General features: G+C 60.2%; 59 protein-coding genes, 2 tRNA genes and 1 riboswitch (1 of these 62 running past the window's edge). Of the genes, 32 read left to right on the top strand and 29 right to left on the bottom strand.

Features of this window, described 5'->3' with window-relative positions; all coding sequences use genetic code 11:
• A protein-coding gene (ssuD, locus tag ABLV30_RS06105) for an FMNH2-dependent alkanesulfonate monooxygenase (RefSeq protein ID WP_109240818.1) crosses the window boundary here: on the bottom strand, positions 1 to 1,115 show its 5' portion. The gene continues 58 nt to the left of window position 1, outside the view; only the first 1,115 of its 1,173 coding nucleotides appear in the window; its start codon is at positions 1,113 to 1,115; the stop codon falls past the left edge of the window.
• A 270-nt stretch (positions 1,116 to 1,385) separates the two neighbouring features.
• Between ssuD and ABLV30_RS06100 the strand changes: the two genes are divergently transcribed.
• Positions 1,386 to 3,329, top strand: coding sequence for a sigma-54-dependent Fis family transcriptional regulator (locus ABLV30_RS06100; RefSeq protein WP_064374718.1), 1,944 nt, complete (start codon positions 1,386 to 1,388; stop codon positions 3,327 to 3,329).
• Positions 3,330 to 3,438: 109 nt separating this feature from the next.
• A complete protein-coding gene (xni, locus tag ABLV30_RS06095; protein WP_265800379.1) occupies positions 3,439 to 4,194 on the top strand; it encodes a flap endonuclease Xni in 756 nt (251 codons plus the stop codon).
• Positions 4,195 to 4,491: 297 nt separating this feature from the next.
• Here the strand turns inward: xni and fucA are convergent, their stop codons facing one another.
• The gene (gene fucA, locus ABLV30_RS06090) at positions 4,492 to 5,139 is read right to left on the bottom strand and encodes an L-fuculose-phosphate aldolase (RefSeq protein WP_004853673.1); all 648 of its coding nucleotides are present in this window, start codon (positions 5,137 to 5,139) and stop codon (positions 4,492 to 4,494) included.
• A 560-nt stretch (positions 5,140 to 5,699) separates the two neighbouring features.
• Between fucA and fucP the strand changes: the two genes are divergently transcribed.
• From fucP to fucR, 5 genes are all read left to right on the top strand, one after another.
• On the top strand, positions 5,700 to 7,010 hold the full coding sequence (gene fucP / locus ABLV30_RS06085) for an L-fucose:H+ symporter permease (RefSeq protein ID WP_348865571.1): 1,311 nt from the start codon (positions 5,700 to 5,702) through the stop codon (positions 7,008 to 7,010).
• Between the two features lie 31 nt (positions 7,011 to 7,041).
• Positions 7,042 to 8,817, top strand: a complete 1,776-nt coding sequence (gene fucI, locus ABLV30_RS06080) for an L-fucose isomerase (protein WP_025108016.1) — start codon at positions 7,042 to 7,044, stop codon at positions 8,815 to 8,817.
• 102 nt (positions 8,818 to 8,919) lie between these two features.
• Positions 8,920 to 10,338 (top strand): L-fuculokinase, encoded by a 1,419-nt coding sequence (gene fucK, locus ABLV30_RS06075; RefSeq protein ID WP_032751058.1) that lies wholly within the window; start codon positions 8,920 to 8,922, stop codon positions 10,336 to 10,338.
• A gap of 1 nt (position 10,339) precedes the next feature.
• Complete coding sequence (gene fucU / locus ABLV30_RS06070) at positions 10,340 to 10,762, top strand: L-fucose mutarotase (protein WP_014839391.1); 423 nt, start codon at positions 10,340 to 10,342, stop codon at positions 10,760 to 10,762.
• A 57-nt stretch (positions 10,763 to 10,819) separates the two neighbouring features.
• Entirely contained in the window at positions 10,820 to 11,530 is a 711-nt protein-coding gene (fucR, locus tag ABLV30_RS06065) for an L-fucose operon activator (protein ID WP_025108018.1), read from the top strand.
• Between the two features lie 55 nt (positions 11,531 to 11,585).
• On the opposite strand, the gene rlmM is transcribed toward fucR, so the two are convergent.
• From rlmM to ABLV30_RS06045, 4 genes are all read right to left on the bottom strand, one after another.
• Entirely contained in the window at positions 11,586 to 12,686 is a 1,101-nt protein-coding gene (gene rlmM, locus ABLV30_RS06060) for a 23S rRNA (cytidine(2498)-2'-O)-methyltransferase RlmM (RefSeq protein WP_265800378.1), read from the bottom strand.
• Complete coding sequence (locus ABLV30_RS06055; protein WP_004853688.1) at positions 12,679 to 13,074, bottom strand: DUF423 domain-containing protein; 396 nt, start codon at positions 13,072 to 13,074, stop codon at positions 12,679 to 12,681. The genes rlmM and ABLV30_RS06055 overlap by 8 nt, the downstream gene beginning before the upstream one ends.
• 19 nt (positions 13,075 to 13,093) lie before the next feature.
• On the bottom strand, positions 13,094 to 14,011 hold the full coding sequence (gcvA, locus tag ABLV30_RS06050) for a glycine cleavage system transcriptional regulator GcvA (RefSeq protein ID WP_004114967.1): 918 nt from the start codon (positions 14,009 to 14,011) through the stop codon (positions 13,094 to 13,096).
• Positions 14,012 to 14,364: 353 nt separating this feature from the next.
• Entirely contained in the window at positions 14,365 to 14,589 is a 225-nt protein-coding gene (locus ABLV30_RS06045; RefSeq protein ID WP_014226620.1) for a YgdI/YgdR family lipoprotein, read from the bottom strand.
• A 198-nt stretch (positions 14,590 to 14,787) separates the two neighbouring features.
• On the opposite strand from ABLV30_RS06045, the gene csdA reads away from it, so the two are divergent.
• Positions 14,788 to 15,993: a cysteine desulfurase CsdA gene (gene csdA / locus ABLV30_RS06040; RefSeq protein WP_064358542.1), complete on the top strand. Its 1,206-nt coding sequence runs from the start codon at positions 14,788 to 14,790 to the stop codon at positions 15,991 to 15,993.
• Positions 15,993 to 16,430, top strand: a complete 438-nt coding sequence (gene csdE, locus ABLV30_RS06035) for a cysteine desulfurase sulfur acceptor subunit CsdE (protein ID WP_014226622.1) — start codon at positions 15,993 to 15,995, stop codon at positions 16,428 to 16,430. Before csdA ends, csdE begins: the two co-directional genes overlap by 1 nt.
• 122 nt (positions 16,431 to 16,552) lie before the next feature.
• Here csdE and tcdA read toward each other — a convergent pair whose 3' ends face one another.
• Together tcdA and mltA are read right to left on the bottom strand one after the other, a co-directional pair.
• Positions 16,553 to 17,362, bottom strand: a complete 810-nt coding sequence (tcdA, locus tag ABLV30_RS06030; RefSeq protein WP_009651598.1) for a tRNA cyclic N6-threonylcarbamoyladenosine(37) synthase TcdA — start codon at positions 17,360 to 17,362, stop codon at positions 16,553 to 16,555.
• 114 nt (positions 17,363 to 17,476) lie between these two features.
• On the bottom strand, positions 17,477 to 18,574 hold the full coding sequence (mltA, locus tag ABLV30_RS06025) for a murein transglycosylase A (RefSeq protein ID WP_004124438.1): 1,098 nt from the start codon (positions 18,572 to 18,574) through the stop codon (positions 17,477 to 17,479).
• 211 nt (positions 18,575 to 18,785) lie between these two features.
• Here mltA and ABLV30_RS06020 point away from each other — a divergent pair.
• Positions 18,786 to 18,862: transfer RNA gene (locus ABLV30_RS06020), tRNA-Met, on the top strand.
• A 47-nt stretch (positions 18,863 to 18,909) separates the two neighbouring features.
• A tRNA-Met gene (locus ABLV30_RS06015) sits at positions 18,910 to 18,986 on the top strand.
• Positions 18,987 to 19,085: 99 nt separating this feature from the next.
• Here ABLV30_RS06015 and cobT read toward each other — a convergent pair.
• The 21 genes from cobT to pduF form a co-directional block, all read right to left on the bottom strand.
• The gene (gene cobT, locus ABLV30_RS06010) at positions 19,086 to 20,141 is read right to left on the bottom strand and encodes a nicotinate-nucleotide--dimethylbenzimidazole phosphoribosyltransferase (protein ID WP_014839394.1); all 1,056 of its coding nucleotides are present in this window, start codon (positions 20,139 to 20,141) and stop codon (positions 19,086 to 19,088) included.
• Between the two features lie 74 nt (positions 20,142 to 20,215).
• Entirely contained in the window at positions 20,216 to 20,761 is a 546-nt protein-coding gene (gene cobU / locus ABLV30_RS06005; protein WP_004853703.1) for a bifunctional adenosylcobinamide kinase/adenosylcobinamide-phosphate guanylyltransferase, read from the bottom strand.
• A complete protein-coding gene (locus tag ABLV30_RS06000) occupies positions 20,755 to 22,278 on the bottom strand; it encodes a cobyric acid synthase (protein ID WP_224376483.1) in 1,524 nt (507 codons plus the stop codon). The genes cobU and ABLV30_RS06000 overlap by 7 nt, the downstream gene beginning before the upstream one ends.
• Positions 22,275 to 23,090, bottom strand: a complete 816-nt coding sequence (locus ABLV30_RS05995; protein ID WP_004105088.1) for an energy-coupling factor ABC transporter ATP-binding protein — start codon at positions 23,088 to 23,090, stop codon at positions 22,275 to 22,277. The genes ABLV30_RS06000 and ABLV30_RS05995 overlap by 4 nt, the downstream gene beginning before the upstream one ends.
• A gap of 8 nt (positions 23,091 to 23,098) precedes the next feature.
• The gene (locus ABLV30_RS05990) at positions 23,099 to 23,776 is read right to left on the bottom strand and encodes an energy-coupling factor ABC transporter transmembrane protein (protein ID WP_014839396.1); all 678 of its coding nucleotides are present in this window, start codon (positions 23,774 to 23,776) and stop codon (positions 23,099 to 23,101) included.
• Positions 23,763 to 24,044: an energy-coupling factor ABC transporter substrate-binding protein gene (locus ABLV30_RS05985; protein WP_004133685.1), complete on the bottom strand. Its 282-nt coding sequence runs from the start codon at positions 24,042 to 24,044 to the stop codon at positions 23,763 to 23,765. The genes ABLV30_RS05990 and ABLV30_RS05985 overlap by 14 nt, the downstream gene beginning before the upstream one ends.
• 1 nt (position 24,045) lies before the next feature.
• Complete coding sequence (gene cbiM / locus ABLV30_RS05980; RefSeq protein ID WP_004124457.1) at positions 24,046 to 24,783, bottom strand: cobalt ECF transporter S component CbiM; 738 nt, start codon at positions 24,781 to 24,783, stop codon at positions 24,046 to 24,048.
• Positions 24,780 to 25,493, bottom strand: a complete 714-nt coding sequence (locus ABLV30_RS05975; RefSeq protein WP_014839398.1) for a cobalt-factor II C(20)-methyltransferase — start codon at positions 25,491 to 25,493, stop codon at positions 24,780 to 24,782. The genes cbiM and ABLV30_RS05975 overlap by 4 nt, the downstream gene beginning before the upstream one ends.
• The gene (locus ABLV30_RS05970; protein ID WP_032751063.1) at positions 25,490 to 26,284 is read right to left on the bottom strand and encodes a sirohydrochlorin cobaltochelatase; all 795 of its coding nucleotides are present in this window, start codon (positions 26,282 to 26,284) and stop codon (positions 25,490 to 25,492) included. Before ABLV30_RS05970 ends, ABLV30_RS05975 begins: the two co-directional genes overlap by 4 nt.
• Positions 26,285 to 26,294: 10 nt before the next feature.
• The gene (locus ABLV30_RS05965; RefSeq protein WP_025107437.1) at positions 26,295 to 27,080 is read right to left on the bottom strand and encodes a cobalt-precorrin-6A reductase; all 786 of its coding nucleotides are present in this window, start codon (positions 27,078 to 27,080) and stop codon (positions 26,295 to 26,297) included.
• Positions 27,077 to 27,802, bottom strand: a complete 726-nt coding sequence (locus ABLV30_RS05960) for a precorrin-3B C(17)-methyltransferase (protein ID WP_004105101.1) — start codon at positions 27,800 to 27,802, stop codon at positions 27,077 to 27,079. The genes ABLV30_RS05965 and ABLV30_RS05960 overlap by 4 nt, the downstream gene beginning before the upstream one ends.
• Positions 27,802 to 28,857 (bottom strand): cobalt-precorrin 5A hydrolase, encoded by a 1,056-nt coding sequence (gene cbiG / locus ABLV30_RS05955; RefSeq protein ID WP_025107436.1) that lies wholly within the window; start codon positions 28,855 to 28,857, stop codon positions 27,802 to 27,804. Before cbiG ends, ABLV30_RS05960 begins: the two co-directional genes overlap by 1 nt.
• Positions 28,838 to 29,611: a cobalt-precorrin-4 methyltransferase gene (locus tag ABLV30_RS05950; RefSeq protein WP_014226631.1), complete on the bottom strand. Its 774-nt coding sequence runs from the start codon at positions 29,609 to 29,611 to the stop codon at positions 28,838 to 28,840. The genes cbiG and ABLV30_RS05950 overlap by 20 nt, the downstream gene beginning before the upstream one ends.
• Positions 29,604 to 30,173: a decarboxylating cobalt-precorrin-6B (C(15))-methyltransferase gene (locus ABLV30_RS05945; protein WP_025107435.1), complete on the bottom strand. Its 570-nt coding sequence runs from the start codon at positions 30,171 to 30,173 to the stop codon at positions 29,604 to 29,606. Before ABLV30_RS05945 ends, ABLV30_RS05950 begins: the two co-directional genes overlap by 8 nt.
• Entirely contained in the window at positions 30,163 to 30,768 is a 606-nt protein-coding gene (locus ABLV30_RS05940; protein ID WP_348865570.1) for a cobalt-precorrin-7 (C(5))-methyltransferase, read from the bottom strand. The genes ABLV30_RS05945 and ABLV30_RS05940 overlap by 11 nt, the downstream gene beginning before the upstream one ends.
• On the bottom strand, positions 30,762 to 31,901 hold the full coding sequence (gene cbiD / locus ABLV30_RS05935) for a cobalt-precorrin-5B (C(1))-methyltransferase CbiD (protein WP_265800376.1): 1,140 nt from the start codon (positions 31,899 to 31,901) through the stop codon (positions 30,762 to 30,764). Before cbiD ends, ABLV30_RS05940 begins: the two co-directional genes overlap by 7 nt.
• Entirely contained in the window at positions 31,898 to 32,530 is a 633-nt protein-coding gene (locus tag ABLV30_RS05930; RefSeq protein ID WP_004133657.1) for a cobalt-precorrin-8 methylmutase, read from the bottom strand. The genes cbiD and ABLV30_RS05930 overlap by 4 nt, the downstream gene beginning before the upstream one ends.
• 10 nt (positions 32,531 to 32,540) lie before the next feature.
• Positions 32,541 to 33,500: an adenosylcobinamide-phosphate synthase CbiB gene (gene cbiB, locus ABLV30_RS05925; protein ID WP_148849909.1), complete on the bottom strand. Its 960-nt coding sequence runs from the start codon at positions 33,498 to 33,500 to the stop codon at positions 32,541 to 32,543.
• Entirely contained in the window at positions 33,497 to 34,876 is a 1,380-nt protein-coding gene (locus tag ABLV30_RS05920; RefSeq protein WP_064358537.1) for a cobyrinate a,c-diamide synthase, read from the bottom strand. Before ABLV30_RS05920 ends, cbiB begins: the two co-directional genes overlap by 4 nt.
• A gap of 87 nt (positions 34,877 to 34,963) precedes the next feature.
• Positions 34,964 to 35,255, bottom strand: a riboswitch (cobalamin riboswitch).
• A 300-nt stretch (positions 35,256 to 35,555) separates the two neighbouring features.
• A complete protein-coding gene (pocR, locus tag ABLV30_RS05915; protein ID WP_014226637.1) occupies positions 35,556 to 36,467 on the bottom strand; it encodes a regulatory protein PocR in 912 nt (303 codons plus the stop codon).
• A gap of 188 nt (positions 36,468 to 36,655) precedes the next feature.
• On the bottom strand, positions 36,656 to 37,456 hold the full coding sequence (gene pduF, locus ABLV30_RS05910; protein WP_004105118.1) for a propanediol diffusion facilitator PduF: 801 nt from the start codon (positions 37,454 to 37,456) through the stop codon (positions 36,656 to 36,658).
• A 523-nt stretch (positions 37,457 to 37,979) separates the two neighbouring features.
• Between pduF and pduA the strand changes: the two genes are divergently transcribed.
• The 21 genes from pduA (at position 37,980) to ABLV30_RS05805 (ending at position 54,940) form a co-directional block, all read left to right on the top strand.
• Entirely contained in the window at positions 37,980 to 38,264 is a 285-nt protein-coding gene (gene pduA, locus ABLV30_RS05905; RefSeq protein WP_001183618.1) for a propanediol utilization microcompartment protein PduA, read from the top strand.
• The gene (gene pduB / locus ABLV30_RS05900) at positions 38,261 to 39,073 is read left to right on the top strand and encodes a propanediol utilization microcompartment protein PduB (protein ID WP_004205485.1); all 813 of its coding nucleotides are present in this window, start codon (positions 38,261 to 38,263) and stop codon (positions 39,071 to 39,073) included. The genes pduA and pduB overlap by 4 nt, the downstream gene beginning before the upstream one ends.
• An 18-nt stretch (positions 39,074 to 39,091) precedes the next feature.
• Complete coding sequence (pduC, locus tag ABLV30_RS05895; RefSeq protein ID WP_004105132.1) at positions 39,092 to 40,756, top strand: propanediol dehydratase large subunit PduC; 1,665 nt, start codon at positions 39,092 to 39,094, stop codon at positions 40,754 to 40,756.
• A gap of 10 nt (positions 40,757 to 40,766) precedes the next feature.
• Positions 40,767 to 41,441 (top strand): propanediol dehydratase medium subunit PduD, encoded by a 675-nt coding sequence (gene pduD / locus ABLV30_RS05890; RefSeq protein WP_004853784.1) that lies wholly within the window; start codon positions 40,767 to 40,769, stop codon positions 41,439 to 41,441.
• Between the two features lie 14 nt (positions 41,442 to 41,455).
• Positions 41,456 to 41,977, top strand: coding sequence for a propanediol dehydratase small subunit PduE (gene pduE / locus ABLV30_RS05885; RefSeq protein ID WP_004133648.1), 522 nt, complete (start codon positions 41,456 to 41,458; stop codon positions 41,975 to 41,977).
• Positions 41,978 to 41,992: 15 nt separating this feature from the next.
• A complete protein-coding gene (pduG, locus tag ABLV30_RS05880) occupies positions 41,993 to 43,825 on the top strand; it encodes a propanediol dehydratase reactivase alpha subunit PduG (RefSeq protein ID WP_064374724.1) in 1,833 nt (610 codons plus the stop codon).
• Complete coding sequence (gene pduH, locus ABLV30_RS05875) at positions 43,815 to 44,192, top strand: propanediol dehydratase reactivase beta subunit PduH (RefSeq protein WP_122117109.1); 378 nt, start codon at positions 43,815 to 43,817, stop codon at positions 44,190 to 44,192. The genes pduG and pduH overlap by 11 nt, the downstream gene beginning before the upstream one ends.
• On the top strand, positions 44,185 to 44,460 hold the full coding sequence (gene pduJ / locus ABLV30_RS05870) for a propanediol utilization microcompartment protein PduJ (RefSeq protein ID WP_004853788.1): 276 nt from the start codon (positions 44,185 to 44,187) through the stop codon (positions 44,458 to 44,460). The genes pduH and pduJ overlap by 8 nt, the downstream gene beginning before the upstream one ends.
• 3 nt (positions 44,461 to 44,463) lie before the next feature.
• Complete coding sequence (locus ABLV30_RS05865) at positions 44,464 to 44,946, top strand: BMC domain-containing protein (RefSeq protein WP_265800375.1); 483 nt, start codon at positions 44,464 to 44,466, stop codon at positions 44,944 to 44,946.
• Positions 44,946 to 45,578, top strand: a complete 633-nt coding sequence (locus ABLV30_RS05860; protein ID WP_032694689.1) for a phosphate propanoyltransferase — start codon at positions 44,946 to 44,948, stop codon at positions 45,576 to 45,578. The genes ABLV30_RS05865 and ABLV30_RS05860 overlap by 1 nt, the downstream gene beginning before the upstream one ends.
• The gene (gene pduM, locus ABLV30_RS05855; protein ID WP_122117107.1) at positions 45,575 to 46,066 is read left to right on the top strand and encodes a microcompartment protein PduM; all 492 of its coding nucleotides are present in this window, start codon (positions 45,575 to 45,577) and stop codon (positions 46,064 to 46,066) included. The genes ABLV30_RS05860 and pduM overlap by 4 nt, the downstream gene beginning before the upstream one ends.
• 3 nt (positions 46,067 to 46,069) lie before the next feature.
• Positions 46,070 to 46,345 carry a propanediol utilization microcompartment protein PduN gene (pduN, locus tag ABLV30_RS05850; RefSeq protein ID WP_014839410.1) on the top strand — a complete coding sequence of 92 codons (276 nt, stop codon included), beginning with the start codon at positions 46,070 to 46,072 and terminating at the stop codon, positions 46,343 to 46,345.
• Between the two features lie 9 nt (positions 46,346 to 46,354).
• A complete protein-coding gene (gene pduO / locus ABLV30_RS05845; protein ID WP_265800374.1) occupies positions 46,355 to 47,365 on the top strand; it encodes a two-domain cob(I)yrinic acid a,c-diamide adenosyltransferase PduO in 1,011 nt (336 codons plus the stop codon).
• Positions 47,362 to 48,753, top strand: coding sequence for a CoA-acylating propionaldehyde dehydrogenase PduP (pduP, locus tag ABLV30_RS05840; RefSeq protein WP_154919715.1), 1,392 nt, complete (start codon positions 47,362 to 47,364; stop codon positions 48,751 to 48,753). Before pduO ends, pduP begins: the two co-directional genes overlap by 4 nt.
• An 11-nt stretch (positions 48,754 to 48,764) precedes the next feature.
• Positions 48,765 to 49,877, top strand: coding sequence for a 1-propanol dehydrogenase PduQ (gene pduQ / locus ABLV30_RS05835; RefSeq protein WP_265800373.1), 1,113 nt, complete (start codon positions 48,765 to 48,767; stop codon positions 49,875 to 49,877).
• Positions 49,874 to 51,229: a cobalamin reductase PduS gene (gene pduS, locus ABLV30_RS05830; RefSeq protein WP_348865569.1), complete on the top strand. Its 1,356-nt coding sequence runs from the start codon at positions 49,874 to 49,876 to the stop codon at positions 51,227 to 51,229. Before pduQ ends, pduS begins: the two co-directional genes overlap by 4 nt.
• A gap of 2 nt (positions 51,230 to 51,231) precedes the next feature.
• A complete protein-coding gene (pduT, locus tag ABLV30_RS05825) occupies positions 51,232 to 51,786 on the top strand; it encodes a propanediol utilization microcompartment protein PduT (RefSeq protein WP_014839414.1) in 555 nt (184 codons plus the stop codon).
• Positions 51,786 to 52,136, top strand: a complete 351-nt coding sequence (pduU, locus tag ABLV30_RS05820; protein WP_000441103.1) for a propanediol utilization microcompartment protein PduU — start codon at positions 51,786 to 51,788, stop codon at positions 52,134 to 52,136. The genes pduT and pduU overlap by 1 nt, the downstream gene beginning before the upstream one ends.
• Positions 52,137 to 52,140: 4 nt before the next feature.
• Positions 52,141 to 52,593: a propanediol utilization protein PduV gene (gene pduV, locus ABLV30_RS05815; protein WP_265800371.1), complete on the top strand. Its 453-nt coding sequence runs from the start codon at positions 52,141 to 52,143 to the stop codon at positions 52,591 to 52,593.
• Positions 52,578 to 53,792: an acetate/propionate family kinase gene (locus ABLV30_RS05810; protein ID WP_046876750.1), complete on the top strand. Its 1,215-nt coding sequence runs from the start codon at positions 52,578 to 52,580 to the stop codon at positions 53,790 to 53,792. The genes pduV and ABLV30_RS05810 overlap by 16 nt, the downstream gene beginning before the upstream one ends.
• Before the next feature lie 281 nt (positions 53,793 to 54,073).
• Entirely contained in the window at positions 54,074 to 54,940 is an 867-nt protein-coding gene (locus ABLV30_RS05805) for an L-threonine kinase (RefSeq protein ID WP_265800370.1), read from the top strand.
• The last annotated feature ends 130 nt before the right edge of the window (positions 54,941 to 55,070 follow it).

Below are 55,070 nucleotides of genomic sequence, written 5' to 3'. Positions count from 1 at the left end.
GGGCCGGTATTGACGCTACGCGCCTTCGGCTGATCGTGGCCTGCCAGCGGCAATAGCGGCATGACCAGGTCAGCGAAACGATGGGCTTCTTCCAGATGCGGGTAGCCGGAGAAGATAAAGTTGGTGATACCGAGCGCCTGATATTCACGAATGCGTTCTGCCACCTGCTGCGGATTGCCGACCAGCGCCGTCCCGGCCCCGCCGCGCACCAGCCCCACGCCCGCCCACAGGTTCGGCGCAATACGCAGATTGTCGCGCGATCCTTTATGCAGCGAACTCATTCGCGCCTGGCCGGTGGAGTCCATACGGGCAAAAATTTTCTGCGCCTGGGCGATAGTTTCGTCATCAAGGTGTGAAATCAGCCGATCGGCGGCGGACCACGCCTCCTCTTCGGTTTCGCGAACAATCACATGCAGACGAATCCCGTACTGCAACGTGCGGCCCCGGGCGGCGGCGCGCTCGCGCACTATCGCCAGCTTTTCGGCCACCAGCGCCGGCGGCTCCCCCCAGGTCAGGTAGGTATCGATTTGATCGGCGGCGACGTCGATGGCTTCCTCAGAGGAGCCGCCAAAAAACAGCGGCGGGCCGTTTTCCTGTACCGGCGGAAACAGCACTTCCGCGCCTTCCACGTGGATATGCTCGCCGTGATAATCCACCTTTTCACCTTTCAGCAGGCGCGAGTAGACGTCGAGAAATTCGCGGGTGACCTGATAGCGTTCGCCGTGGCTGAGGAAAATACCGTCGCCTTTGTTCTCCACCGGATCGCCGCCGGTCACCACGTTAATCAGCAGCCGACCGCCCGACAGGCGGTCGAGCGTCGTCGCCATCCTCGCCGCCAGCGTCGGCGGCTGCAGGCCCGGACGAACGGCCACCAGATAGCGCAGGCGGCGGGTCAGCGGTGCCAGCGCCGAGGCCACCAGCCAGGAGTCTTCGCAGCTTTTCCCCGTTGGGATCAGCACGCCGTAGTAGCCGAGGCTGTCGGCCGCCAGCGCCACCTGCTGCAGGTAAGGCAAATCAACCGGGCGTCCGCCCTCCGAGGTGCCCAGGTAGCGGCCATCGCCGTGGGTGGGCAGAAACCAGAACACGTTGATTTTATCGTCGGTTTTTTGCGTCATTATCCATTTCCTATATAACCATATCCGATATTTATCGAAGAGTTGTTTTAATTTGGTTATATGAGTGTTAGCGATAATCGTGCCAATGGTGAATAAAAAATTAACAATATAAATTCAGTGAGTTACAGAAAACCGAACCTTACGCCGCTGTTGCAAATGCCGCAGCCAATGCGTCCGGACTGCGGCATTTGCAACAGACCGGCGAGTTAGCCCTCTGGTTTCCGTCCCCGGCACAGGATAACTTCAGGACATCAAATACCGGAGGTCACCATGCTGAATCCTGAATTTCCATCCTCTACGCCCGCGCTGATCGACCCGGCGTCAAAAGCGTTTCAGAGCCTGCTGGATAAACTGGCCCCCACCGAGGCGACCGTGCTGATTGTCGGCGAAACCGGCACCGGTAAGGAGGTCGTCGCCCGCTACCTGCATCACCATAGCCCGCGCCGCCACCGGCCGTTTCTGGCCGTCAACTGCGGCGCGCTCAGCGAAAGCCTGGCGGAAGCGGAGCTGTTCGGCCATGAAAAAGGGGCGTTTACCGGCGCGGTACAAGGCCATCCCGGCTGGTTCGAGGCGGCGGAGGGCGGCACCCTGCTGCTCGATGAAATCGGCGAGCTTAGCCTGCCGCTTCAGGTCAAACTGCTGCGCGTTCTGCAGGAGCGCGAAATCACCCGCGTCGGCTCGCGCAAGGCCATTAAGGTGGACGTGCGGGTGATCGCCGCCACCCACGTGGACCTGATGCAGGCCATCCGCGAGCGTCGTTTCCGCGAAGACCTCTACTATCGCCTGAATATCGCCCTCGTCCCGCTGCCGCCGCTGCGCCAGCGTCGCCAGGATATTCCCGTACTGGCGGACCATTTTCTCTCGCTCTACGCCCGCCGCCTGGGCCGCCCGGCTCGTCGTCTGGCCCCGGAGACGCTGGCAAGGCTGATGGAGTACCCCTGGCCGGGTAATATTCGCGAGCTGGAAAACACTCTGCATAACGCGGTATTGCTGAGTAAAGAAGAGGAGATCGGCCCCGCCCAGCTGCGGTTGACGACGCTGAACAATGAGCCCTCGGCGGCGGGCGATAATGAGCTCGACGATTTTATTCGTCGTCAGCTTTCCCTGCCGGGCGAGCCGCTGTGGGAGAGGGTCACCGGGGCGTTGATACGCGGCGCGATGGCCCACAGTGACGATAATCAAAGCCAGGCCGCGGCGCTGCTCGGTATTAGCCGCCACACGCTGCGCACGCAGCTGGCCAATTTTGGCATCATTAAAAGCCGCCGCCGTCAGGAGCCTCTCTTCGGCGCGGCGGTCAACAGCGTCTCTCGCGACCGGGAATTGCGCATCGGCTTCCAGCGCTTCGGCAATCTTGGCATCCTGAAAGCGCGGCAAAGTCTCGAGCAAGCCTTTGCCAGCCGCGGCGTCAGCGTGCTGTGGAGCGAATTCCCCGCCGGGCCGCAGCTGCTGCACGCCCTCGCCTGCGATGAGATCGATTTTGGCACCACCGGCGAAGCGCCGCCGGTTTTCGCTCAGGCGAGTAACGGCGAGCTGGTCTACGTCGCCTGGGAGCCGCCCGCTCCGCAAAGCGTGGCGATGGTCGTCCCGCAGCACAGCGACATTCGCACCATTGCCGACCTGCGCGGCAAGCGTATCGCGCTGAATAAGGGCTCTAACGTGCACTGGCTGCTGCTGCATATCCTGGAAGAGGCCGGGCTGGCATTAAACGACGTCAAAGTGGTCTATATTCCGCCGAAATATCCGCTGACCGCCAGCGATTACCTGGCGGTGGACGCCTGGATGATGTGGGATCCGCTGCTCAGCGACGCGGAATATAGCGGCGAATTACGGGTTGTTGCCAGCGGCGAGGGGCGCGTCAATAATCACCAGTTCTACCTGTCGCGCCGCGACTACGCCAGCCGCAATAGCGATATCATGCAGCGCCTGTTAGCCGAGCTGGCGCAGACCGGCCAGTTTATTGACCGGCACCGGGAGCAAGCCGCCGGACTGCTCTCCGCCGAACTGGGGCTTAACGCCGCCTCACTGACGCGCGCCTTATCGCGCCGCAGCCATCGTCCGCGGCCGATGGATCTCAACGTGATTCGCGCCCAACAAAGTATCGCCGATCGCTTTTACGCCCTGGGGCTTATCCACAAACCGGTTTCGGTGCGCGAGGCGGTCTGGTACGGCGAAGCCACCAATAGCGATCTCGGCCTGCTGATGCACGTTGATTAGCCGGAAACTGCGAGTCATCTTCCTGATTTCCCTGGCGCCAATAGCCTCATCCGCGCGGCGATGTTACCCTGAAAGGCACTGCAATAAGAGCCTATTTATGAGGATATCCGTGGCCGTTCATCTGTTAATCGTCGACGCACTTAATCTGATTCGCCGCATCCACGCGGTGCAGGGGTCACCCTGCGTCGACACCTGCCTGCATGCGCTTGAACAGCTGGTGGTCCATAGCCAGCCAACCCACGTGGTGGCGGTATTTGATGATGAAGACCGCGGCCACGGCTGGCGACATCAGCGTCTGCCCGATTATAAAGCCGGGCGCGCGCCGATGCCGGAGACCCTCGAAGCGGAAATGCCGGCGCTGCGGGCGACGTTTGAGCAGCGCGGGTTTCGCTGCTGGGCGCTCAGCGGCAGCGAAGCCGACGATCTTGCCGCGACCCTGGCGGTCAAAGTGGCGCAGGCCGGCCATCAGGCAACCATCGTTTCAACCGACAAAGGCTACTGCCAGCTGCTGTCGCCAACGATCCGCATCCGCGACTATTTTCAGAAGCGCTGGCTTGATGCGCCGTTTATCGCCAAAGAGTTCGGCGTGACGCCGGAACAGCTGCCTGACTACTGGGGGCTGGCGGGCATCAGCAGCTCAAAGGTTCCCGGCGTGGCGGGCATTGGGCCGAAAAGCGCCGCCCAGCTGTTAACCGATTTTCAGGATCTGGAAGGGATCTACGCGCGGCTGGCGAACGTGCCGGAGAAGTGGCGCAAGAAGCTGGAAGAACAGAAAGAGATGGCCTTCACCTGCCGGGACATCGCGCGCCTGCAAACCGATTTACAGCTGGACGGCAACCTGCAGCAGCTGCGGCTGGCCCGGTAGCGCCGGGCCGCGGTGCGCGCGGCTTCCCGGAGGCGATGCTGCGCATCTGTCCGGGCTACCGGACCGCAGACGGTGAGCGCATTCCCCGGGTCGCGGCTTACGCCTTACCCGGGCTACCGCAGACGGCGGAATACCTGTAGCCCGGGCAAGGCGCGTCAAGCGCCGCCCCCGGGAGCAAAGCACAGAGGGACAGCCCGTAGTCCGGCTAAGCGCAGCGCAAGCCGGGGAATAACAGCGCCGGGGTATCAGCCCAGCACATCTCCCGGAAGCAGCCTGCAGAAGCCTTCGCTTACGGCATCACTCTTCGATACGCAATCCGTAGGTTTTGAATTTCTCCAGCACGATAGCAATGGCCTCGTCGCCAAGAACCGGCACCGGGTCGGTGATGGCCAGAGTGCTGAGATAAAGCTGCGCCAGCACCTCAACTTCATGCGCCAGCCACAGGGCCTTCTCCAGATTCTCTTCACAAGCGATCAGGCCATGGTGCTGCAGCAGCGTCGCTTTGCGGTTTTTCAGCGCCACGGCCACATGCTCAGACAGCTCGCGGGTACCAAACGTGGCGTAGGGCGCACAGGGGATAGAGTTGCCGCCCGCCGCCGCAATCATATAGTGAATGGCGGGAATGGGACGATTGAGGATCGACACCGCCGTAGAGTGAACCGCATGATTATGTACCACCGCGTGAGCATCAGGCCGCGTCTGATAAGCCGCCATATGAAAACGCCACTCGCTGGACGGCAGTTTGCCCTGTTCATGCTGACCTTCGGCATCGATATACACAATGTGCGCTTCCGTCAGCTTTTCGTAAGGAATACCCGTTGGCGTGATCAGCATCCCCCCTTGATAACGCACGCTCACGTTACCGGCGGTTCCCTGATTTAACCCCAGGCGGGTCATTTCCAGGCAGGTATCAATAATCTGCCGGGCCAGTCTATTTCGTTCCATTCTTTACCTCTCTTTATGATGCGCAATGCGACAACAGACGGCTCGCCGGAGATGACGCTCCGACGCTGTTGAATAGCTCAAATAATTACTCACCATCATCATCCCGAATAAGCAGAAAGGAATTTACATCCGCCGGTTCTGTGATTCCTCTCACTTATTTCAGTATAAAAACAACCGTTCATTGATTTTTGCTTTCTGAAAAATGCCCGTTCTTACTAATAGATTTAAAAACGGGCATTTTACTGATAGTTTTAACAACTGCCCGTTTTCCACATAATAAAATAAATCGGTCATCGACCCTGTGGGTTTTACAATTAACTTTCTCAAACGGTCATGTTTTTCTGATTATTAAGGTGATGATAATCACATAAAACCACCGAGTGGATACGAAGTGTGACCGCTATCATATTAAAAGGCTTTTTTAATTTGAAAATGAATTCATGAGTTCACTCCGTGATGTTTATTTCACTGTTGATGTCGTCACAAGAGCTCGCCTGATTTTTGCGGTCTGGTGGGCATAAGCCGGCTGCTGAACACGCTTCTGAACCAATGAGGATGCTATGGGAAACACAACAATACAAACGCAGAGTTTTCGTGCGGTAGAGACGGGGCAAAGCAAGCGCTACATTATTCCCTTCGCCCTGCTGTGCTCGCTGTTTTTTCTTTGGGCGGTCGCAAATAATCTCAACGATATTTTATTACCACAATTTCAACAAGCCTTTACCTTAACCAACTTCCAGGCTGGACTGATTCAATCCGCCTTTTATTTCGGCTATTTCGTCATTCCCATTCCGGCCGGAATTTTGATGAAAAAGTTAAGTTACAAAGCCGGCATTATTACCGGACTGTTCTTATATGCTTTTGGCGCCGCGCTATTCTGGCCCGCCGCTGAGGTTATGAATTACACCTTATTCCTGATTGGCCTGTTTATTATTGCTGCAGGCTTAGGGTGTTTAGAAACCGCGGCAAACCCGTTTGTTACCGTCTTAGGACCAGAAAGCGGCGGTCACTTCCGGCTTAATCTTGCCCAAACGTTTAACTCGTTTGGCGCCATTATTGCGGTGGTTTTTGGGCAAAGTCTCATTTTGTCTAATGTGCCGCATCAATCGCAGGATGTGCTCGATAAAATGGCTCCGGAGCAGCTTAGCGCCTATAAACACAGCCTGGTGCTCTCGGTGCAAACCCCGTATATGATCATCGTCGCGGTTGTCTTACTGGTCGCTCTGTTGATTATGTTGACCAAATTTCCGGCCCTGCAGAGCGACGACCATAGTGACGCCAACCAGAGTTCCTTCTCCGCTTCCCTTGCTCGCCTGGTCCGCGTTCGCCACTGGCGCTGGGCGGTGCTGGCGCAGTTCTGCTACGTCGGCGCGCAAACCGCCTGCTGGAGCTATCTGATTCGCTACGCTATCGAAGAGATCCCCGGCATGACGCCCGGTTTCGCCGCCAACTATCTGACCGGCACGATGGTGTGCTTCTTTATCGGCCGCTTCTCCGGTACCTGGCTCATCAGCCGCTTCGCGCCGCATAAAGTGCTGGCAGCCTATGCCCTGATCTCGATGATCCTGTGCCTGATTTCCGCTTTCACCGGCGGCCACGTGGGTCTGCTGGCCCTGACGCTGTGCAGCGCCTTTATGTCGATTCAGTATCCGACCATCTTCTCGCTGGGCATCAAAAACCTCGGGCAGGACACCAAATACGGCTCCTCTTTTATCGTCATGACCATTATTGGCGGCGGGATTGTCACCCCGGTGATGGGCTTTGTCAGCGACGCCGCCGGCAACATCCCCACCGCGGAGCTGGTCCCGGCGCTGTGCTTTGCCGTCATCTTCATCTTTGCCCGTTTCCGTTCGCAAACGGCAGCTAACTAAATATTTATCCGAATAACGTGAGGAATCTGGAATGAAAAAAATCAGCTTACCGAAAATTGGCATCCGCCCGGTGATTGATGGACGCCGCATGGGGGTGCGCGAGTCGCTGGAAGAGCAAACCATGAATATGGCGAAAGCCACCGCCGCGCTGATCGCCGAAAAACTGCGTCACGCCTGCGGCGCGCAGATTGAGTGCGTCATCGCCGACAGCTGCATTGCGGGCATGGCAGAATCCGCCGCCTGCGAGGAGAAATTCAGCAGCCAGAACGTCGGCGTCACCATTACCGTGACTCCGTGCTGGTGCTACGGCAGCGAAACTATCGATATGGACCCGCTGCGGCCAAAAGCCATCTGGGGCTTTAACGGCACCGAGCGCCCCGGCGCGGTTTACCTGGCGGCAGCGCTGGCGGCCCACAGTCAGAAGGGTATTCCGGCGTTCTCCATTTATGGTCACGACGTGCAGGACGCCGACGACACCTCTATTCCGCCGGATGTCGAAGAAAAACTGCTGCGCTTTGCCCGCGCCGGCTTAGCGGTGGCCAGCATGAAGGGCAAAAGCTATCTTTCCGTCGGCGGCGTGTCGATGGGGATCGCCGGTTCTATCGTCGATCACAACTTCTTCGAGTCCTGGCTCGGTATGAAAGTGCAGGCGGTGGACATGACCGAACTGCGCCGCCGCATCGACCAGAAAATCTATGATGAAAGCGAGCTGGAAATGGCGCTGGCGTGGGCGGATAAAAACTTCCGCTACGGCGAAGACCAGAACGCGCAGCAGTATAAGCGCAACGCCGAACAGAGCCGCGCGGTGCTGAAAGAGAGCCTGCTGATGGCGATGTGCATCCGCGACATGATGCAGGGCAACAAGAAGCTGGCGGAAAAAGGGCTGGTCGAAGAGTCGCTGGGCTACAACGCCATCGCTGCGGGCTTCCAGGGCCAGCGCCACTGGACCGATCAATACCCTAACGGCGATACCGCCGAAGCGCTGCTCAATAGCTCGTTCGACTGGAACGGCGTACGCGAACCCTTCGTCGTCGCCACGGAAAACGACAGCCTCAACGGCGTGGCGATGCTGATGGGCCACCAGCTGACCGGCACCGCCCAGGTGTTTGCCGACGTGCGCACCTACTGGTCGCCGGACGCGGTTAAACGCGTCACCGGCCAACCGCTCACCGGACTGGCGGAACACGGCATTATCCACTTGATTAACTCCGGTTCAGCGGCGCTGGACGGCGCCTGCAAACAGCGCGATGCGGAAGGCAAGCCAACCATGAAGCCGCACTGGGAAATCAGCCAGCAGGAGGCCGACGCCTGCCTCGCGGCCACCGAATGGTGCCCGGCGATTCATGAATATTTCCGCGGCGGCGGCTTCTCCTCCCGCTTCCTGACCGAAGGCGGCGTGCCGTTCACCATGACCCGCGTGAATATCATCAAAGGCCTCGGCCCGGTACTGCAGATTGCCGAAGGCTGGAGCGTAGAGCTGCCGAAAGCGATGCATGACCAGCTGGATGCCCGCACCAACTCCACCTGGCCCACCACCTGGTTTGCGCCGCGCCTGACCGGTAAAGGCCCGTTCTCCGACGTCTACTCGGTGATGGCGAACTGGGGCGCTAACCACGGCGTGCTGACCATCGGTCACGTTGGCGCCGACTTTATCACCCTGGCGTCGATGCTGCGGATCCCGGTGTGCATGCATAACGTAGAAGAGGCGAAAATCTACCGCCCCTCCAGCTGGTCTGCGCACGGGATGGATAGCGAAGGCCAGGATTACCGCGCCTGCCAGAACTACGGCCCGCTGTATAAACGTTAAAAATGCCTGATGGCGCTGCGCTTATCCGGCCTACGGGACGGTATCATCCGTAGGCCGGATAAGGCGTTTACGCCGCCATCCGGCAACGTCTCGGGAGAGATTATGAAGAATGAAGTCATCCTGGTCCTCGACTGCGGCGCCACTAACGTACGGGCGATTGCCGTTGACCGCCAGGGGAATATTATCGCCCGCGCCGCAACGACCAACGCCAGCGATATCGCCGTGGAGAACAGCGCCTGGCACCAGTGGTCGCTGGAGGCGATCCTGCAACGTTTCGCCGAGTGCTGTCGGCAAATTGCCGACCCGCTCTCATCCTGCACGGTTCGCGGCATCACGGTCACTACCTTCGGCGTCGACGGCGCGCTGGTGGATGAACAGGGCAAGCTGCTCTATCCGGTCATCAGCTGGAAATGTCCGCGTACCGCGGCGGTGATGGACAATATCGGCCGCTATATGCCCGCGCAGCAGCTCCAGCAGATCTCCGGCGTCGGCGCATTTGGTTTCAACACCCTGTATAAGCTGATATGGCTGAAAGAGAACCACCCGCAGCTGCTGGAGCAGGCCCACGCCTGGCTGTTCATCTCCTCGCTTCTCAACCAGCGTCTGACCGGCGAATTCACGACCGATATCACCATGGCGGGCACCAGCCAGATGCTGGATATCCACCAGCGGGATTTCAGCGCGCAGATTCTGCAGGCCACGGGATTGCCGCGCCGCCTATTTCCCCGGCTCGTTGAAGCGGGCCAGCAGATTGGCACGCTGCGGAGCGATGCCGCGAAAATGCTGGGTTTAGCCGTCGGCATTCCGGTTATCTCCGCCGGGCACGACACCCAGTTCGCGCTGTTTGGCGCGGGCGCGGAGCAGGATGAACCGGTGCTGTCGTCCGGCACCTGGGAAATTCTGATGGTGCGCAGCGCCCAGGTAGACACGTCGCTGCTCAGCCACTATGCGGGCTCCACCTGCGAGCTGGATTGTCAGCCGGGACGCTATAACCCCGGCATGCAGTGGCTGGCCTCCGGCGTGCTGGAATGGATACGCCAGCTGCTGTGGACGCCTGAAACGCCGTGGCAAACGTTGATTGAAGAGGCCCGGGCCCTCCCCCGCGGCGCTCAGAAGGTGAAGATGCAGTGCGACCTGCTATCCAGCCCAACCGCAGGCTGGCAGGGCATAACGCTGAATACCACCCGCGGTCATTTCTACCTCGCCGCGCTGGAAGGATTAGCCGAACAGCTGGCGCACAATCTGCAAACGCTGCAGCAAATCGGCCACTTCAAAGCCCGCGAGCTGCTGCTGGTCGGCGGCGGCAGCCGCAACGCGCTGTGGAATCAGATCAAAGCCAACAGGCTGGAGATCCCCATTAAAGTACTCGATGACGCCGAAACCACCGTCGCCGGCGCCGCCATGTTTGGCTGGTATGGCGTCGGTGAATTCAGCAGCCCGGAGCAGGCCAGAGCGCAGGTGAGCTACCGGTATCGTTACTTTTACCCGCAAACCGAACCCGAACTGATTGAGGGAGTATGAGATGCTAAAAACGATTTCCCCGTTGATTTCCCCGGACCTCCTCAAAGTGCTGGCGGAAATGGGGCATGGCGATGAGATTATTTTTTCCGATGCCCACTTCCCGGCCCACAGCATGGGCCCACAGGTCATTCGCGCCGACGGCCTGCGGGTGAGCGACCTGCTGCAGGCGATTATTCCGCTGTTTGAGTTAGACAGCTACGCTCCGCCGCTGGTGATGATGGCCGCCGTGGAAGGCGACGTCCTCGACCCTCAGGTAGAAACGCGCTATCGCGAGGCGCTTTCCGGCCCCGCGCCCTGCCCGGAGATCGCCCGCATCGACCGCTTTGCTTTCTACGAGCGGGCGCAAAAAGCCTTTGCGATCGTTATCACAGGTGAGCGCGCTAAGTACGGGAATATTCTTTTAAAAAAAGGAGTAACGCCGTAATCTCATGCCGGAGCGCCCGTCTGATGCGGGCGCTCAGCGAACGCCAGGGTGAGAAAAATGAAAGCGGCACGACAGCAAGCGATACTAGACCTGCTCATTAACCATAACAGCCTGACCACCGAAGCCTTATCGCTACAGCTTAACGTCAGCAGAGAAACCATTCGCCGCGATCTCAGCGAGCTCCAGTCCCAGGGGAAAGTGCTGCGTAACCACGGTCGGGCAAAAGTCATTCACCGGCAAAGCCGTGACAGCGGCGACCCTTTTCATATCCGTCTGAAAAGCCACTACGCGCACAAAGCGGACATCGCCCGCGAGGCGCTTGCGTGGATAGAAGAGGGGATGGTTATCGCCCTTGATGCCAGTTCCACCTGCTGGTATCTGGCCCGCCAGCTGCCGGATATCAACCTTCACGTCTTTACCAACAGCCAGCCGATTTGCCAGGAGCTCAGCAAGCGAGAGAATATTCAGCTTACCTGCTCCGGGGGTACGCTCCAGCGAAAATACGGCTGCTACGTCAGCGCGTCGCTTATCTCACAGCTCAAAGCGCTGGAGATCGACCTGTTCATTTTTTCCTGCGAGGGCATCGACAGCGACGGCGCGCTCTGGGACTCAAATACGGTGAACGCCGAGTTCAAATCGCTGCTGCTTAAGCGAGCGTCGCAATCGTTATTGTTGATTGATAAGAGCAAATTTAATCGTTCAGGGGAGGCGCGGATCGGCCATCTGGATGATGTGACGCATATCGTTTCGGACGTGTCGCAGTCGTAACGGCTATTGCAGCGCCGGATAGCGGCTTAACACCCTATCCGGCCTACAGATCAAACTAGCGTTCGTCGCGACGTCCGCCGACGGCAGCCCACAGGCGACGAACGTGAACCGTCACCTCTTCGCGATCGTGATACAGCTGGCGCGCCTGGATTTGCGCGTTGATGCCGTGCTCGTCCAGCTGTTCCTGAATATAGGCCAGGTTGCGCGACAGCTCTTCGTAGCGTTTTTTCATCGGCAGCTTCAGGTTAAAGATGGTTTCCCGGCACCAGCCGTTCACCAGCCACTGGGCCATCAGCGCCGCCACTTTCGCCGGTTTCTCCACCATATCGCACACCATCCACGAAATGTTGTTGCGCGTCGGGCGATACTTGAAGCCATCTTCACGCAGCCAGGTCACCTGGCCGGTATCCATCAGGCTTTGCGCCATCGGACCGTTATCCACCGAGGAGACCCACATATTGCGTTTCACCAGCTGATAGGTCCAGCCGCCGGGACAGGCGCCGAGATCCACCGCGTACATACCGTTCGCCAGACGCTCGTCCCACTCATCCGCCGGAATAAAGACGTGAAACGCCTCCTCCAGCTTAAGGGTCGAACGGCTCGGCGCATCGGACGGGAACTTGAGGCGCGGAATGCCCATATAGAACGGCGAGTTGTTGTTAGACAACGAGTAACCGGTATAGCAGCAGCCGGGGGCGATAAAGAACACGTGGACCACCGGACGCTTTGGCGTTTCATAGTTGGTCAGCACGCCCGCTTCGCGCAGCGCCGCGCGCAGCGGTACCGTAAACTTGCGGCAGAACTTCATCAGCTCTTTGCTTTCGTTGGTATCGGCCACTTCAACGCGCAGCTCGCCGCCCTTCTCCACCACGCCCTGCAGCATACCGACGATCGGGGAAATCCGCTCTTCCGGCGGCAGGTCGCGCAGCAGTTCGCCAACCACAAACATCTGGCGGGCAAACACCAGCGAGCTGAACGGCAGTTCGCGTACCAGCTTTTCGCCATCTTCGGCCTGGTAGCACTCAAAAATCACATAGCCGGAGTCGTCTTTGACCCGGGCAAAACCAAACACCTCAAGGCGCGAGGCCTTATCGGTAATTTCTGCTGCGCACTCTTTCTCAAACCCAGGGCGACAATAGAGGACAACTTTATTCATGAACAACGCCCTTACGTTTCAGACGAATTGCACCAATTAACATTAATATCCAACCGGCAAGGAAGCAGACGCCCCCAACCGGCGTAACGAACGCCCACAGGCGTAAATGCGAGAGCGCCAGACAGTAGAGGCTGCCGCTAAAAAGAACGGTACCGAGCGCCATAAAGACGCTGCTCCAGTAAAACCAGATGCTGATGCGGCGCTGCATCGCCACCGCCAGGCCAAAAATAGCCAGCGTATGGAATGCCTGATACTGCAGGCCGGTGTGGATCCAGCCCATTTCCGCAACGCCCATCGTTTTACTTAAAACGTGCGCGCCAAACGCGCCCAAAGCCACAAAGATAAAACCGCTTATCGCGGCGAATATCAGCATAAAACGGCTGGTCATGTGTTTACCCTACGATGATTTATTGTTCATAACGAAAGCGAAATTTTTCTTGTTCATTAGCCGCTTTTGCCAGAATCCACTGGCGGAAGGCGGCTATTTTACCCAGTTCTGCCTGACTGTCATGACAAACGAGATAAAACGCATTCTTACTGACCAGAACATCATTAAACGGGCAGACCAAACGGCCCGCCTCAATCTCGGACTGCGCCATCACATTGTTGGCCAGCGCGACCCCCTGTCCATGGATTGCCGCCTGCAGCACCATTGCGCTGTGGCTAAATATCGGTCCCTGTTGAACATTAATATGGTTTAGACCTAACTGGCGGGTATAAGTTTGCCAGTCGCGGCGGGAAGCATCGTGCAACAGGGTATGTTGCGCCAGATCGGCAGGCGTTTTCAACGCTTTATCGCCGGTGAGCAACAGCGGTGAGCACACCGGGAGCAGATATTCGGCGTACAGCTTTTCCACCCGCAGCCCCGGCCAGTTGCCGCGGCCGTAAAAAATCGCCACGTCGACATCGTCGGCCAGCTTATCCTCCTGACGGTCCACGGCCTGGATCCTGACGTCGATTCCCGGATAAGCTGAGTTAAAGCTTGTGAGCCTTGGCACCAGCCACTGAATGGCAAAACTGGGGAGCATACTGACGGTTAGGGCCCCTTTTGCGCTTCGGGCCTGAAGCTTGCGGGTCGCTTCGGTGAGCTGCGAAAAAATCTCTTTGATATCCTGAAAATAGCTCTGCCCCTCCTCCGTCAAAAGAAGAGAACGATTGCGTCGACGGAACAGCTTGAGGCCGAGGAAATCCTCCAGGGACTTGATTTGGTGGCTGACTGCGGCCTGCGTCACAAAAAGCTCATCGGCGGCGCGAGTGAAGCTAAGATGGCGGGCGGCTGCATCAAAAACACGTAATGCATTCAGAGGTGGCAAACGCTTGGACATAGTTATTCTGGCTTAGATGTTAAGGCAATTTAACAAACAGGAAACAATAGTTAACCTATTAGTTTTTTTTATCTGAGCTATTATAATTTGTCCGTTGAGCTTCTACCAGCAAATACCTATAGTGGCGGCACTTCCTGAGCCGGAACGAAGAGCTTTTTTTGGAATGCGTGTTCCAACAAGCTTTTGGCTTACGGTTGTGATGTTGTGTTGTTGTGTTTGCAATTGGTCCGGGTTTGCGGACCATGGTAGCTCAGCTACCCCTTTTCACTTCCTGTACATTTACCCTGTCTGTCCATAGTGATTTAATGTAGCACCGCACTGCGCGGTGCTTTTTTTTGCCTGCTATACCGAAATCACTTATCCAGCTCGCCCAGCTGTTTTACGTCAGAACGGTTAATCTGCTGCTTGTTACCCCAGGCATCTTTGTACGAAATCATGCCAGTATCATTATCCGTTTGCGGTTTGCCGTCGGTCACGATGGTGCGCCCATCGTTGGTATGCATCACGTAGTTGGAGGAGCAGGCGCTCAGGCCAAAGGTCAGCACACAGGCAGAAATAATTGCGGCAGTCTTATTCATTTTCATCTTTCTCTCCTTTCGACTATTTATAATGTTTATGATTCGTTCTGTACCAGGTTAAAACGCAAACCCAACACTATTCAGCATAACTATCTTTTACCCACCCGAAGTCATATTCAGAAAATTCCAGTCGTTAGCAGAAACCTTGTATCACCCGCCGATTTGCGCGACGATCCTGATATCGATACGAGGAATCTCATGAACGCATTCAACCCCGTCCAATTTCGCGCCCAGTTCCCGGCGCTGGCCGACGCCGGCGTCTATCTTGATAGCGCCGCGACAACCCTCAAACCGCTGGCGGTCATTGAGGCCAGCGACCAGTTCTATCGCCTTAGCGCCGGTAACGTCCACCGCAGCCAGTTCGCCACCGCCCGTCAGCTAACCGAACGCTATGAAAACGCGCGCGAACGGGTGGCGACGCTGATCAACGCCCCTTCCGGCCAGGATATCGTCTGGACGCGCGGCACCACCGAAGCCATTAATATGGTGGCGCAGAGCTACGTGCGCCCGCGCCTGAAACCCGGCGATGAGATTATCGTCAGCGAAGCAGAGCATCACGCTAACCTGGTGCCGTGGTTAATGGTCGCCGGGCAAACCGGCGCGCGGGTGGTGAAGCTGCCGCTGGCGGGCAACCGCCTGCCGGACGTGGCGGCGCTTGGCGCGCTTATCACGCCGCGCAGCCGGGTGCTGGCGATTGGCCAGATGTCCAACGTCACCGGCGGCTGTCCGGATCTGGCGCTGGCGATACGCCAGGCCCGCGCTGCCGGGATGGTGGTGATGGTCGACGGCGCGCAGGGGGCGGTGCATTTCCCGGCGGACGTCCGGGCGCTGGATATCGACTTTTATGCTTTTTCAGGCCATAAGCTCTACGGGCCGACCGGCATCGGCGCGCTGTATGGCAAAAGCGAACGGCTGGCGGAGATGTCGCCGTGGCTCGGCGGCGGAAAAATGATTACCGAAGTCACCTTCGATGGCTTCAAAACCCAGCCCGCCCCCTGGCGCTTCGAGGCGGGAACGCCCAATATCGCCGGGGTGATCGGCCTGAGCGCGGCGCTGGAGTGGCTGGAGGAGACGGACATCGCGCAGGCGGAAAACTGGAGCCGCGGCCTGGCGACGCTGGCGGAAGACGAGCTGGCGAAACGTCCGGGCTTCCGCTCCTTCCGCTGCCAGGACGCCAGCCTGCTGGCGTTTGATTTTGACGGCGTTCACCATAGCGATATGGTGACGCTGCTGGCGGAGTCGGGGATCGCGCTGCGCGCCGGTCAGCACTGCGCCCAGCCGCTGCTGGCGGCGCTTGGCGTCAGCGGCACGCTACGGGCCTCCTTCGCGCCTTATAACACGCAAGACGATGTCTACGCGCTGGTGCACGCCGTGGACCGCGCTCTGGAAATACTGGTGGATTAATGACGACTTCTCACCCTTTTGGTACCCGCATCACCGAGGCATCTCTACGGCAGACCTTTACCCCGCTCAGCCAGTGGGAAGATAAATACCGCCAGCTGATTTTACTGGGTAAGCAGCTTCCCGCGCTGCCGGACGACCTGAAAGCGCGAGCCAAAGAGATTGCCGGTTGTGAAAACCGCGTCTGGCTGGGGCACGTCGTTGACGCCGAGGGCAAGCTGCATTTCTTCGGCGATAGCGAAGGCCGCATCGTGCGCGGCATGCTGGCGGTGCTGTTGACCGCCATAGAAGGCAAAAGCGCCGCTGAGCTGCTGGCGCAGGATCCGCTGGCGCTATTTGATGCGCTGGGGCTGCGCGGCCAGCTGAGCGCCTCGCGCAGTCAGGGGCTCAGCGCCCTGAGCGAAGCGGTGCTCGCCGCCGCCCGCGAGGTTGAGGTTTAAGCTTATCCCGGGGGCGGCGCTTGACGCGCCTTGCCCGGGCTACGGGTTCATGCGGTTTTGTCGCCCGGACAGGTGCGCAGTTTTGTAGCCCGGGTAAGGCGCCTGCGCCGCGACCCGGGAATTTACGCCGTCTGCCGCTCCGCCTTCGCCAGCATTTTCTTCAGCGCGTGGGAGACGGCGACAAAACCAAAGGTCGCGGTCACCATCGTCGCGGCGCCAAAGCCGGATGCGCAATCCATTCGCTTCGGCCCCTCAGCGGTGCTTTTCATCGCACAAACGCTGCCGTCCGCCTGCGGATAAACCAGCGCTTCGGTGGAAAACACGCAATCCACGCCGAGCTTACCTTTGCTGTTCTTCACCACCCCAAACTGGCTCTTCAAACGCTCACGCAGCTTTGCCGCCAGCGGATCCTGGATGGTTTTCGCCAGATCGGCGACCTGAATTTGCGTCGGATCGATTTGCCCGCCCGCGCCGCCGGTGGTCACCAGCGGAACCTTATGGCGACGACAGTAAGCGATTAGCGCCGCTTTCGGGCGCACGCTGTCGATGGCGTCAATCACGTAGCTAAAGCCAACGCCAAGATACTCGGCGACGTTTTCCGGGGTGACAAAATCGTCCACCACCGTGACCCGGCACTCGGGGTTGATCAGGCGAATACGTTCCGCCATCACCTCGGCTTTAGCCAGGCCAACGTTGCCGCCAAGGGCGTGGATCTGGCGATTGGTGTTGGTCACGCAGACATCATCCATATCGATCAGGGTAATCGCGCCAATTCCGGTTCTCGCCAGCGCTTCCGCCGCCCATGAGCCTACGCCGCCGATGCCGACCACGCAGACGTGCGCGTCGGCAAAACATTGCAGCGCCTTTTCACCATATAAACGCGCCGTGCCGCCAAAACGCTGGCGCCAGGCATCGCTGATTACAACAGACATAAAACCTCAGAATTAGTGGACATTCCCGGGTCGCGGCGCAAGCGCCTTACCCGGGTGACAAAATCAGCCGTAGCCCCGGTAAGCGCAGCGCGACCGGGGAAAAGAACCGGCGTACTAGCCGCTAAAGACGTTGCCCGCGCCCGGGGCGTTTTTCAGCACCCATACGCGGCCGTAGTGGTTATACCAGCCGGCACGATGCCCGGCATCCGGGCCAATGCCCTGGTAAATATCGAAGTGCTGGCCTTTAATCGCCCCGCCAACATCGAGAGCCACCATTAAACGCAGCTCGTACTGGCCGTTAAACTTGCCGTTATTATCCAGCAGCGGCACCTCCGCCAGCAGCGTGGTGCCGGCAGGAACAATGGAACGGTCGGAAGCCACCGATGCCCGGCCGATCAACGGCACCGCGCTGGCGCCTTTCACCGGCGCAAAAGACTGCGGTTTAAAGAAGACGAACGACGGGTTCTGCTCCAGCAGCTCGCGGACTTCCGCCTCGCTGTGTTTTTCGCCCCATTCGCGGATCGCCTGCATCGACATATCTTCGCGCTTCACTTCGCCGCGGTCGATCAGCACTTTACCGATGCTGTAGTACGGCCAGCCGTTTTTCCCGGCATAGCTGAAGAAGTTCAGCGGCGAGCCGTCGCCAAAGTCAATGTAGCCGCTGCCCTGCACGTCCATGATGAAGTTATCCATCAGCGAGTTGCTGTAGGCCAGAATGTAGTTGTCGCTCAGGGCCCCGGCGTAGATGCTGGCGCGGGACGGCAGCTTGCCGCGCTTCGGCGGCATCCGGTAAATCGGGTACTGAAACTCGCCCTGGCGAGTATGGCGCGCCTGCACCACCGGCGTGTAGTAGCCGGTAAACTGGACGTTACCGTAGTTATCCGTCCCCTGCATCTGCCAGGCGTCGATTCCAAACTGGCTCAGCGTGCGGGTGTCGCCGCCGGAACGCAGCCACTCCTGAATCGCATTGTAGACGTTGCTCTGGCTGGTGTAGAGGCGCGGAGAGGCGCTACGAATCTGTCTCACCTGCTCGGAGAAATCGCCGGCGTTGATCGGCGAGCCGACCGCATCAGGTTGGTTAACCAATGAAAACGGCTGGGTGAGTTTACCTTCATTATACTGCTGACCGCGATCGGTCGGTTTTGAGGAACAGGCGGCCAGCATTGCCAGCATCGCGCCTGTTACTGCGTATTTTGCCCAACGTCCTTTCATGGTATCTCTTCTTTATGCTGCTAAGCCCGGGTGCGTGATGAAGATAACAAACCCCCAGGGCTAATGAAATGCGCTTAGGCACCGCAAAGGCAGTTTTGCGCAAAAAATAGGCTGGAAGTGATTCTATATGCACCATTTTTTACAAAATTGATGATTTCTGCCAAAAAGGGTTGCATCAAAACGTTAGCGGAGTATAGTGCGCTTCCACGGACGCGGGGTGGAGCAGCCTGGTAGCTCGTCGGGCTCATAACCCGAAGGTCGTCAGTTCAAATCTGGCCCCCGCAACCAATTAAAATCAGAGAAGTAACGTTACTCGATGGAAGAGTAATGACGGACGCGGGGTGGAGCAGCCTGGTAGCTCGTCGGGCTCATAACCCGAAGGTCGTCGGTTCAAATCCGGCCCCCGCAACCAACATCATAAACACCCTCAAGGGTGTTTTTTTGTTTCTGCGATTCGCAAAATCTTATACCTGATTCAGGGAACGGCTAAGCGCCGCTCCCCGGCCCTTTTTCAGCCCTTCGGCAACACAATATTGCTCGCCGCCAGCATGCCCATCTCGTGATACATCGCGCAGGCCGCTTCCACGATCGGCATCGCCAGCGCCGCGCCGCTGCCTTCGCCCAGGCGCATCCCCATGTTGAGATACGGCTCCAGCTCCAGGTGCATCAGCGCCGTACGCGCCCCCTTCTCCGCCGAATAGTGCGACGGGATCAGATAGGGTTTCACTTCCGGCGCAATTCGGCACGCCGCCAGCGCCGCCGCGTAGGAGAGGAAGCCATCGAGCACCACCGGCAGGCCGCAGGAGGCCGCGCCCAGCATCACGCCCGTCATCCCCAATAAATCAAAACCGCCCACTTTCGCCAGCACGTCGAGACCATCGTTCGGGTCAGGCCGGTTGACGGCGATAGCCCGGCGCACCACTTCCACTTTATTAGCGACCTTCGCCAACGGCAGATTAGCGCCAATCCCGACCACCTCCTGGGCATCGCTGCCGGTCAGAACGCTGACAATCGCCGCCGCCGGGGTGGTATTGGCCATTCCGAGCTCCCCGACGCCAAACAGGGTGACGCCATCCTGCGCCAGCCCTCGGGTATAGCGCATCACCTCCAGCAGCAGCTCTTCCGCCTGGCCGCGGCGCATTGCCGGACCGACGGCGATATTGCCGCAGCCGCGCGCCACGCGCATGTTGATAACGCCCGGTATCAGCTCAGCATCGATCCCGACATCAATCACGTGCATTTTCGCGCCCGCCTGCGCCGCCAGCACGCAAACGCCGGTTTTGCCCAGCGTCATATTCGCCGCCTGGATGGCGGTCACCGCTTTCGGCGAGATGGCGACTCCTTCGTCCCACACGCCGTGGTCGGCGCACATCACCAGCAGCGCCTTCTTTTTCACCTGCGGCACGCCATCAAGACCGGGCATGCCCGCCAGCTGTACGGCAAGATCTTCAAGGCGTCCAAGGCTTCCGGGCGGCTTCAGCAGGCCGTCGATATGAAGCCGGGCGCGCGCCATCGCGCTTTCATCAGGCGCCGGGATCGCGCCCAGTAGAGAGGTTAAGCTTTGCATAGAGGTTCTCGTCTTGTTGGCTGGCTCATGGCAGAGCCAGCAGGAAGAATAACGCCCGGTACGGCGCGCCTGGCCTATTTGATTTTTACGCCAATGCCCGACACCACCAGCCACACCTCGTCCGCCGCCGCCGCCAGGCGCTGGTTAACGCGCCCGGCGATGTCGCGGAAATGGCGGGCCAGACGGTTTTCCGGCACAATCCCCATCCCCACTTCGTTGGTCACCAGCACCACGCGGGCCGGGCAGCGCTGGCAGGCGGCAATCAGTACCGCGATTTCGGCGTCGATCGCCCGCTCCATCGCCGCATAATCCCAGTCGTCCGGCGCGCTGTCGCCCCCCAGCGCAAACAGCAGGTTGGTTACCATGGTGGTGATACATTCCAGCAAAATCGCCTCCTCCGGGGCGATATCCGGGGTGATCAGTTCATCAAGCTGCTGCCAGCGCTCGGCGGTGCGCCAGTGCGCGGGCCTGCCGTCGCGGTGGTGCTGGATCCTCGCCGCCATCTCGTCATCAAAGATCTGCGAGGTGGCGATATAGAGTACCTGCGGCGCATGGGCGATCAGCGCTTCGGCATGGCGGCTTTTACCGCTGCGCGCTCCGCCGGTCACTAAAGTCAGCATACGGGCTCCTGATGTTGGCGCATGATGGCGTAGATTTTTTCGATATCAATATGCTGACGCATCGCGTCCGCCAGCAGATCGAACTGGCGAGATTTATACTGCGCATACTCGAAATCGCTATCCAGCGCCGCCAGCCCTTTACGCTGGCGCAGGCCGTTAACCAGCGCGCGGGTAAATGCATCGCTATCGAACAGGCCGTGCAGATAGGTGCCAAACGCCAGGCCGTCATCGCTGACCGCGCCGTCCGCCACGCTCAGGCCGCCTTTATGTAATTGCATCAGCGAACGGCAGCCGTCGCGCAGCTCGGTTTCGCCCATATGAATTTCGTAGCCGCTTACCGCCAGCCCCGCCGTTGCCGCCAGCCACGCCGGCAGCGCCGGAGCCAGAGTCGCCGTTACCTGGGTGGTCGTTTTGCTGTGCGCAAAGTGGGTGACGGTATTGAGCAACCCCAGCCCCGGCTGGGTGCCAAGCCCCGACTCCACCTCATCGATTATGGTTTCGCCGAGCATCTGATAGCCGCCGCAGATCCCCAGCACCGGTACGCCCTGACGCCGGGCCTGCAGTATCGCGTGCGCCATGCCGCTCTCGCGCAGCCAGCCCAGGTCGCCGAGCGTATTTTTACTGCCCGGCAGGATAATCATATCCACGCCCGCCAGCTCTTGGGGCTGGCGAACATAGCGGACGCGGACGTCCGGCTGCGCCGCCAGCGCGTTGAAATCGGTAAAATTGGCGATGTGCGGCACCTGAATCACGGCAATCTCAATATCACGCCTGTCGGTACGCAGATATTTCCCTTTTTGCAGCGCGACTCCGTCCTCATCTTCAAGATCGACGTCCAGCCACGGCATGACGCCGAGCACCGGGACGCCGGTGAGCGCTTCTATCTGCTCGATCCCGGAATACAGCAGCGCCACGTCGCCGCGAAATTTATTGATAATCACCCCTTTGACCCGCGCGCGCTCGCGGTCATGCAGCAGCGCGAGCGTGCCGTAGATGGAGGCGAATACGCCGCCGCGATCGATATCCGCCACGAGGATCACCGGGCACTGGGCCATCTCGGCCATGCCCATATTGACGATGTCGCGATCGCGCAGGTTGATCTCCGCCGGACTGCCCGCCCCTTCCAGCACCAGCACATCATGTTCGGCGGCCAGGCTGTTATAAACCGCGAGGATCTGTTCGCGCAGGCGCGGCTTGTATTCGTGATAGCTCACCGCGTCCATATCGGTCGCCACTTTGCCCATCAGCACCACCTGCGCTTTGCGGTCGCTGGTTGGCTTAAGCAGCACCGGGTTCATGCGCACATCCGGGGTAATGCCCGCCGCTTCGGCCTGGAAAATCTGCGCGCGGCCCATCTCTTTGCCATCCGGCGTGATACCGGAATTAAGCGCCATATTCTGCGATTTAAACGGCGCGGTGCGCTGCCCGTCCTGATAAAAGATGCGGCACAGCCCCGCGACCAGCACGCTTTTGCCGACGTCGGAAGCGGTGCCCTGTAACATAATTGCCAGCGTCATGACGCCTCCTTCATCGCGTTGCTTCGCATCCGCGTAAAAAATTCTTCTTCGGTTTTACACAGCGGCAGCCCGAGCTGCGCGTGCAGTTTCACCAGCCACGGCTGGGTTAGCCCGGCCTGGGCCATCAGTTCGCTGCGGGCAAACACCTCCCCGGGTTCGCCGTGCGCCAGCACTTCGCCGCGGCGTAACACGTAAACCGCATCGCTGATTTCATAGATCAGATCGATGTCGTGGCTGGAGATCGCCACGTGGTTGCCCCGATCGGCAATGCGCTTAATGATGTCGATCATCTGCGCGCGCCCCGAGGGATCGAGCCCCGCCGTAGGCTCGTCGAGCAGTAAATAGCGCGCCTGCAGCACCAGCGCGCCGGCTATCGCCACGCGCTTTTTCTGCCCGTGGCTCAGGCACTGAATCGGCTGGTGACGAAACCCCTGGGCATCGACGAGAGTCAGGGCATCGTCCACCCGGCGGGCAATTTCCTCTTCCGCAACCCCCAGGTTACGCAGGCTAAAGGCGATATCGCTGTCGATATCGGTATAGAAAATCTGCTGGTCCGGGTCCTGGAAAACGGTCGCCACCTGCTGACGCAGCGCCAGCAGGCCGCGCTTGCTGTAGTCCAGCGGTTTTCCCTGCCACAGCACCGCCCCGCTCTGCGGGCGCAGCAGACCGCTCAGGTTCATAAACAGCGTGGATTTTCCGCAGCCGTTCGCCCCCACCAGTCCGGTCACCGCGTGATGGGAAAAATCCAGCGTCAGCCCCTTCAGCACCGGCTCATCCTGATAGCGAAACCAGAGATCGGTCGTGGCAAGCATACTTATCCTTAGAGGTGAAAGTCACCCTGATACAGTTTGATATCCAGCGTGGTGCTCATCTGCTGGTAGCGGATCATCACCCGGGTAAACAGCAGCCCTACCAGCATCGCCAGCGAACGATAGCCCTTCGGCACGCTACGGTAGCCAAAACGTAATGTTTGCGCACGATGAATCGCCAGCGCTTCGTCTAACAGAATAAAAATAAAGCGCCAGGTTAGCAGGATTTGCTCGGTCAGCAGCCGCGGCACCCGCCCGCGCTTGAGCAGCACAATAAGCTGCGGGAACGGCAGATTCAGCACCAGCCAGAAGGTGGACGCCAGCGCCGCCAGGCTGCGCCAGAAGGTCTGATTGGCGGTCGTCAGCCCCTCCGATGTAATGCCCAGCCAGACGCTGCCCAGCGGCAGGCTCACCAGCAGATCCTGCGGATTGCGGCTGACGCTAAACAGAATGGTCAGCACGCCGATCAGCAGGAAGCCAAACGGCAGCGCCATCCAGCGGCACCAGCGCCACGGCGAGACCCGCAGCAGCCAGCAGGTTAAGGCGGCAATCAGCGCCATTTCGATACCCTGCCCCAGCGGAGGCAGGGTAAAGGCCAGCACCATCAGCAGCAGCCAGAACAGGAACTTGCGCTCCGGCGCGACGTGAAACCAGCGGCTCTGATAGCTAAGTCGGTCAAACCCGGTCATCACGGCGCTGTCTGCCTTTGCTGTAGCCCAGAATATAGAAAATCACCGCCGCGCCGAGGGAGCCCTGGAGCGTAAACAGCAGGCTCTCAATTTCTCCACTCGCCGGTTCGTACAGCGGCTGGAACCACGGCTCATAATGCGGCGCGACCACCTGAATCTGGCTCTCCGCCTCGCCGTCCGAACCGCCAAACTCGCCGCCGTGATCGACAAAGAACGGCAGGATCACCAGCGCCACCACCATGGCTAACAATATCAGCGTCTTTTTCATGTTAATGCCCCTGTGCGGTAATCAGCTGACGTTTGGTCAACTGGTCGTAGATCATGACGGTTAACAGTCCTTCAGCAATGGCGATCGGGATCTGGGTCAGGCAGAAGATCCCCATAAACTTGACGATCGATCCGGTCGCGCCGGCGGTCGGATCCGGGAAGGCCACGCCGAGCTGTACGGAGGTGACAAAGTAGGTCACCAGATCCGCCAGCATCGCGCAGAGAAACACCCCGACATCGCGGCGAATGCCCGCGCGGCAGGCCATTTTCCACACCATATAGCCGACCACCGGCCCGATGACCGCCATCGACATCCCGTTCGCGCCGAGCGTCGTCAGCCCACCGTGCGCCAGCAGCAGCGCCTGGAACAGCAGCACGATGGCGCCAAGGATCGCCACCACGCCAGGCCCGAAGAGAATCACCGCCAGGCCGACGCCGGTCGGGTGCGAACAGCTACCGGTCACGGAAGGAATTTTCAGCGCCGAGAGGACAAAAATAAACGCCCCGCACAGCGCCAGCAGCACCTTCTGGTTGTTATCTTCCTGCACAATGCGGCGCAGGCGCACCAGCCCGTACCACAGGCAGGGTAAAAACAGCAGCCACCATGCCAGGGCCCACATCGGCGGTAAAAACCCCTCCATAATGTGCATCGCGAAAGCCTTTTCGGGTACCACTATCAGCAATAGCGCCGCGGCTAACCCGCTGAAAGACAGCTGTTTTAGCTGTTGTTCAAGTTTCATTCTGCATACTCCCACTGTTTATTGACCAGAATGGTCGAGAAATAGGGCAGCGGCTGGTCGTCGCTGACGTCACGGAGATGGCGCCAGCACTGCTCGCCCGGCAGCGTGGCTTCGGACATCATCAGCGCGGCATCCAGCAGACCGTTTTTCGCCAGCAGCGCTTTGATGCGGGGAAACCGCCCGTACACTTTCATCAGCACCAGGCTTTCATGCTGGCGCAGCGCCTGCTCGATTTCCGTTTCCGGCGCGGTGCAGGAGATCACCGCCAGCGACTGCTGCTCCATGGCCAGCGGCGTTTGCGAACGCGCGGCAATGGCGGCGAAAGAGGTGACGCCGGGAACAATCTCCAGCCACTCCGGGCTGCCGATACGCTGGAGTAAGAACACCCAGGTGCTGAACAGCATGGCGTCGCCGAGGGTAATAAACCCGACCTGCTTGCCCGCCTCCACTTCCTGCACCAGCGCGGCGGCGACCTCATCCCATACCGCCTCTTTTTCCGCGCTGTCGGCGCTCATCGGGAAATGGCAGCAGCGCACTTCGGTCCGTTCGCCGATATACTCCCGCACGATGGAGAGCGCGAGGCTGTCGCCGCCTTTACGTCCGGCGGGCGCGTAGAGAATGTCCAGCTTGCCCAGCACCCGCGCCGCGCGCACGGTGATCAGGTCGGCGGCGCCAGGGCCGGTACTCAGGGCATACAGTTTGCCGCTCATGCCGCCTCCTCCATCGCCAGGCTCAGCGCCTGCTGCAGGTGAGCGACGAACATTGCGCGCACCGCCGGATTCTCTCCCAGCCCGTTCAGCCACGGCGTCGCCGTGATACCGGCGGCGTTGAACAGCGTTTTCCAGGAGTCCTCTTCGTCCGAGGCCATATCGTTAATGGCGTGATCGCCGGCCACCAGCATCAGCGGCATCAGGTGCACGCCCTTCACCCCCTGCCGGCGCAGGCTGTCGATAAGAATATCGACTTCCGGATAGCTCTCGACCGCGCCGACCCGCGCCGGAAACCCCTTCGCCGTCATCATATGGTCCAGACAGGCGTAGGCGGCGAAAGCGTGATGGCTGGCGCCGTGGCCCATAAAGACCACCGTTTCATCGGCGGCAAGCGGCGGCATCTGCTGGCGCAGCGCCTGCATCAGCTGGACATAATCATTATGGCTGCTCAGCAGCGGCGCCCCCAGCGTCAGGCGGAGGAACAGCGGGCGCAGGCTCTGCACTTCGCGGACGATCTTTTCATATTCATCGCCGTTGATAATGTGCAGCGACTGAATCGCCACATCCTGGTAGCCCTGCTCGGCCAGCTTCTGCAACGCCTGCAGCGGCGTATCAATCTCGATACCGTCGCGCTGCTTGAGCTTGCGGATAATCATCCCGGAGGTGAAGGCGCGAAAGGTGTCGCGGTCCGGGCAGCTGGCCGCCAGCTCGCGCTCGCAGGCGACGATATTCTTTTCACAGGTGTCGGGATAGCTGGTGCCAAAACTGACCACCAGAAGCGCTTTTTTCATTTCGGACTCCTTAAGCAGCGGCCAGCCAGCGCGCTAAGCGCCGGGCAAAGGCAGCCTGACTTTCCAGTAATTCTTCACCGGTCACCAGCGGTGCCGGGCGCGTAATCACGATGCAGGGGATACCGGCATCCAGACAGGGTTGTACTTTTTCCTGATAGCCGCCTTCGGCGCCGGAGGCCTTGGTGATCACCACATCGGCCCGGCACTGGCGGTAGAAAGCGGCGTTGAACTCGGCGCTGAACGGCCCGCACAGGGCGAAGATCTCGCCAACGCCGAACCCCAGCCCGGCGCACTGGGCGATGACATCGGCGACCGGCAACACCCGGGCCAGCAGCGTTTTTTCGCCTAATCCCGCCCGCCAGCGCGCCAGATCTTTGCTTCCGGTGGTGAGCAGCACGCGCTGGCCGAAGCGCCGCGCCACCTCGCAGGCCTGTTCAATGCTCTCCACGGTATAGAGCAGCGGATGCGTCAGGCCGCTCAGCTGTTCAGGGCGCTGATAGCGGCTCAGCAGCACGCCGGCGGTTTCGCAGGCCCGGACGATATTGCGGCTCACCGCTTCGGCGTAGGGGTGCGAAGCATCGATCACCCAGCGGGTCCGGTTAGCCTTCAGCCAGGCGATCATCTCCTCCAGCTCGAGACGCCCGCAGCGCACCTGGCCGCGAATGTCTCCCGCCAGCTGCTGGCCGGTGGGCGTCGCCACCGACAGGGTGTATTTAACCTGCGCCGCGTCAAGCTGCTGGCACAGCGCCCGCGCGTCGCTGGTTCCGCCCATCACCAGCACCTCGCCGTGGCTCACAGCACGTAGCCTCGTGGGGTGATCATCAGGCCATCCTGGATATACGTCGCTTTGTTGCCAACGATCACCAGGCTGGTCATATCGACCGGTGCAAAATCCATCTCCCCCAGGGTGGTCAGCCATTTCTCCTGTTTTTTACGTCCGGCGGACTTCACGACCCCCACCGGAGTCTGCGCGCTTTTGCTGGCCGACAGCAGCTCAAAGGCGCGCGCCAGATGGCCCTCGCGGCCGCGGCTGCGCGGATTGTAAAAACAGATCACGAAGTCGGCTTCCCCGGCGGCGACAATACGCTTTTCAATCACCGGCCACGGTGTCAGCAGGTCGCTGAGGCTGATATGGCAGAAGTCGTGCATCAGCGGCGCGCCCAGCAGCGAGGCGGCGGCGATGCTGGCGGTCATCCCCGGGATCAGGCGGACTTCCACATCCAGCTTCTGCTTGCTGACCAGCTCAAGCACCAGTCCGGCCATGCCGTAAATACCGGCGTCGCCGCTGCTGATCAGCGCCACGTTATGCCCGGCCTGCGCCAGCTCAATCGCCGCCTGGCAGCGCTCAATCTCTTTGCACATCCCGGTTTTGATCACCTGCTTATCGCCGGTAAAGGCTTTCACCAGGTGCGTGTAGGTTTTATAGCCAACGACGATTTCCGCCGCCTGCAGCGCTTCAATGGCTTCCATGGTCATCATGGACTGCGAGCCAGGGCCGATTCCGATTACGCTTAACATCAGTGTGAAACTCCCAAAGTGATAGTGACGCCCTGTTCGCGCAGGGTTTCGCCCAACAGTTGCCCATGGCTCAGCAGCCAGGCCGCCGGGCCGGATACGCTCCCCACGCCGACGGTTTTTCTGACGAACGATGAGGCGGGAAAATGGTGCTCATGCTCGCGCAGCGCATCAGCGGGAAAGGTTTCGAACGGTACGCGACAGCAGGAGGCCAGCTGAATCAGCCCCTGCTCGTGCTTCTTCAGCGTCACGCTGCCGATGGCTTTCAGCGCCAGCGGATCCAGACGCTGCGCCTCAAGCTGGCGCGCCAGCAGCGCTGCTAACAGCGGGAATGGCGTATCGCGACGGCAGCCAATTCCGGCGACCACCCGCTGCGGCACCAGCTTCCAGTGCAGCACGGCGATGGCCGGCAGCTCGTTGCGCAGCGTGACGCAGACCAGCGCGTCCAGCTCGGGAAGCTGGTGCAGATCGGTCACGGTGATAAATCCCCGCCGGTCGCAGCGGCTGACGTCTTCATCCAACTCGTCGTCCCACCACAGGCCGACGCGCTGCTGGCTGACCAGCATCTGGTTGACGGTTTTCACCGCCGCGCGGAAATCGCTCATCCGGGCATTAAGCTGGAATGCCAGGGTATCCAGCGCCGCCATCTCGTTGACGTCGGTGGCGGTGGTGATCACCGGGTCGGCGCCGAGCATCCCGGCCAGATAGCGGCTGAGGGCATTCGCGCCCCCCGCGTGGCCGGAAAGCAGGCTAATAACGTGCTGGCCGCGCTCGTCAATCACCACCACCGCCGGGTCGCTGAACTTGTCATTCACCAGCGGGGCCAGCACGCGTACCGCGATCCCGGTGGCGCCGATGAAAATCAGCGCCGAATAGCTGCTGAAGGCCTCGCGCGCGGCGCTGGCAAAACCGTTTTCAAAGGGGAGAAACCCCTCTTCCAGCAGCTTCTCGCTGGTAAAGCAGGTTAACGGCAGCATCGCCGCCAGCCGTTTCGCCAGCCGCACGCCGCCAGGGGTCAGGCAGAAAAGCGCGATTGATTCAGGCTTTACGGTATTCATGGCTAAAGTCCGCCGCGTAGAGTTTTGAGTAGTGATACTCAGAGCCCAGGAAATTCCCGACCAGAATGAGCGCCGTTTTGCGGATCCCCGCCTCGCGCACCTTGTCGCCGATATCCGCCAGGGTACCGCGTACGGTCTGGCTTTCCGGCCAGGTCGCTTTGTAGATCACCGCCACCGGCGTGGTTGCCGGGTAGCCGCCTTCCATCAGGCGCTCCGCCACCCGGTGAATGCGCTGTACGGAAAGGTAAATCGCCATCGAGGTCTGGTGGCTGGCAAACGACTCAAGCTGCTCGCGCTCCGGCACCGGCGTGCGCCCTTCGAGGCGGGTAATAATCAGGCTCTGGGAGACTTCCGGGACGGTGTATTCGACGCCCAGCTCCGCCGCGGCGCCCAGAAACGCGCTGACGCCCGGCACCACCTGCCAGTCGATGCCGCGTTTGGTCAGCTCTTCGCCCTGCTCGCGGACCGAGCCGTACAGCGACACGTCCCCGGTCTGTAAACGCACCACCGTTTTCCCGGCTTTAACGCCGGCTTCCATCAGGTCGAGAATTTGCGCCAGATGCAGTTCGGCGCTGTCGTGACACTCGGCGCCGGGCGGACAGTACTCCAGCAGCGCGGTGTTTATCAGCGACCCGGCGTAGATCACCACCTGGGCCTGCTGGAGCAAGCGGTAGCCCTTGAGGGTAATCAGCTCACGGTCGCCCGGCCCTGCTCCAACGAACCACACACAACGGGGGTCAAATGTCTCAGCCATGGTTTTCTTCCTTCTGACAGGCGATAACAAAAACGGGATTATTCGGTTTGAAATAGTGGCCGCTGCCCAGCGCGGTCAGCGATGAAACGTTCAGCTGCAGGCAATCAATCTGCGTAATTCCCCGCTGCCGCAGATAGTCGAGAGCGGCGTTCAGGTTCTCCTGCAGGATAAAGGTCATCACCAGGCGACCGCCGGGGTAGAGCTGCTGCCACGACCAGTCAATGAGCTCGTCGAGGCGGCCGCCGCTGCCGCCCATAAAAATGGCGTCGGCCCGCTCGGTGATCACCATCGGCGCTTCGCCGGGCAGGATCTCAATGTTGCCGCAGGCGAAATGCTGGCGGTTTTCGTCCAGCAGCTGCAGGGCCGCGGGATTGCGTTCGACCGCCGTTACCTGCAGCGAGGGGTACTGCAGCGCCGCCTCAATCGACACGCTGCCGGTACCGGCGCCGATATCAATCAGGTGGCTTGCCCGGTGTAGCTCAAGTTTGGCCAGCGCCAGCGCGCGAACCGCCTCTTTGGTCATCGGCACCTTCTCGCCGCGCAGAAAAAGCTCATCTTTCATCGAGGATCACCACCGCGTTCATCTCATATTCGCCGTCGACCTCACTGACCGGTAGCCAGCGGATCCGCTCGTTATCCATCGCCAGATTTTCGCCAATCACCATCCAGCGATACCCTTTACCCCGCGCCGCCAGCTGGGCGGCGATTTCCCGCGGCCCGCAGCGCCCGTCGGTCACCATCGCCACCTTGCGCTGGCGAGCCAGCTCATCAAAACAGACGTCCCGCCCGTGGCTGCTGGTCAGCCAGATATCGTTCATATCGATACCGGCCTTCGCGCAGAGATACTGCACCGCGCTGATGCCGGGGATAATGCGCACGCGCTCGATGCCAAAGTGGGCGATCAGCCGCGTACCGATGCCGTAAAACAGCGGGTCGCCGGAGGCCAGCACCACCACCTTCTGCGCTTCGCGTTCGCCGAGCCATACCAGCAGTTCGGCAATATTGGCGCCCAGCGCAAACCGTTCGCCGTCAAACTCAGGGAACTGCTGTAAATGCCGCTTGCCGCCCACCAGCGCGTCCGCGATGGCGACCGCGTCCCGCGCCGCCGGCGTCATCAGATGCAGGCCTGACGGGCCCATGCCGACGACCGTTAACATGCCATCTCCCGCGCAATCTCGGCGATCGGGCGATTGCTGCCGAGGACCTTGTTATCAAAGGAGAACATGATGGCGTCGCAGACGGGCGGCGTTTTAGTAAAGCGCAGCATCTGCATCACCCGCAGGCAGATGCGTTCGGCAAGATGGTGATAGATATGCTGAAAACCGTACGCGTCGATGTGCTCCATCGCCGCTTCGGTGGTATCGCATTCGCTCACCAGCTGCAGCAGCGCCAGCGGCGCGCCCAGCAGCGCCAGATGCGCGACCAGGGTTTCCATCCGCGCATCGGCGATATGGCTGTGGGTGTGGAAGATCCCGGCGGCGACTTTAATCAGCTTGCCGGGATGGCCAATCAGCACGATCTGGCGGAACCCCAGGCGCACGGCCTCTTCAATCATGTAGCCGGCGAAGTTGCTCATGGTGACCACCACCTGCGAGTCGATGCCCATCTGCTCGCGTACGAAGCGCTCGCCGTGGTTGCCCGGCACCAGCACTACCCGCTCCAGCCCCGCCGCGCGCTTAATTTCCAGCTCCAGCGATAGCGAACGCTTCCAGCTCTCCTCCGACATCGGCGTCACGATACCGGTGGTGCCGATAATCGAGATGCCGCCCAGAATCCCCAGCCGCGAGTTATAGGTTTTCTGCGCCCGCGCCTCGCCTTCCGGGGCGAAAATCTCTACCGTCGCCCCGCGCGACGGGCCAATCGCTTCGCGCACCGCCGACTCAATGGTGTGGCGCGGGGTGCGGTTAATCGCCGGGCTGCCGATGGGCAGGCCGATCCCTTTGCGGGTGACCGTGCCGACGCCTTCGCCGCCGCGCAGGGTAATCTCGCCGGAATCGTCGAGCGTCACGCGGGCGAAAATCAGCATCCCGTGGGTGGCGTCAACATCATCGCCGCCGTCTTTACGGATGGCGGCGATCGCCTGCTGCCCTTCAACGTGCGGCGACTCGACGTTAAGGCACAGAGTGACGCCGGAAGGGGTGACAATGGAGACCTGATGAATCAGATGCTGACGCATCACCATCAGCGCCGCGACCTTTGCTGCCGCCGTCGCGCATGATCCGGTGGTATAGCCTTTGCGCAGCGCCTTGCCGTTGTGCCATACCGGGGCGTCAAAGGATTGCTCGCTCATCGCGCCCCCTGTAAGTGGTACAAAATGGCGTTGACGATGGCGGCGGCGACGTTGCTGCCGCCTTTACGACCCAGCGCGGCGATGCCCGGCAGGCCGCTCTGAGTCAGGGCCTCTTTCGACTCCGCCGCGCCGACGAAACCGACCGGCACGCCAATCACGCCGTTGACCGCGACGTCATGCTCCAGCAGACGAAACAGCGCGGTGGGCGCATTGCCGAAAACAAACACCTTCTCGCCCTCTTCGGCGACCGCGATATCAACCGCCGCCATCGAGCGGGTCATCCCCTGCGCTTTGGCCTCCGCCACCACCCGCGGATCGCTGATATAGCAGCGGCACTCGCCGCCGAATTTCGCCAGCAGGGTTTTATTGATCCCGGACAGGGCCATGGTGGTATCGGTATAAAGCGTGCAGGGCTGGCTCAGGGCGGCGCTCAAGCGCGGAAGCACGTCGGGCGAAAACCACAGGATATCCAGCCAGTCAAAATCAGCGGTGGTGTGGATCACCCGCTTGATAATGGCTTCGTGCAGCGGGCTGGCAAAGCGGTAGTCCGGGCGGGTCTGCGCAATAATATCGCCAATAATGTCGAAGCTTTTCGCCTCAATCGCCTGCGGTTGCTGGATATAGTGCATTCATTTGTCCTCAGGCAGCGCCGACCAGCCAGTACCGGACCGCCATAAACAGCGCCAGCGCCAGGGTCGAAGACACCCACATCAGTCGAATCGTTCGGGAAATATCGTCTACGGAAATATCGCGCGTCGCGTCGCCGATCCACGGTTTCTCCACGCGCTGTCCAAAGTAATCGTTAGGGCCGCCAAGCCGGATGCCGAGCGCCCCGGCGACCGCCGCTTCCGACCAGCCGCAGTTCGGGCTGCTGTGGTTGTAGCGGTCGCGCCAGCCGATGCGCAGCGCGCGGCCGCCCGCTTCACCGCAGAGGAGAGCGGCGAGGCTGATAAGCAGCCAGCTCAGGCGGGCGGGGATAAAGTTGGCGACATCATCAAGGCGGGCGCTGACCATGCCGATGGCCCGATATTTTTCGTGCTTATAGCCGACCATCGAATCCAGGGTGTTGACCGCTTTATAGGCCATCGCCAGCGGCGCGCCGCCCAGCAGCAGAAACAAGAGCGGCGCAATAATGCCGTCGACGGTGTTCTCCGCGACGGTTTCCACCACCGCGCGATTAATCTGCTGCGGCGCAAGCTGCGACGTGTCGCGCCCGACGATCCACGACAGCTTGATACGGCTCTCCGCCAGATCCCCCGCGCGCAGCGGGCGCTCGACGTCCCGCGCCGACTGCGCCAGGCAGCGTCCGGCCAGCACGGTGAAAATCATCCATACCTCAACCAGCCAGCCAAGCCACGGATGAACCGTCCGCGCCAGCGCCAGCACGCCCCAGCAGAGGCTCCACGTTAGCCCGACCACCACCAGCCACATCACGGCGCCGCCGACGCGCAGGGCGACATCGCTGCGGCAATAGCGGCGCACGCCGCGCTGAACGGCGGCGATCAGGTTGCCTATCCAGCGCACCGGATGCGGCCAGCTCTGCGGATCGCCGATGATAAAATCGAGGAGCCAGGCAACGCCCCATGCCAGCAGCGTCATAGCGCGCTCCTTGCCGCAGCCAGCCAGTGGTTAAGCATGATGGGACGCTGCGCAAAGTGCAGGTGCAGATAGCTGGCGAACGTGTTGCCCACCTGCCAGCCGCCCGACCACTGCTGAAGGGTCATACCGTCGCGGACTTTGCGGCAGGCCAGGACCGCCGGGATCTCCGGGGTAAAATCCGAGTAGTGAAACTCATGCCCGCGCAGGGTTTCGCCGGGCGCCGCCAGCAGCGTTTGCCGCATCGCCCGCGCCTCGCAGTAGCCAAAGCGGGTAAGCCGTTTGCCCATCTTGCTGTGGCCGGGAATCAGATTGGCCATCGGATAGATGTCACCGCTGGCGTCTTCAAGGGTGCTGCCGAGATACATCAAACCGCCGCACTCGGCATAAATCGCCACCCCGCGCCGGTGCGCCTCCCGCAGCTGCGCCAGCATCGACGTATTGGCCGCCAGCCCGGCGGCATGAATTTCCGGATAGCCGCCGCCGAGCCAAATCATCTGGCACGGCGGAAGCTCGCTATCGCGCAGCGGGCTGAAGCGCACGATATTCACCCCGCAGCGTTCAAGCAGCGTAAGGTTATCCGGGTAGTAAAAGTTGAAGGCTTCGTCGTCGGCCAGCGCCAGCGTCAGGCCCGTGCCGGCGTCGGGCGACGGCAGCGGGGGCCACTCCCCGGCGGGTAGGGCGGTGAGCTGGCTAAGAGCCAGGAGCCGTTCAATATCCAGCGTTTGCGCCAGCGTTTGGGCAAAATCGCGCCACGGCTGCTGATTGACCAGCGACTCGCGGGCGGTGACCAGCCCCAGATGGCGTTCAGGTAACGCCACCCCTTCCACTCGCGGTACGTAGCCGAGCACCGGCAGCCCGCAATAGCGTTCAATGGCGCCTTTGAGAAGCTGATAATGGGATTCGCTGTTGACGCGATTGACGATAACGCCGGCGATATTCAGGCTGGGGTCGAAATGTTGAAATCCCATCACCGTGGCGGCGATAGAGGTGGAAACCGCTTTGCCATCTACCAGCAAAATGACCGGACAGCCGAGCTGTTTAGCCATCGCGGCGGTGCTGCAGTAGCCAGGGTCGGTACCGAAGCCGTCATACAGCCCCATCACGCCCTCAATGACCGCGATATCCGCCCGCTGCATCCGTTCGCAAAACAGCGCATTGAGCACCGGTTCCGGGAGCATAAAGCTGTCGAGGTTGCGGGAAGCGACGCCGCTGACGGCGGTGTGCCAGCCGGTATCGAGGTAGTCCGGGCCGACTTTGCAGGGCTGAACCCGCATACCGCGCTGCTTCAACAGGCTGAGCAGACCAAGCGTAACGGTGGTTTTACCACAACCGCTGCCGGTACCTGCGAGAATAAATGCGTGCTGCCTGGCTGCCATACCCCGATCCTGTGCCGGGTGGTAGGGCTGCGTGCATTCCCAGTCTTTCGACTGTACGCATCTGAGCAACCCACTTCCCACCGAAGTTGTTGATTGTTACCGACAGGCAGGTCTTCTGGCTTAGCGTCGTCCTCTCCCATCCTTCCCAATCCGGTAAGCAGATCAGTGGTCATACCCGTCATACTTCACGTTGTATGTGCGTTGGCTTTACTTGTTCACCCCAGTCACTTACCTGTGTAAGCTCCTGGGGATTCACTCGCTTGCCGCCTTCCTACAACGCGAATTATTTAGCGTATATATGGGTTCGTCAGCATCACAGCAGCGGGGGCTGCGGGGGATTCACACCCCCTTCCCTGGCGCCTGTCGGTTTAGTCCGTCATGATTCGAGCGGGACTGCCCGGCTCGCATGATTTCCGGAATATCTTACGGAAGCTGGATGGCTCCCGTCGTGTTTAATTTTTAATTACCAAGGCCGTTTCATTACGCCGATGGCGCGCTGAAAGCCATTTCAGATATCACTCTATCCCATCAAATAAATAAAAACTGGTGCAGCTTATCGTTCTCTCATTATTATTTTGTTGCGCTATGACAATTTATTGCTCTGAATGAGATATTTTCATTTTAGAATGAGCCAGATACAAGGGCATATCAAAAATCGGCAATAACAAAATATTGTCATTTAAAATGACTCAGTTTGTGATCTGGCGTTAATTTGCTGGCGATAGGCCTGCGGAGTGACCTGATAAGCCTGGCGAAAAACTTTGCAAAAATAGCTGGTTTGCGAAAATCCTAAATTCCGCGCAATGCTGGCGATGCTCCAGTCGCTGTGGCAAAGCAGCTCTTTGGCGCTCACCATCCGCTGATGGTTCACCCACGCGTTAAAACCGATACCCTGATATTTTTTAAATAGCTTACTGAAGTAATAGGGGCTGAGATAAACGTGGGCGGCGACGTCTTCCAGGCGAAGCTCATCGGATAAATGGGCGTCAATGTAGCGCAGCGCTTTCTTCATTTTGCTGTCGTGAGGGCTGGCGACCCGGCTGGCGCGCGCGGGTTCCGGCTGCTGGGGATTATCTTTAATCACCACAAAGTTGAGCTGCTTTTTCAGGCAGTTCTCGACGATCAGCTTCAGTAAATCCGCGGAGGCAATCACTCTGGAGTAGTCCATCTCCGGCACGTCGCGGAACGCGTTGAGCAGCTCGGGGTCCGCCTGCCAGCCGTCGTCCACGTTGAGGATATCCACCAGTTCTACATCGTTGCTTAAGCGCACCTGCCCGCATAGCACGAAGCCCACAAGGTGCCCGGCGATAACCAGAGGAATGGAAAAATCGGTTAACCCGGCGTGGCAGCGGTAGATACAGAGCTGATCGGTTTTTGACGCCTCGAGGCCGCCGCAGCGGTCGCTCATCCGGCAGCGGGTGCTGTGCTGAGGGTGCTGGCGCATCAGCTGGCAGAAAGGGGTGAAGTTAAACAGTTCAGATATTTCATCACCGTGAATATTGACAACCACAACCGCCAGACTGGTGGCCTGCGCAAAATCCTGTGCGATTTTATTAATGAGTTCTGAGTTCAGTGTGCTCGCAGAAATCATGATAAAACCTCTCAGTTAATTTTTTGTTATAAATAAAACATTTCTTTAATATTCACTTCCTTTCATCATCATTTACCGCCAACGATAAAAGAATATTACGATAGCAAAAGTCTCCCATCCGTGGGAGACGTTTTTGGCCAGTTCGTGATACCGGTTCATGAAAATTTTTCGCTATTTCAGCGGATGCATTAATCCTCTAATTTACAGGTATTACACGGTAAGTTATTTCCTATCAGATAACGATAGATGGCCGCGCCGAGGCAGGCGCCGATCAGCGGCGCAATAATCGGCACAATAAAGTACGGAATATCCCTTCCGCCGGTCATCGCGATATCGCCCCAGCCCGCCATCCACGTAAACAGCTTCGGCCCAAAATCACGCGCCGGATTCATCGCAAAGCCGGTCAGCGGCCCGGTTGACGCGCCAATCACCGCCACCAGCAGGCCAATCAGCAGCGGGGCCAGCGGCCCTTTCGGCACGCCGTTGCCGTCGTCGGTCAGCGCCATAATCATCCCCATCAGCATGGAGGTGATCACCACTTCGACCAGCGCCGCGTGCCAGATGCTCAGCGAGGCCGCCGGGTAGGTGCTGAAAATACTCGCCAGCTGCAGGCTCTCAACGCTGCCGCGAGCGATATGGTGGGCGGATTCAAACTCGGTAAACATAGTGCTGTACAGCACATAGGCCAGCACCGCGCCGCCGAAGGCGCCCGCGACCTGGGAGACAATATAGGGGAAGACTTTGCGCCCAGGAAAACAGGCAAATAGCCATAACGCAACGGTCACCGCCGGGTTGAGATGGCCGCCGGATATTCCCGACGTCAGATAGACGGCAAGCGAGATCCCCAGACCCCAGATAATGCATATCTCCCACAGTCCGAGGCTGGCGCCCGCTACCTTTAACGCGCTCAGGCAGCCGATGCCGAAAAACAAAAACAGCCCGGTGCCCAGAAACTCGGCGGTACATTGCGCTTTTAACGAATCATTCATGGTGACACCTTCTTAGCAGAGTTCGTGTCCTGACCAGCCAACCTCCTGCTGGCAGTAGAGTACAACGGGCCCACTATATGAACTCCGCTCCGCAAATTGTTGGCAACCTGCTGACGGCGGCCCCGGAAAATTCGGGCATCAATAACAAATTATTGTCATTGAATAACTCAGAATAGCATTGCTCACGCGCGGATTTCGCAATTACGCCATCGCCATGACATGCAAAAATATTGCTAAAACCAACTCATCGTTTTCCAACAAACATCACAAATCAGTTTTTCTCGCATAGCAGATAAAATTAAATTCGTCATGAACAAATTTGTAAATATGGAATATACAAAACAAGATAATCACATAACAACAAATAAAAATAACAATTAAAATCAATAGATTAAATTTACATGTAGCAATTTTATATTATTCAATACCCACTATTTTTTCACCATCAAATTCAAGTCAGCCATTCTTTTTCCTCGCATCTTCTTATAGTCCCAACTATCGGAACACTCCATGCGAGGTCTTTATGCAACAAGAAGCACTAGGAATGGTAGAAACCAAAGGCTTAACCGCAGCCATAGAGGCCGCTGATGCAATGGTTAAGTCAGCCAATGTGATGTTAGTGGGCTATGAAAAGATTGGCTCCGGACTGGTGACCGTCATCGTACGCGGCGACGTTGGCGCGGTAAAAGCGGCCACCGATGCGGGGGCCGCCGCCGCACGTAATGTGGGTGAAGTGAAAGCCGTACACGTCATCCCACGCCCCCACACCGATGTAGAAAAAATCTTACCGAAGGGAATTAGCCAATGAGCAGCAATGAGCTGGTGGAACAGATCATGGCTCAGGTGATTGCCCGCGTGGCAACGCCGGAACAGCAGGCCATCCCTACTGAAAACCATCCAATACGAGAGACGGCTATGGCAGAAAAAAGCTGCAGTTTAACGGAATTTGTCGGGACCGCCATTGGCGACACCCTGGGTCTGGTTATCGCCAACGTCGATACCGCCCTGCTGGATGCGATGAAGCTTGAAAAGCGCTATCGCTCCATCGGCATTCTCGGCGCCCGCACCGGCGCTGGCCCGCACATTATGGCGGCGGACGAAGCGGTGAAAGCCACCAATACCGAAGTGGTCAGCATTGAGCTGCCGCGCGATACCAAAGGCGGAGCGGGCCACGGTTCGCTGATTATTTTGGGCGGTAACGACGTTTCCGACGTTAAGCGCGGTATCGAAGTCGCGCTGAAAGAGCTCGACCGCACCTTTGGCGATGTTTACGGCAACGAAGCCGGGCATATCGAGCTGCAGTACACCGCTCGCGCCAGCTACGCGCTGGAAAAAGCCTTCGGCGCGCCGATTGGCCGGGCCTGCGGCATCATCGTCGGCGCACCGGCCTCCGTAGGCGTACTGATGGCCGATACCGCCCTGAAGTCAGCCAACGTGGAAGTCGTGGCCTATAGCTCTCCGGCGCACGGCACCAGCTTCAGTAACGAAGCCATTCTGGTGATTTCCGGCGACTCCGGCGCGGTCCGCCAGGCGGTCACCTCCGCGCGCGAAATCGGCAAAACCGTCCTTGCGACCCTCGGTGCTGAACCGAAAAACGATCGCCCGTCCTACATCTGATACCCACGAGGCTGATTCATGAGATCGAAAAGATTTGAAGCACTGGCGAAACGCCCTGTGAATCAGGACGGCTTCGTTAAGGAGTGGATCGAAGAAGGCTTTATCGCGATGGAAAGCCCGAACGACCCAAAACCGTCGATTAAAATCGTTAACGGCGCGGTGACCGAGCTGGACGGGAAACCGGTAAGCGATTTTGACCTGATCGACCACTTTATCGCCCGCTACGGTATCAACCTGAACCGCGCCGAAGAAGTGATGGCGATGGATTCGGTCAAGCTGGCCAACATGCTGTGCGATCCGAACGTTAAACGCAGCGAAATCGTCCCGCTGACCACCGCGATGACGCCGGCGAAAATTGTCGAAGTAGTTTCGCATATGAACGTCGTCGAGATGATGATGGCGATGCAGAAAATGCGCGCCCGCCGCACCCCGTCCCAGCAGGCGCACGTCACCAACGTCAAAGATAACCCGGTACAGATTGCCGCCGACGCCGCCGAAGGGGCATGGCGCGGATTTGACGAACAGGAAACCACCGTTGCGGTAGCGCGCTATGCGCCGTTCAACGCCATCGCGCTGCTGGTGGGCTCGCAGGTAGGCCGTCCGGGCGTGCTGACGCAGTGCTCGCTGGAAGAAGCCACCGAGCTGAAGCTCGGCATGCTGGGCCACACCTGCTACGCCGAAACCATCTCCGTCTACGGCACCGAGCCGGTCTTTACCGACGGCGACGACACGCCGTGGTCGAAGGGCTTCCTCGCCTCGTCCTACGCCTCTCGCGGGCTGAAAATGCGCTTTACCTCCGGCTCCGGCTCGGAAGTGCAGATGGGCTACGCCGAAGGCAAATCCATGCTTTATCTGGAAGCGCGCTGCATCTACATCACCAAAGCCGCGGGCGTACAGGGTCTGCAAAACGGTTCCGTCAGCTGCATCGGCGTGCCGTCTGCGGTGCCTTCCGGCATTCGCGCGGTGCTGGCGGAAAACCTGATCTGTTCGTCGCTGGATCTGGAGTGCGCCTCCAGCAACGACCAGACCTTCACCCACTCCGATATGCGTCGTACCGCGCGCCTGCTGATGCAGTTCCTGCCGGGCACCGACTTTATCTCCTCCGGTTATTCCGCGGTGCCGAACTACGACAACATGTTCGCCGGCTCCAACGAAGATGCCGAAGACTTTGACGACTACAACGTCATCCAGCGCGACCTGAAGGTGGACGGCGGTTTGCGTCCGGTTCGCGAAGAGGACGTCATCGCCATCCGTAACAAAGCCGCCCGCGCGCTGCAGGCCGTGTTTGCCGGAATGGGGCTGCCGCCGATTACCGATGAAGAAGTTGAAGCCGCGACCTACGCCCACGGTTCGAAAGATATGCCGGAGCGCAACATCGTCGAAGACATCAAGTTCGCCCAGGAAATCATCAATAAAAACCGCAACGGTCTGGAAGTGGTGAAAGCGCTGGCGCAGGGCGGATTCACCGACGTGGCCCAGGACATGCTCAACATCCAGAAAGCCAAGCTGACCGGGGACTACCTGCATACCTCCGCGATTATCGTCGGCGACGGGCAGGTGCTGTCGGCCGTCAACGACGTCAACGACTATGCCGGTCCGGCAACGGGCTATCGCCTACAGGGCGAACGCTGGGAAGAGATTAAAAACATCCCTGGCGCTCTTGATCCCAACGAGATTGATTAAGGGGTGAGAAATGGAAATTAATGAAAAATTGCTGCGCCAGATAATTGAAGACGTGCTCAGCGAGATGAAGGGCAGCGATAAACCGGTCTCGTTTAATGCGCCGGCGGCCTCCGCGGCGCCCCAGGCCACGCCGCCCGCCGGCGACGGCTTCCTGACGGAAGTGGGCGAAGCGCGTCAGGGCACCCAGCAGGACGAAGTGATTATCGCCGTCGGCCCGGCTTTCGGCCTGGCGCAGACCGTCAATATCGTCGGCATCCCGCATAAGAGCATTTTGCGCGAAGTCATTGCCGGTATTGAAGAAGAGGGCATTAAGGCGCGCGTGATTCGCTGCTTTAAATCCTCCGACGTGGCCTTCGTCGCCGTTGAAGGCAATCGCCTGAGCGGCTCCGGCATCTCTATCGGCATCCAGTCGAAAGGCACCACGGTGATCCACCAGCAGGGGCTGCCGCCGCTCTCTAACCTGGAGCTGTTCCCGCAGGCGCCGCTGCTGACCCTGGAAACCTATCGCCAGATCGGCAAAAACGCCGCCCGCTATGCGAAACGCGAATCGCCGCAGCCGGTCCCGACGCTGAATGACCAGATGGCGCGGCCGAAGTACCAAGCGAAATCGGCCATTTTGCACATTAAAGAGACCAAGTACGTGGTGACGGGCAAAAACCCGCAGGAACTGCGCGTGGCGCTTTGATAAAGGATAACTCCATGAATACCGACGCAATTGAATCGATGGTACGCGACGTATTGAGCCGCATGAACAGCCTGCAGGGCGAGGCGCCTGCGGCGGCTCCCGCGGCTGGCGGCGCGTCCCGTAGCGCCAGGGTCAGCGACTACCCGCTGGCGAACAAGCACCCGGAATGGGTGAAAACCGCCACCAATAAAACGCTGGACGACTTTACACTGGAAAACGTGCTGAGCAATAAAGTCACCGCCCAGGATATGCGTATTACCCCGGAAACCCTGCGCTTACAGGCCTCTATTGCCAAAGACGCGGGCCGCGACCGGCTGGCGATGAACTTCGAGCGCGCCGCCGAGCTGACCGCGGTACCGGACGATCGCATTCTTGAAATCTACAACGCCCTCCGCCCCTATCGCTCGACGAAAGAGGAGCTGCTCGCGATCGCCGACGATCTCGAAAGCCGCTATCAGGCGAAGATTTGCGCCGCTTTCGTTCGCGAAGCGGCCACGCTGTACGTCGAGCGTAAAAAACTCAAAGGCGACGATTAATTACAGGGGCATGTGATGCGATATATAGCTGGCATTGATATCGGCAACTCATCGACGGAAGTCGCCCTGGCGACCCTGGATGAGGCTGGCGCGCTGACAATCACCCACAGCGCGCTGGCGGAAACCACCGGAATCAAAGGCACGTTGCGTAACGTGTTCGGGATTCAGGAGGCGCTCGCCCTCGTCGCCAGAGGCGCCGGGATCGCCGTCAGCGATATTTCGCTCATCCGCATCAACGAAGCGACGCCGGTGATTGGCGATGTGGCGATGGAAACCATTACCGAAACCATCATCACCGAATCGACCATGATCGGCCATAACCCAAAAACGCCCGGCGGCGCGGGGCTTGGCACAGGCATCACCATTACGCCGCAGGAGCTGCTAACCCGCCCGGCGGACGCGCCCTATATCCTGGTGGTGTCGTCGGCGTTCGATTTTGCCGATATCGCCAGCGTGATTAACGCTTCCCTGCGCGCCGGGTATCAGATTACCGGCGTCATTTTGCAGCGCGACGATGGCGTACTGGTCAGCAACCGGCTGGAAAAACCGCTGCCGATCGTTGACGAAGTGCTGTACATCGACCGCATTCCGCTGGGGATGCTGGCGGCGATTGAGGTCGCCGTACCGGGGAAGGTCATCGAAACCCTCTCTAACCCTTACGGCATCGCCACCGTCTTTAACCTCAGCCCCGAGGAGACGAAAAACATCGTCCCGATGGCCCGGGCGCTGATTGGCAACCGTTCCGCCGTGGTGGTCAAAACGCCATCCGGCGACGTCAAAGCGCGGGCGATACCCGCCGGTAATCTTGAGCTGCTGGCCCAGGGCCGTAGCGTGCGCGTAGATGTAGCCGCCGGCGCCGAAGCCATCATGAAAGCGGTCGACGGCTGCGGCAGGCTCGATAACGTCACCGGCGAGTCCGGCACCAATATCGGCGGCATGCTGGAACACGTGCGCCAGACCATGGCCGAGCTGACCAACAAATCGAGCAGCGAAATATTCATTCAGGACCTGCTGGCCGTTGATACCTCGGTACCGGTGAGCGTCACCGGCGGTCTGGCCGGGGAGTTCTCGCTGGAGCAGGCCGTCGGCATCGCCTCGATGGTGAAATCGGATCGCCTGCAGATGGCAATGATCGCCCGCGAAATCGAGCAGAAGCTCAATATCGACGTGCAGATCGGCGGCGCCGAGGCCGAAGCCGCCATCCTGGGGGCGCTGACCACGCCGGGCACCACCCGACCGCTGGCGATCCTCGACCTCGGCGCGGGCTCCACCGATGCCTCCATCATCAACCCCAAAGGCGACATCATCGCCACCCACCTCGCCGGCGCAGGCGACATGGTGACGATGATTATTGCCCGCGAGCTGGGGCTGGAAGACCGCTATCTGGCGGAAGAGATCAAGAAGTACCCGCTGGCCAAGGTGGAAAGCCTGTTCCATTTACGCCACGAGGACGGCAGCGTGCAGTTCTTCTCCACGCCGCTGCCGCCCGCCGTGTTCGCCCGCGTCTGCGTGGTGAAAGCGGACGAACTGGTGCCGCTGCCCGGCGATTTAGCGCTGGAAAAAGTGCGCGCCATTCGCCGCAGCGCCAAAGAGCGGGTCTTTGTCACCAACGCCCTGCGCGCGCTGCGTCAGGTCAGCCCCACCGGCAACATTCGCGATATTCCGTTCGTGGTGCTGGTCGGCGGTTCGTCGCTGGATTTCGAAGTCCCGCAGCTGGTCACCGATGCGCTGGCGCACTACCGCCTGGTTGCCGGACGGGGAAATATTCGCGGCAGCGAGGGCCCCCGAAACGCGGTGGCCACCGGCCTGATTCTCTCCTGGCATAAGGAGTTTGCGCATGAACGGTAATCACAGCGCCCCGGCCATCGCGATCGCCGTCATCGACGGCTGCGACGGCATTTGGCGCGAAGTGCTGCTGGGTATCGAAGAGGAAGGTATCCCTTTCCGGCTCCAGCATCACCCGGCCGGAGAGGTCGTGGACAGCGCCTGGCAGGCGGCGCGCAGCTCGCCGCTGCTGGTGGGCATCGCCTGCGACCGCCATACGCTGGTCGTGCACTACAAGAATTTACCCGCATCGGCGCCGCTTTTTACGCTGATGCATCATCAGGACAGTCAGGCCCATCGCAACACCGGTAATAACGCGGCACGGCTGGTCAAAGGGATCCCTTTCCGGGATCTGAATAGCGAAGCAACAGGAGAACAGCAGGATGAATAACGCACTGGGACTGGTTGAAACAAAAGGGTTAGTGGGCGCCATTGAGGCCGCCGATGCGATGGTGAAATCCGCCAACGTGCAGCTGGTCGGCTACGAAAAAATTGGCTCGGGCCTCGTCACCGTGATGGTGCGCGGCGACGTCGGCGCGGTCAAAGCGGCGGTAGACGCGGGCAGCGCGGCGGCGAGCGCGGTGGGCGAAGTGAAATCCTGCCACGTGATCCCGCGTCCGCACAGCGACGTTGAGGCCATTTTACCGAAATCAGCCTGATTGATGGCGAATAAGGAGCACCGCGTGAAGCAATCACTGGGATTACTTGAAGTTTGTGGTCTGGCACTGGCTATCAGCTGCGCCGATATCATGGCGAAATCCGCTTCTATCACGCTGGTCGCCCTCGAAAAGACCAATGGTTCAGGCTGGACGGTGATTAAAATTACCGGTGATGTGGCCTCCGTGCAGGCGGCCATCACCACCGGCGCACAGTTTGCCGAGCAGCGAAACGGCCTGGTGGCCCACAAAGTCATCGCCAGGCCCGGAGAAGGGATCCTGCGCGCGGAGGCGCCCCCGCCCTCCGTCATGAAACCTGAACCTGAAGCGTCAGGGACGGCTGATGTCGTTTCGCCAGCGCCAGCAGAAGAGCTTCCCCAGCAACACGGCGTGGTCAGCTGCAACCTGTGCCTCGATCCAAAATGTCCACGCCAGAAGGGTGAGCCGCGCTCGCTTTGCATTCATCCCGGCAAGCGAGGTGAAGCGTAATGGATAAACAGCTTCTGGAATCAACGGTCAGCAAAGTTCTCGACGAGATGCGGCTACGGCCCATCCCGCTGGGGGTTTCAAATCGTCATATCCACCTGTCGGCGCCAGATTACGAACGCCTGTTCCCCGGCCATCCCATCAGCGAGAAAAAGGCGCTGCTGCAGCCGGGACAGTACGCCGCGGAGCAAACCGTCACCCTGGTGGGGCCGAAGGGGCAGCTGAAAAATGTGCGCCTGCTCGGTCCGCTGCGCTCGGTAAGCCAGGTGGAAATCTCGCGTACCGATGCCCGAACCCTGGGGGTTGCGGCACCACTGAGGATGTCCGGCGATCTGAAAGGGACGCCGGGCATCCGCCTGGTCAGCCCTTTTGGCGAGCTGGAGCTGGCGTCAGGGGTTATCGTCGCGCAGCGGCATATTCATATGTCGCCGCTCGATGCGCTGATCCTGCGGGTCGCCCACGGCGACAGAGTTTCGGTGGCCATTGAAGGCGACGCGCGCGGGCTGATCTTCAACAACGTGGCGGTTCGCGTTTCGCCGGATATGCGCCTCGAAATGCACATCGATACCGATGAAGCCAACGCCGCCGGCGCCGATAACCCGCAGGTCTTTGCCCGGCTGGTAGGCCCGCGATGAACGGCGAAGTTCTGCAGCGCATCGTGGGGGAGATTGTCTCCCGGCTGCAGCGCCGCGCCCTTAGCACGGCGACGCTGAGCGTGGCGCAATTGCGCGATGCCGACTGCCGGAGCCTGTTCTGCCAGCACGCGTCGCTGCGCATTCTGCTCGTCGACCTGCCCCTGCTGGGCCGGCTGACGGAGGCGGAAACCGACGATCCCGCGGCCCGCAACATTCACGACGCGCTGGCTTTTGGCCTCCGCGTACAGCTCACCCTGCACCGCCAGCTGCTGCCGGTTATCCCGGTTAAAAAACTGGCCCGCCTGCCGGTGAACTTCACCGACGAGCGCGGAGTGCCGCTGATCCTGCACGCGGGTTCGGTGCTGAGCTATCGCGACGTCGCGCCGCTGGGCCAGGGGCGCCTGGTTATCCACCGCAAATGCCTCGTGACCGCGCTGGCGCGCGACGCGGCGCAGGCGCGGAATATTGAACTCATTAAGCAGGAGTAAATCATGCATCTGGCACGAGTCACGGGCGCGGTTGTCTCCACGCAAAAATCGCCTTCCCTGGTCGGCAAAAAGCTGCTGCTGGTGCGGCGGGTCAGCGCCGATGGCGAGCTCCCCACCTCGCCGACCTCCGGCGATGAAGTCGCCGTGGATTCCGTCGGCGCGGGGGTTGGCGAGCTGGTGCTGCTCAGCGGCGGTTCCAGCGCCAGGCACGTTTTTTCCGGGCCAAACGAGGCCATCGACCTCGCCGTTGTCGGCATTGTCGATACGCTTTCACGTTAAGGAGCGACTATGGCGATTTATACCCGAACGGGCGACGCTGGCACCACCTCGCTCTTTACCGGCCAGCGGGTGAGCAAAACCCACCCGCGGGTTGAAGCCTACGGAACGCTGGATGAGCTGAACGCCGCGCTGAGCCTGTGCGCCTGCGCCGCCGCGGATGAACACCACCGCGCCCTGCTCGAAGCTATCCAGCAACAAATTTTCTGGTTTAGCGCAGAACTGGCCAGCGACAGCGAACGGCCGTCGCCGAAACAGCGCTACATCAGCAGCGAAGAGATTTCCGCTCTGGAAACCGCTATCGATCGGGCCATGGCCCGCGTCGAACCGCTGCACAGCTTTATTTTACCCGGCCGCTGCGAAGCCGCGAGCCGCCTGCATTTTGCCCGCACGCTGGCCCGCCGGGCCGAACGCCGGCTGGTTGAGCTGGCGGCGGAAGTCAACGTGCGCCAGGTGCTGATGCGCTACATCAATCGCTTATCAGACTGCCTGTACGCCCTGGCGCGCGCGGAAGATAGCGATGCTCACCAGAACAACATCATCCGCGAAGTGAGCCGGCGCTATCTGGCCGCCAGCCAGCCGAGCCGCAGCAAGGAGACGACGCCCGTGGCCCTCTCATTCCACGATCTGCACCAGCTCACCCGCGCCGCCGTTGAGCGCGCGCAGCAGCTAAAGGTGCCGGTGGTGATCAGCATCGTTGACGCGCACGGCACCGAAACCGTGACCTGGCGGATGCCGGACGCTCTGCTGGTCAGCAGCGAGCTGGCGCCGAAAAAGGCCTGGACCGCGGTGGCGATGAAAACGGCGACCCATGAGCTGAGCGACGCCGTTCAGCCGGGCGCCGCGCTTTATGGCCTCGAAACGCATTTACAGGGAAAAGTGGTCACCTTTGGCGGCGGTTACGCCCTGTGGCGCGACGGCTTATTAATCGGGGGTCTTGGCATCAGCGGCGGCAGCGTTGAGCAGGACATGGACATAGCACTGGCCGCCATCGCGGCCATTAACGTGGGAACTCATCAATGAATACTTCCGAACTCGAAACCCTTATTCGCACCATTCTTAGCGAACAGTTAACCCCGGGGCAAACGCCGGGCCAGCCGCAGGGCAAAGGGATTTTTCAGTCCGTCAGCGAGGCTATCGACGCCGCGCACCAGGCGTTCTTACGTTATCAGCAGTGCCCGCTGAAAACCCGCAGCGCCATCATCAGCGCAATGCGTCAGGAGCTGACGCCGCACCTGGCCGCGCTGGCGGAAGAGAGCGCCAATGAAACGGGGATGGGCAACAAAGAAGATAAGCTCCTGAAAAACAAGGCTGCGCTGGACAACACGCCGGGCGTGGAAGATCTCACCACCACCGCGCTGACCGGCGACGGCGGCATGGTGCTGTTTGAGTATTCGCCGTTTGGCGTTATCGGGTCGGTCGCGCCGAGCACCAACCCGACGGAGACCATCATCAACAACAGCATCAGCATGCTGGCGGCGGGCAACAGCGTCTATTTCAGCCCGCATCCGGGAGCAAAAAAGGTCTCTCTGAAGCTGATTAGCATGATTGAAGAGATTGCCTTCCGCTGCTGCGGCATCCGCAATCTGGTGGTCACCGTGGCGGAACCGACGTTTGAAGCCACCCAGCAGATGATGGCCCATCCGCGCATTGCGGTCCTCGCTATTACCGGCGGCCCCGGCATTGTGGCGATGGGCATGAAGAGTGGTAAGAAAGTGATCGGCGCCGGCGCGGGCAACCCGCCCTGCATCGTCGATGAAACGGCGGATCTGGTCAAAGCGGCGGAAGATATCATCAACGGCGCCTCGTTCGATTACAACCTGCCCTGCATTGCCGAGAAGAGCCTGATTGTGGTGGAGAGCGTCGCCGAACGTCTGGTGCAGCAAATGCAAACCTTCGGCGCGCTGCTGCTGAGCCCTGCCGATACCGACAAACTCCGCGCCGCCTGCCTGCCTGAAGGCCAGGCGAATAAAAAACTGGTCGGCAAAAGCCCATCGGCCATGCTGGAAGCGGCCGGGATCGCCGTTCCGGCGAAAGCGCCGCGTCTGCTGATAGCGCTGGTTAACGCCGACGATCCGTGGGTCACCAGCGAGCAGCTGATGCCGATGCTGCCGGTGGTAAAAGTCAGCGATTTCGATAGCGCGCTGGCCCTGGCGCTGAAGGTTGAAGAGGGGCTGCATCATACCGCCATTATGCACTCGCAGAACGTGTCGCGCCTGAACCTCGCGGCCCGAACCCTGCAAACCTCGATATTCGTCAAGAACGGCCCCTCTTATGCCGGGATTGGCGTCGGCGGCGAAGGCTTTACCACCTTTACTATCGCCACGCCGACCGGTGAAGGGACAACCTCGGCGCGCACCTTTGCCCGCTCCCGTCGCTGCGTGCTGACCAACGGCTTTTCCATTCGCTAACCGAGGTCGCGATGAAGACTTTCTCACTACAAACGCGGTTGTACAGCGGTCAGGGTAGCCTGGCGGTGCTCAAGCGCTTTACCCACAAGCACATCTGGATTATCTGCGATGGCTTTCTTGCGCGCTCGCCGCTGCTGGAAACCCTGCGTCAGGCGTTGCCCGCAGATAACCGCATCAGCGTCTTTAGCGAGATAACCCCGGACCCTACTATCCATACCGTGGTGCAGGGCATTGCGCAAATGCAGGCCCTGCAGCCGCAGGTGGTCATCGGCTTCGGCGGCGGCTCGGCGATGGACGCGGCGAAAGCCATCGTCTGGTTCAGCCAGCAGAGCGGCATCAATATCGAAACCTGCGTGGCGATACCAACCACCAGCGGTACCGGTTCGGAAGTGACCAGCGCCTGCGTGATTAGCGACCCGGATAAAGGCATCAAGTATCCGCTGTTCGACAATGCGCTCTATCCCGATATGGCGATCCTTGACCCGGATCTGGTGGTCAGCGTGCCGCCGCAGATTACGGCCAACACCGGCATGGACGTGCTGACCCACGCGCTGGAGGCGTGGGTCTCTCCGCACGCCAGCGACTTTACCGACGCGCTGGCGGAAAAAGCCGCCAGGCTGGTGTTTCAGTATCTGCCCACGGCGGTGGAAAAAGGCGACTGCGTAGCAACGCGCGGGAAAATGCACAATGCCTCAACGCTTGCCGGGATGGCGTTCAGCCAGGCGGGGCTGGGGCTTAACCACGCCATCGCCCACCAGCTTGGCGGGCAGTTTCATCTGCCGCACGGGCTGGCCAACGCGCTGCTGTTAACCGCGGTTATCCGCTTTAACGCCGGTCATCCGCGCGCCGGAAAACGCTACGCGCGGCTGGCCAAAGCCTGCGGCTTTTGTCCGGCAGACGCCAGCGATATGACGGCGATCAATGCGCTCATCCAGCAAATCGAACGGCTCAAGCAGCGCTGCGCGCTGCCGTCACTGGCGGTCGCGCTGAAAGAGGGACGATCCCAGTACTCAGCGCGTATTCCGGCGATGGTGCAGGCCGCGCTGGCTGACGTGACGCTGCGCACCAATCCTCGCCCGGCCAGCGCCGGGGAGATTCAGGAACTGCTGGAGGAGCTGCTATGAGTACCGCCGTCAACGCTGCTGAAATGGCCTGGAGCGCCGAGGAGATCCGCGAGCGCGTGCGCGCGGCGGGCGTGGTCGGCGCGGGGGGCGCGGGGTTTCCCGCCCACGTGAAGCTGCAGGCGCAGGTAGAGATTTTTCTGGTGAACGCCGCCGAGTGCGAACCGATGCTCAAGGTCGACCAGCAGCTGATGTGGCAGCAGGCTGCGCGTCTTGTCCGCGGCGTGCAGTACGCGATGACGGCAACCGGCGCGCGCGAAGGGGTGATTGCCCTGAAAGAGAAGTACCGCCGGGCTATCGATGCGCTCACCCCGCTGCTGCCTGCCGGTATTCGCCTGCATATTCTGCCGGATGTCTATCCCGCAGGCGATGAGGTGCTGACTATCTGGCTGGCTACCGGTCGCCGGGTCGCGCCCGCCGCGCTGCCGGCCAGCGTCGGGGTCGTGGTGAATAACGTGCAAACGGTGCTCAATATTGCCCGCGCGGTTGAGCAGCAGTTTGCGGTGACCCGCCGTACGCTGACCGTTAACGGCGCGGTCGCACGACCGCTGACCGTCACCGTCCCCATCGGCATGTCGCTGCGCGAAGTGCTGGCGCTGGCGGGCGGCGCGACGGTCGACGACCCCGGTTTTATTAACGGCGGCCCGATGATGGGCGGCCTGATTACCTCCCTCGATAGCCCGGTAACCAAAACCACCGGCGGCCTGCTGGTGCTGCCGAAAAGCCATCCGCTTATCCAGCGGCGGATGCAGGACGAGCGCACGGTGCTTTCCGTGGCCCGTACCGTCTGCGAGCAGTGCCGACTGTGTACCGATCTCTGCCCGCGGCATCTGATCGGCCACGAACTCTCTCCGCACCTGCTGGTGCGGGTGGTGAACTTTCATCAGGCCGCTACGCCGCAGCTGCTGCTGAGCGCCCTCACCTGCTCGGAGTGCAACGTCTGCGAAAGCGTGGCCTGCCCGGTGGGGATCTCGCCGATGCGCATCAACCGCATGCTCAAACGCGAGCTGCGGGCGCAAAACCAGCGCTATGAAGGGCCGCTCTATCCGGCCGACGAAATGGCGAAATATCGCCTCGTGCCGGTGAAGCGGCTGATCGCCAAACTGGGGCTGAGCCCCTGGTATCAGGAGGCGCCGCTGGTGGAGGACGAACCGGCAGTAGAAACCGTGACGTTGCCGCTGCGCCAGCATATCGGCGCCAGCGCGGTAGCGAACGTTGCGGTGGGAGAGCGCGTTACGCGCGGGCAATGCGTTGCCGATATCCCGGCAGGCGCATTAGGCGCGCCGATTCACGCCAGCATCGACGGCGTGGTTGCGGCCATCAGCGAACAGGCCATCACGGTGGTAAGAGGTTAACCATGTCTCAGGCTATAGGAATTTTAGAACTCACCAGCATTGCCAAAGGAATGGAACTCGGCGATGCAATGCTGAAAAGCGCCAACGTCAATCTGCTGGTCAGCAAGACTATCTGCCCGGGTAAGTTTTTACTGATGCTCGGCGGGGATATCGGCGCTATCCAGCAGGCTATTGAAACCGGTGCCTCGCAGGCCGGCGAAATGCTCGTCGACAGCCTGGTGCTGGCGAATATTCACCCCAGCGTCCTTCCGGCCATCAGCGGCCTGAACAGCGTGGACAAGCGCCAGGCGGTCGGCATCGTTGAAACCTGGAGCGTTGCGGCCTGCATCAGCGCCGCCGATCGGGCGGTGAAAGCCTCCAACGTCACGCTGGTGCGGGTGCATATGGCCTTCGGCATCGGCGGTAAATGCTACATGGTGGTGGCGGGCGACGTTTCCGACGTCAACAACGCGGTTACGGTAGCCAGCGAAAGCGCGGGCGAAAAAGGGCTGCTGGTCTACCGTTCGGTGATCCCGCGCCCGCATGAAGCCATGTGGCGACAGATGGTGGAGGGATAATGGAAAGACAGCCGACCACGGATCGTATGATTCAGGAATACGTTCCCGGGAAACAGGTGACCCTCGCGCACCTGATTGCCAACCCCGGGAAAGATCTCTTTAAGAAGCTCGGCCTGCAGGATGCGGTTTCCGCCATCGGCATCCTCACCATTACGCCCAGCGAGGCGTCGATTATCGCCTGCGATATCGCCACCAAATCCGGCGCGGTGGAGATCGGTTTTCTTGACCGCTTTACCGGCGCCGTGGTGCTGACCGGCGACGTTTCCGCCGTCGAGTACGCCCTCAAGCAGGTGACGCGCACCCTGGGCGAGATGATGCAGTTTACTACCTGCTCAATAACCCGGACGTAGCGCGATGAAACGTCTGATGTTTATCGGCCCCAGCCAGTGCGGCAAAACCTCGCTGACCCAGGGCCTGCGCGGCGAAACGCTCCATTACAAGAAAACCCAGGCGATTGAATGGTCGCCGATGGCCATCGACACGCCGGGCGAATATCTGGAGAACCGCTGCCTTTATAGCGCTCTGCTGACCAGCGCCTGCGAGGCCGACGTTATCGCTCTGGTGCTGAACGCCGACGCCCAGTGGTCGCCGTTTTCTCCGGGTTTTACCGCCCCGATGAACCGCCCGACGATTGGCCTGATCACCAAAGCCGACCTGGCCGACCCGCAGCGGTTATCGCTCATCGAGGAGTGGCTCAGGCAGGCAGGGGCGCAGCAGATTTTTGTCACCAGCGCGCTGAATAATCTGGGTCTTGATGCCGTGCTGGATTTTCTGAATTCGAAGGAACCTCTATGTCTTACAAAATAATGGCCATTAATGCCGGCAGCTCATCGTTAAAATTCCAGCTGCTGGAGATGCCTCAGGGCGATATGATCTGCCAGGGATTGATTGAACGTATCGGCATGGCAAACGCCCAGGTGACCCTCAAAACGCCGGCGCAGAAATGGCAGGAGACGGCGCCGATTGCCGATCACCGTGAAGCGGTCACCCTGCTGCTGGAAAAGCTCCTCGACCACCGGATTATCCAGAGTTTGCAGGATATTGACGGCGTCGGCCACCGCGTGGCGCACGGCGGAGAGCGCTTTAAAGATTCGACGCCGGTCACCGATGATACCTTAGCGGAAATCGAGCGCCTGGCGGAGCTGGCCCCGCTGCACAACCCGGTCAACGCGCTGGGCATTAACGTTTTCCGCCAGCTGCTGCCCGAAACGCCGTCGGTGGCGGTATTTGATACCGCTTTTCACCAGACGCTGGACGAGCGCGCCTTTATCTATCCGCTGCCGTGGCGCTACTACAGCGAGCTGGGCATTCGCCGCTACGGCTTCCACGGCACCAGCCATAAGTACGTCAGCGCGACGCTGGCGGAAAAGCTGGGCGTGCCGCTGAGCGCCCTGCGCGTGGTGAGCTGCCATCTCGGCAACGGCAGCAGCGTATGCGCAATCAAAGGCGGGCGCTCGGTTAACACCTCAATGGGCTTTACGCCGCAGTCCGGCGTGATGATGGGCACCCGCAGCGGCGATATCGATCCGTCGATTCTACCGTGGCTGGCGCTGCATAAGGGGCAAACGCCGGAGCAGCTTAATCAGTTGCTGAATAACGAGTCCGGCCTGCTGGGGGTTTCCGGCGTGTCGCACGATTATCGCGATGTCGAGCAGGCGGCGGACAGCGGCAATCGTCGGGCGGCCCTGGCGCTCTCGCTGTTTGCCGAGCGCATCCGCGCCACCATCGGCAGCTATATTATGCAGATGGGCGGCCTGGACGCGCTGATCTTTACCGGCGGCATCGGCGAAAACTCCGCCCGCGCCAGGAGCGCCATCTGCCATAACCTGAATTTCCTCGGGCTGTCGGTCGATGAAGAGAAAAACCAGCACAACGCCACATTTATCCAGGCCGAGAATGCGATGGTTAAAGTGGCGGTCATCAATACCAATGAAGAGCTGATGATTGCCCGCGATGTGATGCGCCTGGCGCTTCCCGAAGCGCAGACGTTAACCGTTTCAGCCTGAGCTCGCCGCCCGGCAAGTTGCGGTGAATCATGGTAATAGCGGGATCGGCATGACACTATGCGCTTAAAATTCTGAAACTTTACCCTAAATAATTCAAGTTACAGGACAAAGCACTTGTGCTTTGAACAGCGCTTGCGCTGGCCCCGTAGGGGCGAGGCCGCAGGCCGAGTAACGCGGCAAACGAGTGAGTCCCCAGGAGCTTACATAAGTAAGTGACTGGGGTGAATGAGAGCAGCCAACGCCCCTGTAGCTTGAAGTATAACGGGTAAAAAGGTGAATACGTGGCCGTAGCACAATGCCCCGCCTCCTGCGGTGAACTCATCCAGGGCTGGATCCTCGGCAGCGAGAAGCTGGTCTCCTGCCCCGTTGACTGGTACAGCACCGTCGAGGTGGACTACGGTTCGCCTCGCGCGGATGAACGTCCGCTGGCGCGGGCGATGGTCGACCGGCTGCTGAGCTACTGGCGTTATCCGGCGGCGCTCAGCAAGGAGATTCGGATCGATATTTGCTCCACGATTCCGGTCGCCAAGGGGATGGCCAGCAGCACCGCGGATATCGCCGCGACGGCGGTGGCCACCGCGCATCATCTCGGCCATCCGCTGGATGAAACCACCCTCGCCCGGCTCTGCGTCTCCCTGGAGCCCACCGACAGCACCCTGTTCCGCCAGCTGACCCTGTTCGACCACAACACCGCCGCCACGCAGATTGCCTGCGGCAGCCAGCCGCAGCTCGATCTGCTGGTGCTGGAAAGCCCCGCCACGCTGCTGACCACCGATTACCACCGACTTCCCCGGCTCGAGCAGCTGCACGCCCATTCCGCCGCCCTGCAGCTAGCCTGGGAGAAAGTTCAACTGGCTTGCGAGACGGATAATCCGCGGCGGATGGGAGAGGCCGCGACGCTCAGCGCCGTCGCCAGCCAGCATCTGCTGCCTAAGCCGGGGTTTGATACGCTGCGGGGGCTGGTGGAAGAGTGCGATTTATACGGTATTAACGTGGCGCACAGCGGCAGCGTGGTCGGCCTGATGCTCGACCGCCAGCGTCACGATATTGAGTATTTGCAGCGACGGCTGGGAGAGACGCGGCTTAGCGAGCTCTGGCCCCGGCAGCACCTGCTGCGCATGGTGCAGGGCGGCGTCGAGCTGCGCTAACGCTTGCGCAGCCATGCCCCGGGTTGCGGCGCTGCGCGCCTTACCCGGGCTACCGGTCCGCAGACGGCTATGAATCCGTAGCCCGGCTAAGCGCAGCGCGAGCCGGGGAGAAGACCGCAACAAAACCTCA

Origin of the sequence: Klebsiella sp. CN_Kp113 (genome assembly GCF_040064585.1) — a bacterium.
GTDB lineage: Bacteria > Pseudomonadota > Gammaproteobacteria > Enterobacterales > Enterobacteriaceae > Klebsiella > Klebsiella michiganensis.
Note: the sequence above shows the minus strand (reverse complement) of the source record. Positions and strands in the feature narration are given on the sequence as shown.

Excerpts from the sequence above, each read along its gene's own strand:
- ABLV30_RS06100 (WP_064374718.1), top strand. The coding sequence starts at position 1,386 with ATGCTGAATCCTGAATTTCCATCCTCTACGCCCGCGCTGATCGACCCG.
- fucA (WP_004853673.1), bottom strand. The coding sequence starts at position 5,139 with ATGGAACGAAATAGACTGGCCCGGCAGATTATTGATACCTGCCTGGAA.
- fucP (WP_348865571.1), top strand. The coding sequence starts at position 5,700 with ATGGGAAACACAACAATACAAACGCAGAGTTTTCGTGCGGTAGAGACG.
- fucI (WP_025108016.1), top strand. The coding sequence starts at position 7,042 with ATGAAAAAAATCAGCTTACCGAAAATTGGCATCCGCCCGGTGATTGAT.
- fucK (WP_032751058.1), top strand. The coding sequence starts at position 8,920 with ATGAAGAATGAAGTCATCCTGGTCCTCGACTGCGGCGCCACTAACGTA.
- fucU (WP_014839391.1), top strand. The coding sequence starts at position 10,340 with ATGCTAAAAACGATTTCCCCGTTGATTTCCCCGGACCTCCTCAAAGTG.
- fucR (WP_025108018.1), top strand. The coding sequence starts at position 10,820 with ATGAAAGCGGCACGACAGCAAGCGATACTAGACCTGCTCATTAACCAT.
- rlmM (WP_265800378.1), bottom strand. The coding sequence starts at position 12,686 with ATGAATAAAGTTGTCCTCTATTGTCGCCCTGGGTTTGAGAAAGAGTGC.
- ABLV30_RS06055 (WP_004853688.1), bottom strand. The coding sequence starts at position 13,074 with ATGACCAGCCGTTTTATGCTGATATTCGCCGCGATAAGCGGTTTTATC.
- gcvA (WP_004114967.1), bottom strand. The coding sequence starts at position 14,011 with ATGTCCAAGCGTTTGCCACCTCTGAATGCATTACGTGTTTTTGATGCA.
- ABLV30_RS06045 (WP_014226620.1), bottom strand. The coding sequence starts at position 14,589 with ATGAATAAGACTGCCGCAATTATTTCTGCCTGTGTGCTGACCTTTGGC.
- csdA (WP_064358542.1), top strand. The coding sequence starts at position 14,788 with ATGAACGCATTCAACCCCGTCCAATTTCGCGCCCAGTTCCCGGCGCTG.
- csdE (WP_014226622.1), top strand. The coding sequence starts at position 15,993 with ATGACGACTTCTCACCCTTTTGGTACCCGCATCACCGAGGCATCTCTA.
- tcdA (WP_009651598.1), bottom strand. The coding sequence starts at position 17,362 with ATGTCTGTTGTAATCAGCGATGCCTGGCGCCAGCGTTTTGGCGGCACG.
- mltA (WP_004124438.1), bottom strand. The coding sequence starts at position 18,574 with ATGAAAGGACGTTGGGCAAAATACGCAGTAACAGGCGCGATGCTGGCA.
- cobT (WP_014839394.1), bottom strand. The coding sequence starts at position 20,141 with ATGCAAAGCTTAACCTCTCTACTGGGCGCGATCCCGGCGCCTGATGAA.
- cobU (WP_004853703.1), bottom strand. The coding sequence starts at position 20,761 with ATGCTGACTTTAGTGACCGGCGGAGCGCGCAGCGGTAAAAGCCGCCAT.
- ABLV30_RS06000 (WP_224376483.1), bottom strand. The coding sequence starts at position 22,278 with ATGACGCTGGCAATTATGTTACAGGGCACCGCTTCCGACGTCGGCAAA.
- ABLV30_RS05995 (WP_004105088.1), bottom strand. The coding sequence starts at position 23,090 with ATGCTTGCCACGACCGATCTCTGGTTTCGCTATCAGGATGAGCCGGTG.
- ABLV30_RS05990 (WP_014839396.1), bottom strand. The coding sequence starts at position 23,776 with ATGACCGGGTTTGACCGACTTAGCTATCAGAGCCGCTGGTTTCACGTC.
- ABLV30_RS05985 (WP_004133685.1), bottom strand. The coding sequence starts at position 24,044 with ATGAAAAAGACGCTGATATTGTTAGCCATGGTGGTGGCGCTGGTGATC.
- cbiM (WP_004124457.1), bottom strand. The coding sequence starts at position 24,783 with ATGAAACTTGAACAACAGCTAAAACAGCTGTCTTTCAGCGGGTTAGCC.
- ABLV30_RS05975 (WP_014839398.1), bottom strand. The coding sequence starts at position 25,493 with ATGAGCGGCAAACTGTATGCCCTGAGTACCGGCCCTGGCGCCGCCGAC.
- ABLV30_RS05970 (WP_032751063.1), bottom strand. The coding sequence starts at position 26,284 with ATGAAAAAAGCGCTTCTGGTGGTCAGTTTTGGCACCAGCTATCCCGAC.
- ABLV30_RS05960 (WP_004105101.1), bottom strand. The coding sequence starts at position 27,802 with ATGTTAAGCGTAATCGGAATCGGCCCTGGCTCGCAGTCCATGATGACC.
- cbiG (WP_025107436.1), bottom strand. The coding sequence starts at position 28,857 with ATGAATACCGTAAAGCCTGAATCAATCGCGCTTTTCTGCCTGACCCCT.
- ABLV30_RS05950 (WP_014226631.1), bottom strand. The coding sequence starts at position 29,611 with ATGGCTGAGACATTTGACCCCCGTTGTGTGTGGTTCGTTGGAGCAGGG.
- ABLV30_RS05945 (WP_025107435.1), bottom strand. The coding sequence starts at position 30,173 with ATGAAAGATGAGCTTTTTCTGCGCGGCGAGAAGGTGCCGATGACCAAA.
- ABLV30_RS05940 (WP_348865570.1), bottom strand. The coding sequence starts at position 30,768 with ATGTTAACGGTCGTCGGCATGGGCCCGTCAGGCCTGCATCTGATGACG.
- cbiD (WP_265800376.1), bottom strand. The coding sequence starts at position 31,901 with ATGAGCGAGCAATCCTTTGACGCCCCGGTATGGCACAACGGCAAGGCG.
- ABLV30_RS05930 (WP_004133657.1), bottom strand. The coding sequence starts at position 32,530 with ATGCACTATATCCAGCAACCGCAGGCGATTGAGGCGAAAAGCTTCGAC.
- cbiB (WP_148849909.1), bottom strand. The coding sequence starts at position 33,500 with ATGACGCTGCTGGCATGGGGCGTTGCCTGGCTCCTCGATTTTATCATC.
- ABLV30_RS05920 (WP_064358537.1), bottom strand. The coding sequence starts at position 34,876 with ATGGCAGCCAGGCAGCACGCATTTATTCTCGCAGGTACCGGCAGCGGT.
- pocR (WP_014226637.1), bottom strand. The coding sequence starts at position 36,467 with ATGATTTCTGCGAGCACACTGAACTCAGAACTCATTAATAAAATCGCA.
- pduF (WP_004105118.1), bottom strand. The coding sequence starts at position 37,456 with ATGAATGATTCGTTAAAAGCGCAATGTACCGCCGAGTTTCTGGGCACC.
- pduA (WP_001183618.1), top strand. The coding sequence starts at position 37,980 with ATGCAACAAGAAGCACTAGGAATGGTAGAAACCAAAGGCTTAACCGCA.
- pduB (WP_004205485.1), top strand. The coding sequence starts at position 38,261 with ATGAGCAGCAATGAGCTGGTGGAACAGATCATGGCTCAGGTGATTGCC.
- pduC (WP_004105132.1), top strand. The coding sequence starts at position 39,092 with ATGAGATCGAAAAGATTTGAAGCACTGGCGAAACGCCCTGTGAATCAG.
- pduD (WP_004853784.1), top strand. The coding sequence starts at position 40,767 with ATGGAAATTAATGAAAAATTGCTGCGCCAGATAATTGAAGACGTGCTC.
- pduE (WP_004133648.1), top strand. The coding sequence starts at position 41,456 with ATGAATACCGACGCAATTGAATCGATGGTACGCGACGTATTGAGCCGC.
- pduG (WP_064374724.1), top strand. The coding sequence starts at position 41,993 with ATGCGATATATAGCTGGCATTGATATCGGCAACTCATCGACGGAAGTC.
- pduH (WP_122117109.1), top strand. The coding sequence starts at position 43,815 with ATGAACGGTAATCACAGCGCCCCGGCCATCGCGATCGCCGTCATCGAC.
- pduJ (WP_004853788.1), top strand. The coding sequence starts at position 44,185 with ATGAATAACGCACTGGGACTGGTTGAAACAAAAGGGTTAGTGGGCGCC.
- ABLV30_RS05865 (WP_265800375.1), top strand. The coding sequence starts at position 44,464 with ATGGCGAATAAGGAGCACCGCGTGAAGCAATCACTGGGATTACTTGAA.
- ABLV30_RS05860 (WP_032694689.1), top strand. The coding sequence starts at position 44,946 with ATGGATAAACAGCTTCTGGAATCAACGGTCAGCAAAGTTCTCGACGAG.
- pduM (WP_122117107.1), top strand. The coding sequence starts at position 45,575 with ATGAACGGCGAAGTTCTGCAGCGCATCGTGGGGGAGATTGTCTCCCGG.
- pduN (WP_014839410.1), top strand. The coding sequence starts at position 46,070 with ATGCATCTGGCACGAGTCACGGGCGCGGTTGTCTCCACGCAAAAATCG.
- pduO (WP_265800374.1), top strand. The coding sequence starts at position 46,355 with ATGGCGATTTATACCCGAACGGGCGACGCTGGCACCACCTCGCTCTTT.
- pduP (WP_154919715.1), top strand. The coding sequence starts at position 47,362 with ATGAATACTTCCGAACTCGAAACCCTTATTCGCACCATTCTTAGCGAA.
- pduQ (WP_265800373.1), top strand. The coding sequence starts at position 48,765 with ATGAAGACTTTCTCACTACAAACGCGGTTGTACAGCGGTCAGGGTAGC.
- pduS (WP_348865569.1), top strand. The coding sequence starts at position 49,874 with ATGAGTACCGCCGTCAACGCTGCTGAAATGGCCTGGAGCGCCGAGGAG.
- pduT (WP_014839414.1), top strand. The coding sequence starts at position 51,232 with ATGTCTCAGGCTATAGGAATTTTAGAACTCACCAGCATTGCCAAAGGA.
- pduU (WP_000441103.1), top strand. The coding sequence starts at position 51,786 with ATGGAAAGACAGCCGACCACGGATCGTATGATTCAGGAATACGTTCCC.
- pduV (WP_265800371.1), top strand. The coding sequence starts at position 52,141 with ATGAAACGTCTGATGTTTATCGGCCCCAGCCAGTGCGGCAAAACCTCG.
- ABLV30_RS05810 (WP_046876750.1), top strand. The coding sequence starts at position 52,578 with ATGTCTTACAAAATAATGGCCATTAATGCCGGCAGCTCATCGTTAAAA.